General features: G+C 68.0%; 47 protein-coding genes and 3 pseudogenes. 26 read left to right on the forward strand and 24 right to left on the reverse strand.

Annotated features, from left to right (window positions below):
- Window positions 1-176: 176 nt before the first annotated feature.
- The 3 genes from AB0I98_RS40005 to thyX all read right to left on the reverse strand — a co-directional run bounded on the left by AB0I98_RS40005 (window position 177) and on the right by thyX (window position 3,866).
- Complete coding sequence (locus AB0I98_RS40005; protein ID WP_362950489.1) at window positions 177-1,862, reverse strand: ribonuclease J; 1,686 nt, start codon at window positions 1,860-1,862, stop codon at window positions 177-179.
- 152 nt (window positions 1,863-2,014) lie between these two features.
- Window positions 2,015-2,914: a 4-hydroxy-tetrahydrodipicolinate synthase gene (gene dapA, locus AB0I98_RS40010; protein WP_328355523.1), complete on the reverse strand. Its 900-nt coding sequence runs from the start codon at window positions 2,912-2,914 to the stop codon at window positions 2,015-2,017.
- 211 nt (window positions 2,915-3,125) lie between these two features.
- Window positions 3,126-3,866, reverse strand: a complete 741-nt coding sequence (gene thyX, locus AB0I98_RS40015) for an FAD-dependent thymidylate synthase (RefSeq protein WP_362950491.1) — start codon at window positions 3,864-3,866, stop codon at window positions 3,126-3,128.
- Window positions 3,867-4,117: 251 nt separating this feature from the next.
- Between thyX and AB0I98_RS40020 the strand changes: the two genes are divergently transcribed.
- Together AB0I98_RS40020 and AB0I98_RS40025 are read left to right on the forward strand one after the other, a co-directional pair.
- Window positions 4,118-4,357: a hypothetical protein gene (locus tag AB0I98_RS40020; RefSeq protein ID WP_328355529.1), complete on the forward strand. Its 240-nt coding sequence runs from the start codon at window positions 4,118-4,120 to the stop codon at window positions 4,355-4,357.
- 92 nt (window positions 4,358-4,449) lie between these two features.
- Complete coding sequence (locus tag AB0I98_RS40025) at window positions 4,450-5,001, forward strand: hypothetical protein (RefSeq protein WP_362950493.1); 552 nt, start codon at window positions 4,450-4,452, stop codon at window positions 4,999-5,001.
- A gap of 128 nt (window positions 5,002-5,129) precedes the next feature.
- On the opposite strand, the gene AB0I98_RS40030 is transcribed toward AB0I98_RS40025, so the two are convergent.
- The 6 genes from AB0I98_RS40030 to eccD all read right to left on the reverse strand — a co-directional run bounded on the left by AB0I98_RS40030 (window position 5,130) and on the right by eccD (window position 12,265).
- On the reverse strand, window positions 5,130-5,573 hold the full coding sequence (locus AB0I98_RS40030) for a hypothetical protein (RefSeq protein ID WP_362950495.1): 444 nt from the start codon (window positions 5,571-5,573) through the stop codon (window positions 5,130-5,132).
- Between the two features lie 5 nt (window positions 5,574-5,578).
- Window positions 5,579-6,331 (reverse strand): 4-hydroxy-tetrahydrodipicolinate reductase, encoded by a 753-nt coding sequence (gene dapB / locus AB0I98_RS40035; RefSeq protein WP_362950496.1) that lies wholly within the window; start codon window positions 6,329-6,331, stop codon window positions 5,579-5,581.
- Between the two features lie 51 nt (window positions 6,332-6,382).
- Window positions 6,383-7,765: a pitrilysin family protein gene (locus AB0I98_RS40040; protein ID WP_362950498.1), complete on the reverse strand. Its 1,383-nt coding sequence runs from the start codon at window positions 7,763-7,765 to the stop codon at window positions 6,383-6,385.
- Window positions 7,762-10,008: a polyribonucleotide nucleotidyltransferase gene (locus AB0I98_RS40045; protein ID WP_362950500.1), complete on the reverse strand. Its 2,247-nt coding sequence runs from the start codon at window positions 10,006-10,008 to the stop codon at window positions 7,762-7,764. Before AB0I98_RS40045 ends, AB0I98_RS40040 begins: the two co-directional genes overlap by 4 nt.
- A 318-nt stretch (window positions 10,009-10,326) precedes the next feature.
- The gene (rpsO, locus tag AB0I98_RS40050; RefSeq protein WP_210582679.1) at window positions 10,327-10,614 is read right to left on the reverse strand and encodes a 30S ribosomal protein S15; all 288 of its coding nucleotides are present in this window, start codon (window positions 10,612-10,614) and stop codon (window positions 10,327-10,329) included.
- A 193-nt stretch (window positions 10,615-10,807) separates the two neighbouring features.
- A complete protein-coding gene (eccD, locus tag AB0I98_RS40055) occupies window positions 10,808-12,265 on the reverse strand; it encodes a type VII secretion integral membrane protein EccD (protein ID WP_362950558.1) in 1,458 nt (485 codons plus the stop codon).
- A 271-nt stretch (window positions 12,266-12,536) separates the two neighbouring features.
- Between eccD and eccCa the strand changes: the two genes are divergently transcribed.
- The 3 genes from eccCa (at window position 12,537) to AB0I98_RS40070 (ending at window position 17,471) form a co-directional block, all read left to right on the forward strand.
- Window positions 12,537-16,481 (forward strand): type VII secretion protein EccCa, encoded by a 3,945-nt coding sequence (eccCa, locus tag AB0I98_RS40060; RefSeq protein WP_362950502.1) that lies wholly within the window; start codon window positions 12,537-12,539, stop codon window positions 16,479-16,481.
- A gap of 159 nt (window positions 16,482-16,640) precedes the next feature.
- Window positions 16,641-17,048, forward strand: coding sequence for a hypothetical protein (locus tag AB0I98_RS40065; protein WP_362950504.1), 408 nt, complete (start codon window positions 16,641-16,643; stop codon window positions 17,046-17,048).
- Between the two features lie 105 nt (window positions 17,049-17,153).
- Window positions 17,154-17,471, forward strand: a complete 318-nt coding sequence (locus AB0I98_RS40070; protein ID WP_362950505.1) for a DUF397 domain-containing protein — start codon at window positions 17,154-17,156, stop codon at window positions 17,469-17,471.
- Window positions 17,472-17,510: 39 nt separating this feature from the next.
- Here the strand turns inward: AB0I98_RS40070 and AB0I98_RS40075 are convergent, their stop codons facing one another.
- On the reverse strand, window positions 17,511-17,939 hold the full coding sequence (locus AB0I98_RS40075; RefSeq protein ID WP_362950507.1) for a hypothetical protein: 429 nt from the start codon (window positions 17,937-17,939) through the stop codon (window positions 17,511-17,513).
- A gap of 142 nt (window positions 17,940-18,081) precedes the next feature.
- Here AB0I98_RS40075 and AB0I98_RS40080 point away from each other — a divergent pair, with 142 nt between their 5' ends.
- The 8 genes from AB0I98_RS40080 to AB0I98_RS40115 all read left to right on the forward strand — a co-directional run bounded on the left by AB0I98_RS40080 (window position 18,082) and on the right by AB0I98_RS40115 (window position 29,816).
- Entirely contained in the window at window positions 18,082-18,738 is a 657-nt protein-coding gene (locus tag AB0I98_RS40080) for a hypothetical protein (protein ID WP_362950508.1), read from the forward strand.
- Window positions 18,739-18,850: 112 nt separating this feature from the next.
- Window positions 18,851-19,501 (forward strand): hypothetical protein, encoded by a 651-nt coding sequence (locus tag AB0I98_RS40085; RefSeq protein ID WP_362950510.1) that lies wholly within the window; start codon window positions 18,851-18,853, stop codon window positions 19,499-19,501.
- A 206-nt stretch (window positions 19,502-19,707) separates the two neighbouring features.
- The gene (locus AB0I98_RS40090; protein ID WP_362950511.1) at window positions 19,708-24,954 is read left to right on the forward strand and encodes a toxin glutamine deamidase domain-containing protein; all 5,247 of its coding nucleotides are present in this window, start codon (window positions 19,708-19,710) and stop codon (window positions 24,952-24,954) included.
- Window positions 24,935-25,786 carry an immunity 49 family protein gene (locus tag AB0I98_RS40095; protein ID WP_362950512.1) on the forward strand — a complete coding sequence of 284 codons (852 nt, stop codon included), beginning with the start codon at window positions 24,935-24,937 and terminating at the stop codon, window positions 25,784-25,786. Before AB0I98_RS40090 ends, AB0I98_RS40095 begins: the two co-directional genes overlap by 20 nt.
- A 31-nt stretch (window positions 25,787-25,817) precedes the next feature.
- Window positions 25,818-26,717, forward strand: coding sequence for an immunity 49 family protein (locus tag AB0I98_RS40100; RefSeq protein WP_362950513.1), 900 nt, complete (start codon window positions 25,818-25,820; stop codon window positions 26,715-26,717).
- Complete coding sequence (locus AB0I98_RS40105) at window positions 26,707-27,033, forward strand: hypothetical protein (RefSeq protein ID WP_362950515.1); 327 nt, start codon at window positions 26,707-26,709, stop codon at window positions 27,031-27,033. Before AB0I98_RS40100 ends, AB0I98_RS40105 begins: the two co-directional genes overlap by 11 nt.
- Window positions 27,034-27,096: 63 nt before the next feature.
- A complete protein-coding gene (locus AB0I98_RS40110; protein ID WP_362950516.1) occupies window positions 27,097-28,983 on the forward strand; it encodes an ATP-binding protein in 1,887 nt (628 codons plus the stop codon).
- A 314-nt stretch (window positions 28,984-29,297) separates the two neighbouring features.
- On the forward strand, window positions 29,298-29,816 hold the full coding sequence (locus AB0I98_RS40115) for a hypothetical protein (RefSeq protein ID WP_362950518.1): 519 nt from the start codon (window positions 29,298-29,300) through the stop codon (window positions 29,814-29,816).
- A gap of 68 nt (window positions 29,817-29,884) precedes the next feature.
- On the opposite strand, the gene AB0I98_RS40120 is transcribed toward AB0I98_RS40115, so the two are convergent.
- The 8 genes from AB0I98_RS40120 to AB0I98_RS40155 all read right to left on the reverse strand — a co-directional run bounded on the left by AB0I98_RS40120 (window position 29,885) and on the right by AB0I98_RS40155 (window position 36,062).
- Window positions 29,885-30,277, reverse strand: a complete 393-nt coding sequence (locus AB0I98_RS40120) for a hypothetical protein (RefSeq protein ID WP_362950519.1) — start codon at window positions 30,275-30,277, stop codon at window positions 29,885-29,887.
- 114 nt (window positions 30,278-30,391) lie between these two features.
- Entirely contained in the window at window positions 30,392-30,940 is a 549-nt protein-coding gene (locus AB0I98_RS40125) for a hypothetical protein (protein ID WP_362950521.1), read from the reverse strand.
- An 88-nt stretch (window positions 30,941-31,028) separates the two neighbouring features.
- Window positions 31,029-31,766 (reverse strand): hypothetical protein, encoded by a 738-nt coding sequence (locus AB0I98_RS40130; RefSeq protein WP_362950522.1) that lies wholly within the window; start codon window positions 31,764-31,766, stop codon window positions 31,029-31,031.
- On the reverse strand, window positions 31,763-33,031 hold the full coding sequence (locus AB0I98_RS40135; RefSeq protein WP_362950524.1) for a hypothetical protein: 1,269 nt from the start codon (window positions 33,029-33,031) through the stop codon (window positions 31,763-31,765). Before AB0I98_RS40135 ends, AB0I98_RS40130 begins: the two co-directional genes overlap by 4 nt.
- A gap of 44 nt (window positions 33,032-33,075) precedes the next feature.
- Window positions 33,076-33,381 carry a hypothetical protein gene (locus AB0I98_RS40140; protein ID WP_362950525.1) on the reverse strand — a complete coding sequence of 102 codons (306 nt, stop codon included), beginning with the start codon at window positions 33,379-33,381 and terminating at the stop codon, window positions 33,076-33,078.
- Window positions 33,382-33,731: 350 nt separating this feature from the next.
- Window positions 33,732-34,262, reverse strand: a complete 531-nt coding sequence (locus AB0I98_RS40145; RefSeq protein ID WP_362950526.1) for a hypothetical protein — start codon at window positions 34,260-34,262, stop codon at window positions 33,732-33,734.
- Window positions 34,263-34,291: 29 nt separating this feature from the next.
- Window positions 34,292-34,762 carry a hypothetical protein gene (locus AB0I98_RS40150; protein WP_362950528.1) on the reverse strand — a complete coding sequence of 157 codons (471 nt, stop codon included), beginning with the start codon at window positions 34,760-34,762 and terminating at the stop codon, window positions 34,292-34,294.
- Window positions 34,763-34,820: 58 nt separating this feature from the next.
- Complete coding sequence (locus AB0I98_RS40155) at window positions 34,821-36,062, reverse strand: alpha/beta hydrolase (RefSeq protein WP_362950560.1); 1,242 nt, start codon at window positions 36,060-36,062, stop codon at window positions 34,821-34,823.
- Window positions 36,063-36,370: 308 nt separating this feature from the next.
- On the opposite strand from AB0I98_RS40155, the gene AB0I98_RS40160 reads away from it, so the two are divergent.
- Window positions 36,371-36,646, forward strand: coding sequence for an Imm51 family immunity protein (locus tag AB0I98_RS40160; RefSeq protein ID WP_362950563.1), 276 nt, complete (start codon window positions 36,371-36,373; stop codon window positions 36,644-36,646).
- A gap of 26 nt (window positions 36,647-36,672) precedes the next feature.
- On the opposite strand, the pseudogene AB0I98_RS40165 reads toward AB0I98_RS40160, so the two are convergent.
- Window positions 36,673-37,795, reverse strand: a pseudogene (locus AB0I98_RS40165) (IS630 family transposase).
- A 445-nt stretch (window positions 37,796-38,240) separates the two neighbouring features.
- Between AB0I98_RS40165 and AB0I98_RS40170 the strand changes: the two are divergent.
- Entirely contained in the window at window positions 38,241-38,726 is a 486-nt protein-coding gene (locus AB0I98_RS40170) for a hypothetical protein (RefSeq protein WP_362950530.1), read from the forward strand.
- 206 nt (window positions 38,727-38,932) lie between these two features.
- Here AB0I98_RS40170 and AB0I98_RS40175 read toward each other — a convergent pair whose 3' ends face one another.
- Window positions 38,933-39,211 carry a hypothetical protein gene (locus AB0I98_RS40175; protein ID WP_362950531.1) on the reverse strand — a complete coding sequence of 93 codons (279 nt, stop codon included), beginning with the start codon at window positions 39,209-39,211 and terminating at the stop codon, window positions 38,933-38,935.
- A gap of 730 nt (window positions 39,212-39,941) precedes the next feature.
- On the opposite strand from AB0I98_RS40175, the gene AB0I98_RS40180 reads away from it, so the two are divergent.
- From AB0I98_RS40180 to AB0I98_RS40215, 8 genes and pseudogenes are all read left to right on the forward strand, one after another.
- Window positions 39,942-40,568: a hypothetical protein gene (locus tag AB0I98_RS40180; RefSeq protein WP_362950533.1), complete on the forward strand. Its 627-nt coding sequence runs from the start codon at window positions 39,942-39,944 to the stop codon at window positions 40,566-40,568.
- 64 nt (window positions 40,569-40,632) lie between these two features.
- A pseudogene (locus tag AB0I98_RS40185) lies at window positions 40,633-40,725 on the forward strand (ATP-binding protein); the annotation flags it as partial.
- A gap of 211 nt (window positions 40,726-40,936) precedes the next feature.
- Window positions 40,937-41,266, forward strand: a complete 330-nt coding sequence (locus AB0I98_RS40190; RefSeq protein WP_362950535.1) for a hypothetical protein — start codon at window positions 40,937-40,939, stop codon at window positions 41,264-41,266.
- Window positions 41,266-42,507: a putative T7SS-secreted protein gene (locus tag AB0I98_RS40195; RefSeq protein WP_362950537.1), complete on the forward strand. Its 1,242-nt coding sequence runs from the start codon at window positions 41,266-41,268 to the stop codon at window positions 42,505-42,507. The genes AB0I98_RS40190 and AB0I98_RS40195 overlap by 1 nt, the downstream gene beginning before the upstream one ends.
- Window positions 42,508-42,535: 28 nt before the next feature.
- Window positions 42,536-43,243, forward strand: coding sequence for a hypothetical protein (locus AB0I98_RS40200; RefSeq protein ID WP_362950539.1), 708 nt, complete (start codon window positions 42,536-42,538; stop codon window positions 43,241-43,243).
- Between the two features lie 35 nt (window positions 43,244-43,278).
- Window positions 43,279-43,935 (forward strand): hypothetical protein, encoded by a 657-nt coding sequence (locus tag AB0I98_RS40205; protein ID WP_362950540.1) that lies wholly within the window; start codon window positions 43,279-43,281, stop codon window positions 43,933-43,935.
- 6 nt (window positions 43,936-43,941) lie between these two features.
- A complete protein-coding gene (locus tag AB0I98_RS40210; protein ID WP_362950542.1) occupies window positions 43,942-44,541 on the forward strand; it encodes a hypothetical protein in 600 nt (199 codons plus the stop codon).
- Window positions 44,542-45,063: 522 nt separating this feature from the next.
- Complete coding sequence (locus tag AB0I98_RS40215) at window positions 45,064-46,491, forward strand: non-reducing end alpha-L-arabinofuranosidase family hydrolase (RefSeq protein ID WP_362950544.1); 1,428 nt, start codon at window positions 45,064-45,066, stop codon at window positions 46,489-46,491.
- 1,706 nt (window positions 46,492-48,197) lie between these two features.
- On the opposite strand, the gene AB0I98_RS40220 is transcribed toward AB0I98_RS40215, so the two are convergent.
- Window positions 48,198-48,602, reverse strand: a complete 405-nt coding sequence (locus AB0I98_RS40220; RefSeq protein WP_362950546.1) for a type II toxin-antitoxin system PemK/MazF family toxin — start codon at window positions 48,600-48,602, stop codon at window positions 48,198-48,200.
- A 167-nt stretch (window positions 48,603-48,769) separates the two neighbouring features.
- Between AB0I98_RS40220 and AB0I98_RS40225 the strand changes: the two are divergent.
- Window positions 48,770-49,421, forward strand: a pseudogene (locus tag AB0I98_RS40225) (IS701 family transposase); the annotation flags it as partial.
- Window positions 49,422-49,545: 124 nt separating this feature from the next.
- On the opposite strand, the gene AB0I98_RS40230 reads toward AB0I98_RS40225, so the two are convergent.
- The 3 genes from AB0I98_RS40230 to AB0I98_RS40240 all read right to left on the reverse strand — a co-directional run bounded on the left by AB0I98_RS40230 (window position 49,546) and on the right by AB0I98_RS40240 (window position 52,362).
- Window positions 49,546-50,748: a S8 family serine peptidase gene (locus AB0I98_RS40230; protein WP_362950548.1), complete on the reverse strand. Its 1,203-nt coding sequence runs from the start codon at window positions 50,746-50,748 to the stop codon at window positions 49,546-49,548.
- Between the two features lie 8 nt (window positions 50,749-50,756).
- Window positions 50,757-51,449: a hypothetical protein gene (locus AB0I98_RS40235; RefSeq protein WP_362950550.1), complete on the reverse strand. Its 693-nt coding sequence runs from the start codon at window positions 51,447-51,449 to the stop codon at window positions 50,757-50,759.
- Window positions 51,450-52,077: 628 nt separating this feature from the next.
- Complete coding sequence (locus tag AB0I98_RS40240) at window positions 52,078-52,362, reverse strand: ribosomal protein L7/L12 (RefSeq protein ID WP_362950553.1); 285 nt, start codon at window positions 52,360-52,362, stop codon at window positions 52,078-52,080.
- A 210-nt stretch (window positions 52,363-52,572) separates the two neighbouring features.
- Here AB0I98_RS40240 and AB0I98_RS40245 point away from each other — a divergent pair, with 210 nt between their 5' ends.
- Complete coding sequence (locus tag AB0I98_RS40245; protein ID WP_362950555.1) at window positions 52,573-52,899, forward strand: hypothetical protein; 327 nt, start codon at window positions 52,573-52,575, stop codon at window positions 52,897-52,899.
- Window positions 52,896-54,053, forward strand: coding sequence for a putative T7SS-secreted protein (locus tag AB0I98_RS40250; protein WP_362950557.1), 1,158 nt, complete (start codon window positions 52,896-52,898; stop codon window positions 54,051-54,053). Before AB0I98_RS40245 ends, AB0I98_RS40250 begins: the two co-directional genes overlap by 4 nt.
- The last annotated feature ends 70 nt before the right edge of the window (window positions 54,054-54,123 follow it).

Consider the following 54,123-nt stretch of genomic DNA (forward strand, 5'->3'; position numbering starts at 1 on the left):
CGGCAGCGGCGGCGGGTGCAGCAGCGTCAGCAGCCGTTGCGTGGGCGTCACCCCGGCCCACACCGCTGCCCGCAGCCGCAGTCGGCTCCCCCACCCCCTCCAACGCCGCGCGGCCCTCCCCCCGCCCCCCCCCCCCCCCGCTCCAGGTTGGCGCGTAGCCAGGGGTCGTACGCGGGTCAGACCTCCACCACGACAGGGAGGATCATCGGCCTGCGCCGGTACGTGTCAGAGACCCACTTGCCCAGCGTGCGTCGGATGAGTTGCTGCATCTGATGAGGCTCCACGACGCCGTCCTGGGCGGAGCGTTCCAGGACTTCCGTGACCTTCGGGAGGACGTCGCTGAAGGCCGAGTCCTCGATGCCGGAGCCACGGGCCTGGACATGCGGCCCTGCCGTGATCTTGCCGGTCGACGCGTCGATGACGACGAAGACCGAGATGATGCCCTCGTCGCCGAGGATCTTGCGGTCCTTGAGGGCCGGCTCGCCCACGTCGCCGACGGAGAGACCGTCGACGTAGACGTAGCCCGCCTGGACCTTGCCGGAGATCTTGGCCTTGCCCTCGACTAGGTCGACGACGACGCCGTCCTCGGCGATGACGATGCGGTCGTGCGGGACGCCGGTCAGGGCGCCCAGTTCGGCGTTGGCCCGTAGGTGGCGCCATTCGCCGTGCACCGGCATCAGGTTCTTCGGGCGGCAGATGTTGTAGAAGTACAGGAGCTCGCCGGCGGAGGCGTGGCCCGAGACGTGGACCTTGGCGTTGCCCTTGTGGACGACGTTCGCGCCCCAGCGGGTCAGGCCGTTGATCACGCGGTAGACCGCGTTCTCGTTGCCGGGGATGAGCGACGACGCCAGGATCACCGTGTCGCCCTCGACGATGCGGATCTGGTGGTCGCGGTTGGCCATCCTCGACAGGGCTGCCATCGGTTCGCCCTGTGAGCCCGTGCAGACCAGCACGATCTCGTCGTCCGGGAGGTCGTCGAGGGTCTTGACGTCGACTACCAGGCCGGGCGGGACCTTGAGATAGCCCAGGTCCCGTGCGATACCCATGTTGCGGACCATGGAGCGGCCGACGAAGGCGACGCGACGGCCGTACTCGTGGGCCGCGTCCAGGATCTGCTGGATGCGGTGGACGTGGCTGGCGAAGCTGGCCACGATGATCCGCTTGCGGGCGGATCCGAAGACCTGGCGCAGGACGTTCGAGATGTCGCGCTCGGGCGGGACGAAGCCCGGGACCTCGGCGTTCGTCGAGTCGGAGAGGAGCAGGTCGATGCCCTCCTCGCTCAGACGTGCGAACGCGTGCAGATCCGTGAGCCGGCCGTCCAGCGGGAGCTGGTCCATCTTGAAGTCGCCGGTGTGGACCACCATGCCCGCGGGTGTGCGGATGGCGACCGCGAGGGCGTCCGGGATGGAGTGGTTGACCGCCACGAACTCGCAGTCGAAGGGGCCGATGCGTTCGCGGTGGCCCTCCGCGACTTCGAGCGTGTAGGGGCGGATGCGGTGCTCCTGGAGCTTGGCCTCGATCAGGGCGAGGGTCAGCTTGGAGCCGATCAGCGGGATGTCCGGCTTCTCGCGGAGCAGGAAGGGGACGCCGCCGATGTGGTCCTCGTGGCCGTGCGTGAGGACGATGCCCTCGATGTCGTCGAGGCGGTCCCTGACGGACGAGAAGTCCGGCAGGATCAGGTCGATTCCGGGCTGCTCCTCCTCGGGGAAGAGCACTCCGCAGTCGACGATCAGGAGGCGGCCGCCGTATTCGAAGACCGTCATGTTCCGGCCGATTTCACCGAGGCCGCCGAGCGGGGTGACCCGTAGGCCGCCGTCGGGCAGCGACGGGGGCGGGCCGAGTTCGGGATGCGGATGACTCAAAAGACTCTCCTCACCACACGCGCCACGTACCGGTGGGCACGTGGCGCGCATGACGTTCGTGCAGTAGCAGTTGTCGTTGTCTGTGCAGGCACCGGTGGCCTGCTATTCAGTTGTGGAGTTTCGTTGCGCGAGGACTCGCGCGAAGTCTGGTGTTAGAGCTGTACCCCGCCCGCGGCAAGATCGATCTTGAGCTGCTCGATCTCCTCTGGAGTGAGTTCGACCATCGGTGCGCGCAGCGGTCCGGCGGGCAGGCCCTGGAGGGTGAGCGCGGCCTTGGTGGTCATGACGCCCTGGGTGCGGAACATGCCGGTGTAGACCGGGAGCAGCTTCTGGTGGATCTCGGTCGCCTTGTGGACGTCGCCCGCGGTGTACGCCTCGACCAGGGCGCGCAGCTCGGGGGTGACCACGTGGCCGACGACGGAGACGAAGCCGACGGCGCCCACGGAGAGCAGCGGCAGGTTCAGCATGTCGTCGCCGGAGTACCAGGCGAGGGCGGAGCGTGCGATGGCCCAGCTGGCCCGGCCGAGGTCGCCCTTGGCGTCCTTGTTGGCGACGATGCGCGGGTGTTCGGCGAGCCGGACCAGCGTCTCGGAGTTGATCGGGACGCCGCTGCGGCCGGGGATGTCGTAGAGCATGACCGGCAGCTCGGTGGCGTCGGCGATGGCCGTGAAGTGCCGGTAGAGGCCTTCCTGCGGGGGCTTGTTGTAGTACGGCGTCACGACCAGGAGGCCGTGCGCGCCCGTCTTCTCGGCCTCGCGGGCGAGTTCGAGGCTGTGGCGGGTGTCGTTGGTGCCGACGCCGGCGACGACGTGGGCCCGGTCGCCGACCGCCTCGAGGACGGCTCGTACGAGATCCTTTTTCTCCGCATTGCTCGTGGTGGGGGACTCGCCGGTGGTGCCGTTGATGATCAGGCCGTCGTTGCCTGCGTCCACCAGGTGGGTAGCGAGCCGCTGCGCGCCGTCGAGGTCGAGTGCGCCGTCCGCCGTGAAGGGCGTGACCATGGCGGTGAGGACCCGCCCGAAGGGGGTCTGCGGAGTGGAGGTCGGAGCCATGGGTAACACGCTACTCGTTGCTCAGGGCGGGGTCTGCCCTCGGGGCAGGCGACAAGTCGTGACAAAGATGGAGCCCGGCACTGCCTGCTCGGGGGTTCAAGCAGTGCCGGGTCCGTTTGATCAGGCTAGATGAACTTCTCCAAATGCCGCAATACGGACACTTCGCCCAGCCGCCCCGTACAACTGTGCCCGGCAGGGCAGCGTCCGTGCGTTACGGCGCGACGCGGCCGTTGGCATTGAACGCGGCGTAGGTGAGGGGCATGAGCCTGGCCCACTCCGCCTCCATCTTCTCGCCGACCATCTCGATCTCGCGCTGCGGGAAGGACGGGACCTTCGCCAGTTCGTGCTGGGTGCGCAGGCCGAGGAAGTGCATCAGCGAGCGGGCGTTGCAGGTGGCGTACATGGAGGAGAACAGGCCTACGGGGAGGACCGCGCGGGCCACCTCGCGGGCGACGCCGGCGGCGAGCATCTGCTGGTACGACTCGTACGCCTGTCGGTACGAGTCCTCCATCACGCGGCCGACCAGCTCCTGCTGGGCCTGGGTGCCCTCGACGAAGACGTACTTGCCGGGGCGGCCCTCCTGGACCAGCTTGCGGGACTCGTCGGGGACGTAGAAGACCGGCTGGAGCTCGCGGTACCGGCCCGATTCCTCGTTGTACGACCAGCCCACGCGGTGGCGCATGAACTCGCGGAAGACGAAGATCGGGGCGCTGATGAAGAAGGTCATCGAGTTGTGCTCGAAGGGGCTGCCGTGCCGGTCCCGCATCAGGTAGTTGATCAGGCCCTTGGAGCGCTCGGGGTCCTTGCCCAGCTCCTCCAGGGACTGCTCGCCGATGGTCGAGACGCGGGCGGCGAACAGCACGTCGGCGTCGGACGCGGTGTGCTTCACCAGCTCGACGGTGACGTCACCGCGGAAGCTGGGCTTGAGGTCGTCGGCGGGGGTGTCGGTCACGGCTCGGAGGGTCCCTTCCATCACTTCTCTGGGGCGGCGCCCACTCTACGGCCCGGCACTGACAACGGGGCGTTCGGTGCCGGGCCGCGACATTCGGTCGCTAACAGCAGCGAACATTGGCGAACTTCTGCGAAGTCGGGGAAATCGGGCACCTTTTGAGGCGTTCGCTCGTCTGTCTCGGTGACAGCGATTCGTTCGATCCCTGAGAGCCCCGAAGAGGCCCAGGGTCCCGGAGAGGAGAGGTACCTCTGATGTTTCGTCGGCGCGAACCCGTTCCGTTCGCCTTCGTCGCCGAGTCCGACAGGTATCGCAGCAATGTCGCGCCCCCACCGCGTGAGCGGGCGTCCGCCGGGCAGATAGCCGGGCGCTGGCTGCTGGGACTCACCATCGTGGCGGGGCTGGTCGGGTCCCTGGTGCTCGGAATGCCGGCGCTGTCCCAGGACCAGTCGTCCACGCAGCCCGAGCAGTCGCAGGCGGACAGCGGGCGCTGACCCCATCCGGACCCCCGAGGGTGGTGAGCGGGGACACGGGTCGATAACCTCACCGGGCACAAGCCCATGCATGGATTGAGTGAGGACCAGCCGTGCCCCTGCCCTTCCTGACGGCCGACCGCGCATACGAGGCAGCGGAGGATGTCCCGCTGCCGTTCGACGACCGCGACCGGTGGCGGCGTCCCTACCGTCCCGGGCCCTGCCGGGTAGGCGTGGCGGCCATTCTGCTGCTGCTCGCCTCGTATGTGCTGTTCGCGGCCGTCATCATCGCGTTGACCGGCACGCTCACCGAGTCCGGAGTGGTCTTCGGCATCGCGCTCGCCGTGATCGCCGCCGCCCTGCGGATGCTGCGCATGGGTGTGTGGGTGAGCGTGCGCGGTCTGCGCCGGGTGGGCTTCCTCGGCACGCGCACGGTGGCCTGGGACCGCATCGTCACCGTGCGGACGGTGCAGCAGCCGGTGCGCTGGCTCGGGCTGCCGCGCACAGTGCAGGGGCAGGCCCTGACCCTCGTACGACAAGGGCGGGCTCCGGAGGACGAGAAGCCGCTGCTGACCACGCACAACGCCGACTTCCTGGCGCGGCCGGAGGCGTTCGACCGGGCCGCGGACACGATCGAGGCGTGGGCCGCGGAGGCGCGCCGCTAGGAGCAACGTGAGAATCTGCGGGCCGGTGGGGCTGGTCGCTCCCCCACTCTCGGCTTCGCTCGAGCGGGGGACCCCCATCGCGGCGGAGCCGCATATCGATACAGCCCCGCACCCCTTCGGGGCGCTCCTCAGCGCGCCGTCTCCCTTAGCGTGATTGCCCGCTGCATCGCCTTGCGGGCGCGTGGGGTGTCGCGGGCGTCGTGGTAGGCGACGGCGAGGCGGAACCAGCTGCGCCAGTCGTCGGGGGCGGCCTCCGTCTCGGCCTTGCGCTTGGCGAACACCTCGTCGGCCGAGTCGCGGTCGATGCGTCCGCCGGCGGTGCGCTTCAGTTCGTCGACGGGCAGGCCGCCCTCGGCGTCGAGTTCGGCGGCGAGCCGGTTGGCCTTGCGGACGAACTCGGTGTTCTTCCACAGGAACCACAGGCCGATCACCGGCAGGATCAGCACCGCGACACCGAAGGTGACGGTCAGGGCCGTGCCGGCCTGGATGAGCATGACGCCGCGGCTGCCGACCAGGACGAAGTAGATGACCAGGACGGCAGCCGTGACGGCATAAGTGATCTTCGCGCGCATGACGGTCAGCCGAGGTCCAGGAAGTGTTCCAGGCCGAAGGTGAGGCCGGGAGTGGTCACCACGCGGCGGGCGCCGAGCAGGATGCCCGGCATGAAGCTGCTGTGGTGGAGCGAGTCATGGCGGACGGTCAGCGTCTCGCCCTCGCCGCCCAGCAGCACCTCCTGGTGGGCGAGCAGCCCGCGCAGCCGGATCGCGTGGACCGGGATCCCGTCGACGGTCGCCCCGCGGGCGCCGTCCAGGGCGGTGACCGTGGCGTCCGGGGCCGGGGCGGAGCCCGCGTTCGCCCGCGCCTCGGCGATGAGCTGGGCCGTGCGGGTGGCGGTGCCGCTGGGGGCGTCCACCTTGTTCGGGTGGTGCAGCTCGACGACCTCGACGGACTCGAAGTAGGGCGCCGCGATCTGCGCGAACTTCATCGTCAGGACGGCCCCGATGGAGAAGTTGGGCGCGATGAGCACACCCGTCTCCGGGGACTGGGCCAGCCAGCCCTTGAGCTGCGCGAGACGGTCCTCGGTCCAGCCCGTCGTACCGACGACGGCGTGGATGCCGTGCCGTACGCAGAAATCGAGGTTGCCCATCACCGAGGCCGGCGTGGTCAGTTCGACGGCGACCTGGGCGCCGGTCTCGGCCAGGGTCTCCAGCTTGTCGCCCCGGCTGAGGGCGGCGACCAGCTCCATGTCCTCGGCTGCCTCGACCGCCCGTACCGCCTCGGATCCGATCCGGCCCTTGGCACCGAGGACCGCCACGCGCAGCTTGCTCATGTTCTTGCTTCCTTCAGTTCCTTCAGGAGAGGACTTACGCGACCGAGAGGCTTACGACGCGACCGCTTCGTGCAGACGGGACGCCTGTTTGTCCTTCAGCGGGCCGATGACCGACAGCGAGGGCCGCTGTCCCAGGATGTCGCGGGCGACCGCGCGGACGTCGTCCGGGGTGACCGAGGCTATCCGGGCCAGCATGTCGTCGACGGACATCTGCTCGCCCCAGCACAGTTCACTCTTGCCGATACGGTTCATCAGCGCGCCCGTGTCCTCCAGTCCGAGGACCGTGGAGCCACGGAGCTGGCCGATGGCGCGGTCGATCTCGTCCTCGGGCAGGCCGTGCTCGGCGACCTGGTCGAGTTCGTCGCGGCAGATCTTCAGCACGTCGTGCACCTGGGACGGGCGGCAGCCCGCGTACACGCCGAAGAGGCCGCAGTCGGCGAAGCCGGAGGTGTACGAGTACACGCTGTAGGCCAGGCCGCGCTTTTCGCGGACCTCCTGGAAGAGGCGGGACGACATCCCGCCGCCGAGCGCCGTGTTCAGCACGCCCAGCGCCCAGCGGCGCTCGTCCGTGCGGGCCAGGCCCGGCATGCCGAGGACGATGTGCGCCTGCTCCGTCTTGCGGCCGATCAGCTCGACGCGTCCGGCGGTGCGGACGCTCCGGCTGCCGTGCCGCGGGGCGATGGGCGTGGCGTCGAGGCTGTTGAGGGCGCCCGCCTTCTCGAAGGCGGCGCGGACCTGTCGTACGACCTTGTTGTGGTCGATGTTGCCGGCGCAGGCGACCACGAGGTGGGTCGGGTCGTAGTGCTTCTTGTAGAAGCGGCGGATGCGGTCGGCGGTGAGGCCGTTGACCGTGTCGACCGTGCCGAGGACGGGGCGGCCGAGGGGGTTGTCGCCGAACATCGTGTGCGCGAACAGGTCGTGCACGCAGTCGCCCGGGTCGTCCTCGGTCATCGCGATCTCTTCGAGGATGGCGCCCCGCTCGACGTTGACGTCCTCTTCGAGGATGAGGGAGCCCGTGAGCATGTCGCAGACGACGTCGATGGCGAGCGGCAGGTCGGCGTCGAGCACGCGCGCGTAGTAGCACGTGTACTCCTTGGCCGTGAACGCGTTCATCTCGCCGCCGACCGCGTCGAGGGCCGAAGAGATGTCGAGCGCGGACCTGCGGGTGGTGCCCTTGAAGAGGAGGTGCTCCAGGTAGTGCGTGGCGCCGTTCAGGGCCGGCGTCTCGTCGCGGGAGCCGACATGCGCCCAGATGCCGAAGGTGGCGGAGCGCACGGACGGGAGCGTTTCGGTGACGACGCGGAGGCCTCCGGGGAGGGTGGTCTTACGGACCGTACCGATGCCGTTGACGCCCTTGATCAGGGTTTGGGTACGGGCGACGGCCCGCGCCTCCGAAGAGGTGCGGGCCGTCGCCGTGGAGTTGTTCGACGTCACTGGTCGCCCGCGGCGGAGCCGCTGTCGGACGCAGCGTCCTTCTTGTCTTCTTCGTCAGCGTCTTCGCCCTCGATCACGGGGATCAGGGAGAGCTTGCCGCGGGAGTCGATCTCGGCGATCTCGACCTGGACCTTCTGGCCCACGCCGACGACGTCCTCGACGTTCTCCACGCGCTTGCCGCCGGCCAGCTTGCGGATCTGCGAGATGTGCAGCAGACCGTCCTTGCCGGGGAGCAGGGAGACGAAGGCGCCGAAGGTGGTGGTCTTCACGACCGTACCCAGGTAGCGCTCGCCGACCTCGGGCATCGTCGGGTTGGCGATGCCGTTGATCGTGGTGCGGGCGGCCTCGGCGGAGGGGCCGTCGACCGCGCCGATGTAGATCGTGCCGTCGTCCTCGATCGTGATGTCGGCGCCGGTGTCCTCCTGGATCTGGTTGATCATCTTGCCCTTGGGGCCGATGACCTCGCCGATCTTGTCCACGGGGATCTTGACGGTGATGATCCGCGGGGCGTTCGGGGACATCTCGTCCGGCGTGTCGATCGCTTCCATCATCACGTCGAGGATGTGGAGGCGGGCGTCACGGGCCTGCTTGAGGGCCGCGGCCAGGACGGAGGCCGGGATGCCGTCCAGCTTGGTGTCGAGCTGGAGGGCGGTCACGAACTCCTTGGTGCCGGCGACCTTGAAGTCCATGTCGCCGAAGGCGTCCTCCGCACCGAGGATGTCGGTGAGGGTGACGTAGTGCGTCTCGCCGTCGATCTCCTGGGAGATCAGGCCCATGGCGATACCGGCGACCGGGGCCTTCAGCGGCACACCGGCGTTCAGCAGCGACATGGTGGAGGCGCAGACCGAGCCCATGGACGTCGAGCCGTTCGAGCTGAGCGCCTCGGAGACCTGGCGGATCGCGTAGGGGAACTCCTCACGCGTCGGCAGGACCGGGATCAGGGCGCGCTCGGCGAGGGCGCCGTGGCCGATCTCGCGGCGCTTCGGGGAGCCGACGCGGCCGGTCTCGCCGGTGGAGTACGGCGGGAAGTTGTAGTTGTGCATGTAGCGCTTGCGGGTCACCGGGGAGAGGGTGTCCAGCTGCTGCTCCATACGGAGCATGTTCAGCGTGGTGACGCCCAGGATCTGGGTCTCGCCCCGCTCGAACACGGCGGAACCGTGCACCCGCGGAATGGCCTCGACCTCGGCGGCGAGCGTACGGATGTCCGTGACGCCACGCCCGTCGATGCGCTTCTTCTCCTTGATGACGCGCTCACGGACCAGGGCCTTGGTCAGCGAGCGGTACGCGGCGGAGATCTCCTTCTCGCGGCCCTCGAACTCCGGCAGGAGCTTCTCGGCGGCGAGCGCCTTCACGCGGTCCAGCTCGGCCTCGCGCTCCTGCTTGCCGACGATCGTGAGCGCCTGGGCGAGCTCCGGCTTGACTGCGCCGGTGAGCGCCTCAAGGACGTCGTCCTGGTAGTCCAGGAAGATCGGGAACTCGCCGGTCGGCTTGGCGGCCTTCGCGGCGAGGTCCGACTGGGCCTTGCAGAGGACCTTGATGAAGGGCTTCGCGGCGTCCAGACCGGCGGCGACGACCTCCTCGGTCGGCGCCTCGACGCCGCCCTTGACCAGCTGGATGGTCTTCTCGGTGGCCTCGGCCTCGACCATCATGATCGCGACGTCGCCGTCCTCCAGGGTGCGGCCCGCGACGACCATGTCGAAGACGGCGTCCTCGAGCTCGGTGTGCGTCGGGAACGCGACCCACTGGCCGTTGATCAGCGCGACGCGGACGCCGCCGATCGGGCCGGAGAAGGGCAGACCGGCCAGCTGCGTGGACGCGGAGGCGGCGTTGATCGCCACGACGTCGTACAGGTGGTCGGGGTTGAGGGCCATGATCGTGGCGACGACCTGGATCTCGTTGCGCAGGCCCTTCTTGAAGGACGGGCGCAGCGGGCGGTCGATGAGGCGGCAGGTGAGGATGGCGTCCTCGGACGGCCGGCCCTCACGGCGGAAGAAGCTGCCGGGGATCTTGCCGGCGGCGTACATCCGCTCCTCGACGTCCACCGTGAGGGGGAAGAAGTCGAGCTGGTCCTTGGGGTTCTTGGAGGCGGTGGTGGCCGACAGCACCATGGTGTCGTCGTCCAGGTACGCCACGGCGGAGCCGGCGGCTTGCTTGGCCAGGCGGCCCGTCTCGAAGCGGATGGTGCGGGTGCCGAAGGAGCCGTTGTCGATGACGGCCTCGGCGTAGTGGGTCTCGTTCTCCACTAGCGTTTTCTCCGTTACTTGTCGTCTTTGTCCCGTGGCTGCCCGTGTGGCAGGGGGACGGTTGCGGAGAAGCGCTCCGTCTGGTGCGGGCCGGTCTTCGATCGAAGCACCCGGGGCTCACTCGCCCGGGGGCCACTACCGAGGACCGGCGGCGGCGAGGCGCGCTTCTCCTCTCTTTTTCTTTCTGGTTGTGCTGTGTCGTGCGTACTGCGTTGTGCTACCACACTACAAAGCGGGTGTGACACTCCGCACGTTTCCGCACGTACGGCAAAGGGAGCGGCCCCCGATCCTCTCGGGAACCGCTCCCTTCACGGCGTCTTACTTGGCGCCCGCCGCACCGCGGCGGATGCCGAGGCGGTCGACCAGCGCGCGGAAGCGCGCGATGTCCTTCTTCGCCAGGTACTGCAGCAGCCGACGGCGCTGACCGACCAGGATCAGCAGACCACGACGGGAGTGGTGGTCGTGCTTGTGGGTCTTGAGGTGCTCGGTCAGGTCCGAGATACGGCGCGAGAGCATCGCGACCTGGACCTCGGGAGAGCCGGTGTCGCCCTCCTTGGTACCGAACTCGGTGATGATCTGCTTCTTCGTAGCGGCGTCGAGCGACACGCGTACTCCTCGTAGTCTGTGAAGGGCCACCGAGTGCCCCCGGTCCACTTCTCGGGGGAGCTTCCATTACTCGGGAGGCGGGGATCCGCTGGGCGCGGCCTCCAGAGCCAGGGGCTCCGGGGGTGCGTACACAAACGGCCGTTACACAGCGTACCAGCAGACGAGCGCGCTCTTGACAGGCCTCCCGCGCCGCTCAGATGCCGCCGCGGACCTTGCCGTAGACATCGAGGACGGCCAGGCAGATCGGGACCAGGGAGAGCAGCACCAGCGAGTCGGCGAGATCGAGCATGCGGCCCCAGAACGGGGAGAGCCCCTTCTGCGGCACGATCAGCGCGATCGCGATCAGGACCAGCACGCCCACGCCGACCGTGGCGGCGAGCCACAGGGTGCGGAAGTCGACGGCGCTGGAGTCGCCCTTGAGGAGCTCGACGATGATGCCGGCCGGCGGCGAGATGGCCAGCCCGAGCACCAGCAGCGCGATCGTGCTGACACCGGCCACGAACAGGCAGGTGACCTGGGCGGTGTAGCGGAAGAGACGGGCGCGCAGCATCGCGGCGAGGCCGGTGCACAGGGCCAGCAGCTGGGCCCAGCCCCCGTCGCTGAAGCCGAGCACCGCGCCACCGGCGCCGACGATGACGGCGGCGCAGCCCCCGACCAGGCCGAGCAGCAGTTCGTGGCCCCGGCTGGTCTGGGCGACGATGCGCTGGACGTCGACGGCTTCGAGGTCGCCCTCGCGGCCCTCACGACGGGCCCGGGCCAGGTCCTCCGGGTTGCGGAAGCCGATCGGCAGCTTCGCGAAGCGGGCGGACCAGCCGGGCAGGAAGCCGACGACCGCCAGGCCGACGACGGAGGTGCCGGCGGCGATCTCCCGCGGCTCCGCCTCGGTGAGCACCCCGCAGAACACGGCGAGCGTGCCGATCCCGGCGGCCAGCGCGGCGGCCACGAACGGGGCGTCGCCCTGCGGCAGCAGCATGATCAGCACGACCGAGAGCAGGAGTACGGCGACACAGCCGACGAGGAACTGGATCCGGCCGGGGCCCTCGCCCGCGTCCTGCGGGATGACGCCGGAGCCCGCGATGAGCGCGTGCGGCAGCGCCGAGATGCCGAGCGCGACGGCGGAACCACGGTCGTCGTACACGCGGGCCCGTACCCCGGCGAGTGCCGTCAGGGCCAGGGCGACCACGCCGGCGAGGATGCCCTGCAGGCCGTGCATGTCGTGCCGTATCGGATCCGCGAACCAGAAGACGAAGCCGAGCATGATCAGCAGCAGTGCGCCGGAGACGAGTCCGGCCACGCGCATCAGGTTGTCGTTCCAGCTGCGGATGTCCTGCTTGACCGCGGCGGCGATCGCGTCCACGACGTCGTCGTGCACGGCCGGCGGCAGGGAGTCGGCGAAGGTGCGCAGCAGCAGTACATCGCCGTCCCTGACCCGGTGCTCGAGCAACGAGCGGCTGGCGTCGAGTACTTGGCCCTCGCGGCTGACCAGGTGGTAGCCGGCCGGATCGGCGTCCGGCCGGGCCAGGCCCGAGAGCCTGACGATCTCAGGAAATAGGTCCTGAATCGGCAGATCCTCCGGTAGCGCGACATCGACCCGGCTGTCCGGCGCCGCGATCGTGATTCGGCAGAAACCTGTCGACGTCCCCGTGCTCACCTGGTACTTCCCCCTGCTGGACAAGGCTTCCTCGCGCCGCTCGTACGACGCGGAGCGCCACCATATCCGTTGCCATGGGGGGTGCGGGGGCCACCTCCCCGGTTTCCTCCCCGGGCCCCCTCGGCATCTCCATCCTCCTGGCTCCCTAGGGCACTCGAAGCATCAGTAGGATCGACGCCCACACGTATGGCGCCTACGCGAACGAGAACACGTCGCGGTACACGGGGGCGTCGATGCCAGGACGTATCAATCGCGAAGGATGAGTGCATCGGTGAGCGTCGTCATCATCAAGCGACCACCGCGGATAGTGCCCCCGGCAGTCCCGGACGGCGAGGTCAAACTCGAGACGCCGCCCGAGATCCCTCGCGAGGGCGACGAGAGCATGTTGATGAACATGCTGCCCATGATGGGCATGCTGGGTTCCGTGGGCTTCTTCTTCATGCCCGGCCTGCCCTCCTACATGAGGGTCGTCGGCGGGCTGATGCTGGCCTCGACGCTGGCCATGGCCATCGCCCAGTTCGCCAGGTCCCGGCAGGGCGGCGGCGCGGGAATGGCACAGGACCGGCGTGACTACTTCCGCTATCTCGAGCAGGTCCGCAAGGACGTGCACAAGACCGCCGAACTGCAGCGGCGCAGCCAGCTCTTCCAGCATCCCGACCCGGAACAGCTGTGGGCGGTGGCGGCCGACGGCAAGCGGCTGTGGGAACGGCGCCCGACCGACGCGGACTTCGCCTCCGTACGCATCGGCCGTGGCATCCAGCAGCTCAACACTCCGCTCGTCGCGCCCGAGACGGCACCCAAGGACGAGTTGGAGCCGCTGACCGCGGCGGCGATGAAGGCCTTCCTCGACGCGCATGGCAGCCTGTCCGACCTGCCCGTCTCCGTCTCGCTTCGCGCCTTTTACCACGTGACGGTGTGCGGAGAGACCGACACGGTCTACGGCAGTGCCCGCGCGGCCCTGGCCCAGCTGGCGACGCTGCATTCGCCCGAGGACCTGATGATCGCCGTGGTGGCGCATCCCTCGGCGACGGCGGACTGGGACTGGATCAAGTGGCTGCCGCACAGCCAGCATCCGAAGGTCAAGGACGGCGCGGGTTCGACCCGGCTCCTCTTCGACGACCTCGGGGAGCTGGAGGAGGCGCTGGCGGACCAGTTGGACGACCGGCCGCGCTGGAACCGGGACGCCAACCCGGTCTACGACCAGCCGCACCTGATCGTGGTACTCGACGGCGGCACCGTACCGCCGGACTCCGAACTCGCCAGCGCCGAGGGCCTGCAGGGCGTCACGTTCATCGAGATCTCCCCCGGCGAGCTGGAGGAGGAGCTGCGCGCGGGCCTCACGGTCTACGTGAAGCCGGAGCGGATGCGGCTGTTCGTCGGCCATGAGTCCGCGTACAACGGCAAGCCCGATGTGCTGAACCCGGCGCAGGCCGAGTCCCTGGCCCGGCAGCTGGCCCCCTTCCGGGTCGGCTCCGCGGAGGAGGGCGAACCCCTGCTGTCCAACCTGGACTTCACCGACCTCATGGGCATCGGCGACGCGGGCGCCGTCGACGTCTCCCGCACCTGGCGGCCCCGCACGCTGCACGAGCGGCTTCGGGTGCCGATCGGTGTCGGCGAGAACGGCGAGCCGGTCATGCTGGACCTCAAGGAGGCCTCGCAGGAGGGCATGGGCCCGCACGGTCTGTGCGTCGGCGCGACCGGTTCCGGCAAGTCCGAGGTGCTGCGCACACTGGTGCTCGGTCTCGCGGTGACGCACTCCTCGGAGACGCTGAACTTCATCCTCGCGGACTTCAAGGGCGGTGCGACCTTCGCCGGTATGGCGGACATGCCGCACACCGCGGCGGTCATCACCAACCTCGCCGACGACCTCACCCTCGTCGACCGCATGCGCGACTCGATCATGGGTGAGACGCAGCGCCGCCAGGAGCTGCTGCGCTCGGCCGGCAACTACGCCAACCTGCACGACTACGAGAAGGCCCGGGCGGCCGGCGCCGCGCTGGAGCCGATGGCCTCACTGGTGATCGTGCTCGACGAGTTCTCCGAACTCCTCACCGCCAAGCCCGACTTCATCGACATGTTCATCCAGATCGGCCGTATCGGCCGGTCGCTGGGCATCCACCTGCTGCTGGCCTCGCAGCGCCTGGAGGAAGGCAAGCTCCGCGGCCTGGACACGTACCTGTCGTACCGGATCGGTCTGCGGACCTTCTCCGCCGCCGAGTCCCGCACGGCGATCGGCGTCCCGGACGCCTACCACCTGCCGTCGATCCCCGGCTCCGGCTATCTGCGGTACGACACCGACACCATGGTCCGCTTCAAGGCGGCGTACGTGTCGGGGCCGTACCACGGCGAAGGCCCGTCCCGGGTGCACCGCTCGACGCAGCTCCGGCCCGCGCTGTTCACGGCGGAGCACGTGCAGCTGCCGCCGCAGCCGGTGATCGACGAGCCGGAGCCCGACAACAGGGTGGACGACGCGCTCGCCGACACCGTCCTGGACGTCCTCGTCGGCCGGATGGTCAACCAGGGCCCGCCCGCCCACCAGGTGTGGCTGCCCCCGCTGGAGGAGGCGCCCTCGCTGGAGCAGCTCCTCCCCCAGCTCGCCGTCCACCCGGAACGCGGCCTGACCGCGCCCGACTACACGGCACTCGGCCGGCTCAATGTGCCGGTCGGCCTGGTCGACAAGCCGTTCGAGCAGCGGCGCGACGTGCTGTACCGGGACTTCTCCGGTGGTGCGGGCCACGGTCTGTTCGTCGGTGGCCCGCAGTCCGGCAAGTCGACGCTGCTGCGCACGCTGATCTCGTCGTTCGCGCTCACCCACACACCGTCCGAAGTGCAGTTCTACTGCCTGGACTTCGGCGGTGGCAGCCTCATCTCAATGGAGGAGCTGGCCCACGTCGGCGGGGTCGCCAACCGGCTCGACGCCGAGAAGGTGCGCCGTACGGTCAGCGAGGTCGAGGGGATCCTCAACGCGCGCGAGGAGTACTTCCGCGCGAACAACGTCGACTCGGTGCAGACCTACCGTCAGCGCCGGAACGCGGGCCAGTTGCCCGACCAGCCCTGGGGTGACGTCTTCCTCGTCATCGACGGCTGGGCCACCTTCAAGACCGACTACGAGCTGCTCGAGTCCACCGTCACCGAGATCGCCACGCGTGGCCTCGGCTTCGGTGTGCATGTGATCCTCACCGCGAGCCGCTACACCGAAGTGCGGCCCGCGCTCAAGGACATGCTGCAGAACCGCATCGAGCTGCGGCTCGGCGACCCGACCGAGTCGGAGATCGACCGCAAGGTCGCGCAGAACGTGCCGGCCACCGTGCCGGGCCGCGGTCTGACGCCGGACAAGCTGCACTTCATGACCGCCCTGCCCCGGGTCGACGGCTCCTCGGAGACGGAGGACCTGTCGGAGGCGACGGCGATCCTCGTCCGGGGCATCAACGACAACTGGCAGGGCGCCCCCGCCCCGGCCGTACGGCTGCTGCCGACGATGCTGCCCTGGGACCGGCTGCCCAAGGGCTTCGAGCACCCGGAGCGCGGTGTCGCCATCGGCATCGACGAGTCGTCGCTCGCGCCGGTCTTCGTGGACTTCGAGACGGACCCGCACTTCATCGTGTTCGGTGAGAGCGAGTCCGGTAAGTCCGCGATGCTGCGGCTGCTCATCAAGCAGATCTGTGAGCGCTACACACCGCAGCAGGCGAAGATCGTCATGGGTGATTACCGGCGTGCCCACCTGGAGGGCGTGCCCGAGTCGCATCTCTCCCGGTACTGCGCGGCGGCGCCCTCGCTGGCGGAGACGCTGGAGGGACTGGCCGGTTCGCTCGGCCGCCGGATGCCGGGCCCGGACGTGACGCCCGAGCAGCTGCGCAACCGCAGCTGGTACAGCAGCCCGGACGCGTTCGTCATCATCGACGACTACGACCTGGTGGCGACCGGTATGAACCCGCTGTCCCCGCTGCTCGAGTACCTGCCCTTCGCCCGTGACGTCGGCCTGCGCGTCATCATCGCGCGCTCCTCGGGCGGCGCCAGCCGGTCGCTGTACGAGCCGGTGATGCAGCGCCTGCGCGAGCTCGGCGCGCAGGGCATCGTGCTCGCCGGCGACCGGACCGAGGGAGCACTGCTCGGCAACATCACGGCGTCGCAACTGCCGCCCGGGCGTGGGTACTTCCACACGCGGCGCAGGAGCGGGCAGCTGATCCAGACGGGGTGGCTGCCGCCGCGGCACTGATCTGTGCACGGCTGAGTGACCTTGCACGGCTGAGCGACGAGAGGGGCGGCACCCGGGTGGGGGCCGCCCCTCCGCCGTGTGCGGATGGGTCTGGTTCGGGCCACGGCGGGCCCGTTAAGGTGACGCTGCGACAGAAGAGCCGAGTCACGGGGGGCAGTTGTGGCCAACGACGGGATGCAGGCCGATCCCGGAGTCCTCAAGACCGAGGGCTTCAACATGTTCAGCGTCGGCCTGGACTTCAGCAAGGCGGTGCAGGCCCTGCAGAACGGCCTGACCGCGCTGGAGGGCGGCAGCGGTTCCACGCCGCCCTGGGGCGACGACGACATCGGCGAGAAGTTCGGGGTCGTCTACGAGGGTCTGCGCGACGGCATGTACCAGTCCATGGGCAGCCTGGCGGAGCGGATCGCGGGGATGGGGCTGGCGTTCACGGAGATGGGCGTCCGGCACGAGCTGAACGAGGGCAACGAGGACGCCGCTTGGCGGGATCTGACCTCGAAGTACGACGGCCAGGTGGAGATGGTGACCGGGGTGCATCATGAGCGGCGCCGGCAAGATGGAGAACTCTGAACCCGCGGACTGTGAGTGACTTTCCACTTCCACAGCGTGAGCGCCATCCGCGCAAGTAGGCTGAGACGCACACTTCGTAGGCACGTCAGGAAGAGGCCCAGCAGCATGACCCAGGCACGGGACAACGAGGTCGAGACTCAGCCCGAGGACGTCAAGGCGCGCAAGGAGCGCGAGCGGGACGAGCTGTACGCCCTCGACATCTCGGGGGTCGAGTGGCACTCCGCGCCCGGCACCGAGACGCACGAGGAGCGCGTCGAGATCGCGTATCTGCCGCAGGGCGCGGTCGCCATGCGCTCGTCCCTCGATCCCGACACGGTGCTGCGGTACACCGAGGCGGAGTGGCGGGCGTTCGTACTCGGGGCGCGGGACGGGGAGTTCGACCTGGAGCCCGCGCCGCACAATGGTGGGATGTCGGCGGAGTAGGACGTCTGCGACGGTGTGAGTACGTCGTCCGCGAGGGCGTCAGTACAGCGAGAATCCGCCGCTGTGGCGCCCTTGGTTCTTCTTTCCGGGTTGTGGGCCGTCGCCCTCCGGCCGCTTCGGCTCGGACGGCCCGGAGGAGGGGTCTCCGCTCTCCCCGGTCTCCCCGCGCCTGATCTGCTCGCGCTCCTCCTCGGACAGCGACTCCCACTGATCACGCAGGGACGACATGCCGCTGCCCAGCGCGCGGGCCACCGCGGGGTCGTCGAGGGCGTCACGCAGGGCAAGGCGCCCGGAGAGCAGCTTCTTGGCCGCCTCCTGCATGTCCTTGCCGACGCCGTCGGACGTGGACAGTTGACGCAGGGCGGAGTTCAGGGAACGGATCTGCTCCGGTTCGAGTGCCTCGTCCAGTACACCGCGGTCCGGCGAAGAGCCCTGCGGATCGGGTGAGTTGCCGGGTCGACTGGTCATGTCGCGTCTCCTCGCTGCTCATCGCTTCTCGGCCACCCGCAGTATCTCTCGTCACGCGCGGGATGCCATGCTGGCTCCCAATGACCGCCACGGGCCGCCACCGGCTGCCACCGGCCGCCGCGGAAGAGAAGGACAGATTGTCATGGCTCGGACGCAAGCCACCGGCAAGGTCACCGGACCCGACCGTTCCGCCGCCGGTCTCCTCGGGCGGGCCCTCGGCCGCCTCGGACGCGCGGGCGGCCTGGTCTTCCTGCTGGCGGGGCTCGCCCTGAGCGGATACGGCGCGTACGAGGGGGCGTACACGGCGGGTTGGGCGGGTACGCACGGCACCCTGACCGTGCAGCAGTGCGAGGTGAGCTACCCGAACAACGCCTCGCGCAGCAGCCGCAAGAACCGCCGGCCCGTCCGCTGCGAGGGCACCTTTGTCGCCGACGGCGGCACGAACACGGACCCCAAGGCCGCGGTGCAGGTCAGGCAACGGTACGCGCAGGGCACCGAGTTGTCGGTGCAGCAGACGGAGCCACCGACGGCGGCCGGCGCGAGCGATGCCGACTACGTCCAGAGCGGCACGGACCGGGCGTGGCGCTGGTTCGGCGCCTTCTTCGGCGGCTGGGTCCTCACGGGCCTCGGCGTCTTCTGCCTCGCCACCGGTTTCGCCCCGTTCGGCCGGAGCCGTATCTCGTTCGACGCGGCGTGGGAGGCGGCGGGGCGGGGAGTGACGCGGGCTGCTGTGATCGGGATGATCGGGGTGGGGCTTGTGGGTGCGGGGGTGTGCTTCCTGGTGAGCTACTTCTTCTGACGCACGGTTGGCACGTGGTTGGCGGGATACGTTCCTTCTGGCGCGGTTGGCGGGATACGTGCCGTAGCCGCAACTGCCGTAGGCCGTCGGCGATTCGTTAGGCTCACGCACCATGACACCGCACCCCCTCTCCCCCGCCCCGGACGCGATGGTCATACGGTCCGGCCGCCGCAGCGTCATGGTGGGACTGCCCTGTTCCGTCCTGCTCATCGTGGTGGGGGCCGTCGGCGTCGGCGGCGCTGCCATGATCGCCACCGGGAACCAGAAGGGCGAGTCCACCGTCGCGGGGTTCGCGGGCCTCGTCTTCATGCTGGCGCTCGGTGTTCTCGGCGTGCTCCTCTTCCTCTCCAACTGGGCGAACCGCCGCAGCAGGATCCTCGTCGACCACACCGGTCTGTGGGTCGCAAACGGAAACGTCCGGAACGTCATCCCCTGGCAGACGCTCGCCGGGGTCGGCCTGTACTGGAGCAAGCTCGGCCGCAGCCAGAAGCTCTACTCCCTCGAGCTGTTCCCCACCGCCCCCATCGACCGGGACGACCCGGTGCTGTGGACGCTGGTCCGCGAGGAGGAGCCGCTGCACCCCGACCTGCCCCGCCTGCGCTACCGCCTCCCCTTCCCGGCCCCCTACCGGCAGCAGGTGGTCACGGCGGTCCAGCAGTACGTCCCCCACATCTGGCTCGGCGAGTCCGAGCGCGCGGCCGGCCACATCGGCCGCCCCGACGTGAAGGGACACCGGCAGCGCACACAGGGCCGTACGCCGTGACACGACGTCACCGGCGGCGCGGGCGCGGGCTGCCGCGCCGGACAACCGCACTGCCCTGCAACAGATTTGTGACAGCAACCCTCTGAAGTTGCCTGCGGGTGAGTCCGTAAGCTGTGCGCACGGTGGTACAGCTGAGTGATTTCCCTTGATGAGTGAGGGAGTTGTACGGCCGTGTTGGTCCGACGGGGGTGCTTTCTGCTGTGTCGATGATGCTGCCGGACGAGCTCGAATGGGTTCTCCAGATGCTCGGCTTCAACTGGCCGACGGCTGACGAGGACAAGCTCAGGGACTCGGCCGCACTGTGGCGGAAGTTCGGCGACGACGTCACCGGACTCCACACGTCCGCGAACAGCGCCGCCCGTATGGTGACCGCCCACAACGCCGGCGAATCGATCGACAAGTTCTCCAAGACCTACAAGAAGTTCGACGGCGGAGACGGCTCCGACGGCTACCTCGCGAACGCCGCGCAGGCCGCCCACATCATCGCGAACGTGATGGAGGCCTGCGCCTACCTGGTCGAGTTCGCCAAATGGGCGGTGATCGCCCAGCTGATCGCCCTCGCCATCCAGATCGCCGCCGCCGCGGCCGCCGCACCCTTCACCTTCGGTCTGTCCTCGGTCGCGGGAATGGGCGCCACCGCGGCCGCCCGCCTGATCGTCCGGCGCCTCCTTGACGAGCTGAAACAGGCGTTGCTCGAGGCGATCATCGAGGCGATGAAGGAGCCGGCGATCTCGGCGATCGAGGCGATCATCTCCGACCTCATCCGCCAGACGGTGAACGTCGGTTTCGGCGCCCAGCAGGGTTTCGACCTCGCCCACACCATGAAGACCGGCGGCGCGGCAGGCCTGGAGGCCCTCAAGCAGTCACCGCAGACGCTGGCCGAGGGGGTGCGCGACAGCCTGGGGAAGAAGGCGGGGGATCGCGTGCATCACGCGGTGGACAGCCGGATTGACGGGTATGACGGGCCCTCCGTCGGGACGCCGGGGAGCAATGGGGACGGGGGCATTGGGGACGGGGGCCGTGACGGCGGCGACGGGAGCGGTGACTCCCGGAGCGGTGACTCCGGCTCGGGGAGCTCCGACTCCTCCTCGGATTCCAGCTCGTCGGGGTCGGACCCGTCCACTTCTACGCGTACGAGCACTGGTAGTGGTCCGGGTGTGAACATCGGCGGTGGGATATCCGCGGATGCCGGTGGGGCGGGCATCGGTGCACCGGATGTGGGTGCCGGTCCCGGCTCCGGTTCCGGTCAGAGCCCGGCTTCCTCGGACTCGCCGTACTCGAGGCCGGCCCCATCCCTGTCAGGGCCGTCCCTGTCGGACTTCGACGACCCCACGCCCGGCGGAACCTCGCCCAGCACCGGGGACAACAGCGGTCCCTCCAGCAGTCCAAGCACATCAAGCCCGTCCGGCACCAGCGGCGGGCCCTCGGTCTCCGGCCTCTCCTCACCGACCCCGCAGTCCGCACCCACCCCCACATCGTCCGGCGGAGCGTCGTCCTCGTCGGGGGGCGGCGCGATCGGCACCCAGATCGACAGCCTGGCCACCAGCGTCCCCACCCAGTCCAACGCGGCGCCGACGCCGACGACGGCCGACTCGTCTCCCGCGGGGTCGGGGGGTCGTACGGATGGCAGCTCGGCCGTTCCGACGTCGCCGGTGGCGTCGTCCACGGCGGGTGGTACGGCGGGTTCGCAGCACACCGGGAGTACGTCCGGCAGCACGCCCTCCGCGACCAGCCCGACCCCCAACTCGGGTGCGGCGAGGAACCCTTCCGCCAGTACGCCGGGTACGCCGTCCCCCGTGGGAACCGGACCTGCGTCGACGCCGAACCCGACGTCTCCTACGACGCCGCGGAGTACGCCGACGCCGACGTCGGACGGTCGCATTCCTGGTACGGCGGACGGTCGCAATCCCGGTACGGCCGACGGTCGCAACCCCGGTGCTTCGGATGGTCGTAGCCCTGGCACGCCGGATGGTCGAACGCCGGGCCAGCGGACGCCTGGGACGCTTCCGGGCGACGGCACGCCGCCGCGGAGCGGTCCTGGTACGACGCCGGGGGACCGTACTCCGCCACGTGACTCGTCCGGTACGACGCCGGGGGACCGCACGCCTCCCCGAAACAGTCCGGACCCGTCCGGCGGCACTCGTACTCCCATACCGGGGCAGAACCCGGGCTCGACGAGTACGGCCGGCCCGAACCAGACCCCGGCCCAGTCGACTCCGCCCAGGACCGCGTCGCCGTCCACGAGCAGCACCTCGGCTACGACGCCGTCGACACCGAGCGGCGACACCCCGGGTTCTTCAACGCGGTCCAGCCCCGCCACCAGCACGAGCACCCCTGGCACGACTGGTACGACCGCCACACCCAGCACGCCCGGCAACCAGCACCAGCCGGGCGCTGGCGCCACTCCCACCAGGCCTCCCCAGCAGCCGGCGGGCAGCCCGCCGCCCAATACCCCCAACACCCCGCAGCAGCCGACCGCGCCGCCCCACACGCCGCCGCAGAACACGCCGCCCAACCCGCAGCATCAGCAGCAGCAACAGGTGACCGCGGTCCCGATCCACACCGTCGTCACCACTCCAGGTTCTTCGACGCCGCCGCCACAAGCGACCCCGGCCACGCCGCAGCCGCCCGGCTCACCGCAGGCCGACCCCGGAACCGGCAAGGACCAGCAACACGCCCAGCAGGACAGCCTGGACGACATCCGCGCCGACCTGGACCACTATCCGGGAGGCCTGTCCGAGCCCGACCCCGACGACCAGCAGGCGCTGGCCGACGCGGTCCCGCACAACGAGGACGGCACCCCGGAACGGTTCCCCGACCCCTTCGGCCCCTGGACCCAGCTCCAGAACGACGGCGGCAACGAAGTCCCCGGCCGCAGCAACAACTGTGCCGACTGCTCCCGCTCCTTCCTGGAGACCTGGTACGGCGACCCCCAGGTCTCAGCTCCTCGCACCCTCGACACCGACGAACACGGCAACCCCGACCCCTGGTCCCCCGAGGACAACGCGAACGCCAACCAGATCCGCTGGACGGGCGCCGCACACACCTACGCCGGCCCCGGCAACGACCCCGACACCGCCAACAGGATCGCCTCGGTCCTCCAGCAGGCGGGCCCCGGCTCAGCGGCCATCGTCCAGGTCGACTGGCCCGGCGGAGGCGGCCACGCCTTCAACGCCGTCAACCACAACGGCAACATCATCTGGATCGACACCCAGAGCGGAGAGGTCAGCCACGACCCCCTCCACCTCGACAACGCCGCACACGTCTGGCACATCCCACTGGACGCCGACCGGAACCCGATCGACCTCACGCAGCCCGCCGCGGAGGATTCCGAGAGCCAGAGCGACGGGTCGCAGAACCAGCAGGACGACGGGTCCCAACCGGAGAAGTCCGAGACCTCCGACAGCAACGGGCAGCCGGAGAACGACGTCTCGGGCGACACCGCGAAGCAGGACGACGACACCGAAGCGGGAGCCCCCTCCCCTACTCAGGCGAACCCGGCGACCCCGGCGACCCCGGACGTATCCAACGACGCGGACTCCGCACAGCCGTCGACTCGTGACCCGAACACGTCACCGGACCCGACGCAATCCACGCAGCACCCGACGAACGGCGAACCTGCGAACGAGAACGGCCGGCCCGAGAGCGAGAGCAGCAAGCCGACCGAGCCAGACAACAGGCCTGACGGCCAGAAGCCGCCCCAGGACACCCCGAACGACCCCACGACCAGCCGGGACACACCCCAGCAGACCACCACGCCATCGGACCCGCGTACGTCCGTCCCACACCAGCAGACCGCGGACCCGCGCACAACCGACCCGCGCACTGCAGATCCCCGCACCACCGACCCGCGCACCACGGATCCGCGCACGTCCGACCCCAGCACGTCTGACTCCCGCAAGTCCGACCACCCCCGCTCATCGGACCCCCATCGGGACACACCGACGCAGCAGAAGCCGGCGACCAACGAGGAGCGCCCGGACGGTCGGCACCCGAGCACCCCGCCGCATCCGGACCAGACGCACCCCGATCATGCCGATGATCCGCGGTCGGACACACCCGACCGCGACCGACCCGAGACCCCGGACCCGACCCGCCCCGACGACCTGAATCAGCAGTCGGCCGACAACCGCAGTGACCGCAGCGACGACCGCCCGAGCGACATGACCAAGGACTCCGCGGTCCCCACGCGCGAGAGCCTGCCGGACGGTAGGAACGCCGATGCGGCCAACTACATCAAGGACTCCAGCGCCGGCAAGAAGCCGCTGTACGGGGACATCACGGCCGAGAATCCGACGCAGAGCTCCCGGCCGACGAGCCCGGAGCGCCCCTCTGGCCCTGCGGAGCCGACGGGCAGCACCTCCGACCCCAACGACCAGGCAAGCCGCCGCCAGCGCGATCTGGACATGCTCGCGCGCGCCAATTCAAAGGATCCAAAGGACAAGGCCTGGTTCGAGAAGTACTACTACCCGAAGAGCGGCTACCGGCGGAGCGTGACAGCACCCGCCGAGGACGGCCGTCCCGTCCCCCAGCTGCATCCCACGAACAATCCCAACACTCCCTGGATGCTGGCCAATGACACACCGGACGCCGATCCGGAGACCTACATCGACGAGGGCGAGCACAAGGGTCAGCGCGAAGAGAAGATCTCCGAGAAGAACTTGGAGCTGCTCGACAAGTACGCCAAGGCTCGCGAGGACGCCATCAAGGCGGACCGGCAGCCGCATGTGGACCGGCTGGCGGCCAAGGAGGCCTACGAGGCGAACAAAACTCCCGAGAATCTGAAGAAGTTCCAGGAAGCCGACGCGAAGCACAGCCCCCTCCACGGAAAGATGACGCGGGCAAGCGAGGACTACGGCGAGGCCGTCGCCGAGTTCCACGTGATGCCCCAGCATTTCGAGGACTACAACCGCGTCGACGATCGGGCCATGGGCAACAACCGGTTCGACCAGATCTGGATGGATCCGAGCAAGAACCCACCCGAGTTCGTCGTCGTGGAGGCCAAGGGCTCAACGAACGCCGAACTCGGCGAACGGCGAGGGCTCCCGCCGGAGCAAAGCCCGGACACGACGGCTTCACCGGGCGACCCCAGCCAAGATCACGGTGACGGTGCGCAGAACGAGGATCAGGCCGGCCAGGACGAGGCGACGCCTGCCGTGCCGAGGGTACGGCAGGGCACTCGCGCGTACTTTGAGACGATCCTGCATGAGATGCAGAGCCGAGCACGCCGGAACGCACTCAGGGCCAAGACGGACGACGAACTGGCAGCCGCCCAAGCAGAGCAGGCACTGGCAGACGCCCTCGACTTGGCTCTGAAGGCGGATCCGCCACGAGTCAAGTACATACTCGTCAAGGGAAACTCCTCCGGTGGTCAGCACCAAGGCTACGAGATGAAGCAGTTCGACATCAGAACGCAGGCGGAGAAGGAAAACGATGCAGATCCCACGGCATGAATTTCCGACGCGGAATGTTGCGTCGGTACTGGAATCCGACGCCAAACGTTTCTGGCGCAATGTTGAAGCCCTGCAGGACGAACCCTCGTGGTTCTCGAACACCCTGGCTGCCGCCATCCAGACCCTCGGCCTGCGTTGCGCGGTGGACCCCGAGGCCGACAAGCTCGAGACCTGGGAAGCCTGCGTCACCGCCATGCAGGTCGGCTCCGCCCTCTTCGAGTCGGCCCGGGCGACAACCGACACCATCGAATGCCGCATCGATCACAAGATGCGGACTATCCGCGCCGGCGCCCTGCCCCGCGCCCACGCCGGCAACTGGCTCAACGCCTTCTGGCTCGCCTGCGTCTGCCGCGAGAAGAAGCGCATGACGGAACTGTGCCATTTCCCGGTCGCACAGCTGCGGCAAGCCGACGGAGTATTCGACGAGTACATCTACCGCTGGGTGGAAGCGCTGCAGGCGTACTGGCTCAAGCGCCCTGAGTTCGGCGACAAGTTGGTGGCCGCGGTGGACGGGACAGACCCTGGCGCCCTGCGGCATGCCCCGCGCGACGGCGTCCTCCAGATCATGTATCCCCCCATGAACCTCCTGACCCAATTGGCACGCGGCGACCAGGACAAATTCAACACCGAACTGGCCAAAGCCGTGGAATGGCACAAGGACTACTGGACTCGCAACGAAGACCGCGAGCTGGAAACCCAGGGCCTCGTCGCTCTTGGCCCCCTGGCCGTCACCTGCCTCGCCGTCCAGGCCGGCTTCACCATCACCGTCGAATCCGAATACCTCCCCAAGCACCTCATCGCCGGCGCATGGGTCAACGAATTCCCCACCTGACCGCCGACAAGGAGTACGGGTAAGGAGATCGATGCGGATTCCGCGACATGAGTTCCCGACGCGAAACACCGTCAGGATCCTTGAGACCCACACCAAGGACTTCTGGGACGATGTTGAAGGCCTGCAGAAGCAACCGTCGTGGTTCTCGAACGTTCTGGCCGACGCGATCGAGTTCCTCGGCCTGCGCTGCACACTGGACCCGGAGGCGGACAAGCTGGAGACGTGGGAAGCCTGCGTCACCGCCATGCAGGTCGGCTCCGCCCTCTTCGCATCAGCCCAGGCCACGACCGGCAGCATCGAGTACCGCATCGGTCACGAGATGCACACCATCCGCGCCGGCGCCCTGCCCCGCGCCCACGCCGGCAACTGGCTCAACGCCTTCTGGCTCGCCTGCGTCTGCCGCGAGAAGAAGCGCATCACCGAACTGTGCCAGTTCCCCGCCTCACGCCTCCGGCAGGCCGACGGAGTCCTCGACGAATACATCTACAACTGGGTCGAAGCCCTCCAGGCCTACTGGCTCAAGCAACCCGAATTCGGCGACAAACTCGTAGCCGCAGTAGAAGGAACCGACCCCGCCAACCTGCGGCACGCCCCACGCGACGGTGTCCTCCAGATCATGTACCCCCCGATGAACCTCCTCACCCAGCTCGCCCGAGGCGACCAGGACAAGTTCAACACCGAACTCGCCAAAGCCCTGGAATGGCACAAGGACTACTGGACCCACAACGAAGACCGCGCACTGGACACCGAAGGCCTCGTAGCTCTGGGCCCGCTGGGCGTCTGCTGCCTCGCCGTCCAGGCCGGCTTCACCATCACCGTCGAATCCGAATACCTCCCCAAGCACCTCCTCGAAGGCGCCTGGCTCAACGAAGTCCCACCTAGTCCACAGCCAGACATCCCAGCCAACAGAAAAGCAGCACATGTCACCTGACACCCCCGCCCCAGCACCACAGAGCCCTCCGACCACCCCCGACCAAGCCCTCGAAATCGTCCGCGCCCGCTACGCCCACCCCAAACTCCCCGACGGCACCCCCGCCGAACTGAACGTCCACGAATTCGACATCGGCTACCTGGTCTTCGCGGTCTTCCCGCCCAGCGTCGACGCATCCGGTCGACCACAGCCCGCCCCACCCGGCGGAGCCAAGATCGTGGTGTCGAAGGAGACCGGCGAAACCGTCACCGTCCCCAACTACCCGATCGAACAGGCCATCGCGCTGTACCGGAAGAACCGCGCGCGCAACACGTAGACGGTGGGCCGGCCCCACGCAGCACCGCTCTGTACCCCGACCACCCCACCAGGACTGACACTCATGACCGACGACGCAACCGATGGCTTCGCACCGCACCCCTACATAGGCGGCCGCACCGCAGTGCTACGTGCCCTCGCCGCCTGGCGGGCGGAGAGGCCCGGTACCCCGCGCGTCCTGGTCCTGACGGGAAACCCTGGCAGTGGTCGATCGCATCTGATCACCGGGTTCCTGATGCTCTGCGACCCGGAGTACCGCAAGCGGCTGCCCCTGGACGACCTCGACCCGTCGACCGTACCGCCCGAACTGCCCACCCCCGCCGTGCCGGGAGCAGCCGGGATGACCGCAGCCCAGGTCCTCTGGCTCCTCGCCGGTCATTTCGGCCTGGAGGCCGACGAGGCAGCGGACGTATTCACCGAGCTGGCCACCCTCCCGGCCCCGGTGACCGTGGTCGTACCGGACGTCGACCGGGCCGGACCGGTACGTACGGCGGCAGAACCGGCCCGACTCACGCGCGAGGTACTCAAGCCTCTCGCAGCCATCGAGACGGTCCACCTGCTCACGGAGATGCCTCGCGGGCTCGCGGAGGAATTCGCAGCGGACCTCCCTGTCGGCACCGTACAAGTCATCGATCTCGATGCACCGCAGTGGGCAGACCCGCAGGGTCTGGCACTGCAAGCCGAGGCACTGCTCAACCCCCAACTCGGCGCCGCGGAGCTGCCATTCACTACCGACGCCTCGACCCGACGCTCTCTCGCCGAGGCGATCGGCCGCCAAGCCGGGACCAGTCCGCTCACCGTGGAACTGGCCGTGCAGAGCATCCTGTCGAGCCCGGAGACCTTCGCCCCGCACGACGAGACCCTGCTCCCCTCGTCCATCGGCCAGGCACTCGACCTGCACACCCGCCGCCTCCAAGCCGACCCACAGACGCTACGTCACCTCCTGGCGCCCCTGGCCCTCGCGGAGGGCGACGGTCTACCCGCCGAGCTCTGGCCGCACCTCGTCAACGCCCTGGCGGGCAAGGACATGAGTGGAGTCATCGCGGGCGGCAGCGCGCTGACGGAACCGTTCGTCCGGTCACTTCAGCGCGACGGGGACGACGGCCCGCAGACGCTTCTCCGTCTGCTGCACCCGGCCATCGCTGACGAGATCCGCGCTGGCCTGCCGAACGTCCGCGCCGCTCAGACCCAGTTCGCGATGGCCCTGCTGGAGGCCGTGCCGGAGCAGGATTGGAGCAAGGCGGATTCGTACGTACGTGACCACATAGCGAGCCACACCCTGGAAGCAGGCCTGCTGCCCCAACTCCTCACGGACCCGGGGCTGTTCGTGCACGCCGACCCGGTGCCACTTCGCGCCGCCATCGAAGCCGTCCCGACCGAGGAACTCGGCGCACCGGCCCGGACGTACCTCCGTACGGCCCCCCTGCTGACCCGCACCCAGGCACCCGCCGTGCAGCGCGCCGCCCTGCTGGAGACCGCGTTCGTGGAGGACGGCCTGCCCGAGTACGCAGACGCCATACGGCGCCTCGGCCTCAACCTGCCCTGGCAGACGCTGTGGAACCTGCCCGTCCCCGGCATCAGCGCCGTGACGGTCGGCAGCCTGCCTCGCCCTGAGCGGCCGGCCACTCCTGTCGCCGTTCTCGAGGTACCCGCGGGCACGCCCGGCGAGGGGTCCCGTCCCGGGGTGCTCGTCCAGGGTCTCGTACAGCCTGATCACCTCGGCGACACCGACCCCGAACAGGTCTTGCCTCTCTCCGAGGAGGAGCGGGCCGCCACCCCGCTGGAACTGACCCGCGGCGCCGACCACGTACGGGTCTGGGACCGCGCAAGCGGGGACGTCGTGGCCACGCTGCTGTCCGACACACCCGTCACCGCCGCAGATCTCTCCCCCGACGGCATCCTCGTCGTCGCCACCGAACGCGGGGCGAGGGCCCTTCGCATCCTGCGGTAGCCGCCTCTCGGCGCCCTTCACGCGGCCCGCTCGGGCTCCGACCTCCCCCTCCTGATCTCACTGATAACTTTCTGTCTCTACGTGTTCACTCCGGGGGAAACCGATGAGCCCAGCCGCCGTTCCAACCGCCACCGCAGCCACCACTGCCGCCGCAGCAACCACAGCAGCCCGCCTACAACCCGTACAACCAGCCCGCCCCGCCGCAGCAGCAGTCACAGTCACCGGGGTTCGGACCGCCGCCTGCCCCTGGGCAGCCCCCGGCACCGGCGTACCCGGGAATGCCGCCTGCCGCCCCGGGGCAGCCGATGCACCCGATGCACGCCGCACCGCCGCCGTTCCAGGCGCCCCCCTTCGGGCAACAGCCGAACGCCGGTGGTCATCCGGTCGGCGCGGTCTTCCTCGGCCTCTTCGCCTCGGTCATCGTCTCGCTGCTCTACAGCGGTCTGATGCTGGCGACGTACAAGGACCAGTCGCTCACCACCGCCCACACCCTCTACTTGGCCCACGCGCTGGTCAACGGAGCGATCGTCGGCTGCCTGGTCGGCTCGGTGGCTCACCGCAGCGCCGGCGCCCATGTCGGTGGGGCCGTCATCGCCGCGCTCGGTGCCTTCTTCGGCTTCACCAACACCGTCCCGCTCATCATCGCCGAGAGCCAATCCCCCAGCGCCATCGGCGACATGATGGAGGCCGACCCCTTCCTCCCGGCCAAGGCCTGGTGGAACAACGAGTTCGACGGCGGAGTCGACTGGTTCTCCCTGCTCGGCCTCCTGCTCGCCGCAGCCGCCGCGTGGGGCCTCGCCTACCTGATCGGCAACAGGCGCCGCCGGCTGTGACGCTCGTCAGGCGCCGGGTGCCCGGGTCCCGGGTTGACGACTGGTCGTAAGTTCCAAGTCGGCCCGCCTCAGCGGAAAGCGGGACTGTCGCCGACACCCGCCAACGCCACCCCAATACAGGTGACCATCATCGCCCAGCGCGTGTGGCCGCTCCGGGCCAGCACAAAACCCCAGCCGCCACAGGCCATACCCACGGCATACGTGGCGACCCAGACCCCCAACGCATCGCCCTGACCAAGGCGTACGACCATCAGCACAAGGCAGGCAACGGCCACCACCCCGGCGAACACCGCGTACAACCCACGCGCCTGCCGCGCATCCCGCCGCCGCTCCTCCACAAGCCCCGGCTGCCCCTGAGCCTGAAACTGCTCCCGCAGCTCGTCCGCGCTCACCCCGGACGACAGCGGCCCCCCACCCGTCCCGTCCGGCCCGTTCGCCACCTCGTCACCATGCCTTGTCATGGCAACCGAGCCTATCGCTCGACGACGACCCGCAAGCGCTCAGCACGGACGCGAGCGCCCTGCCATGCCGGCACCAACTCACTTGGGGCGACCGTCGGTTGTACTCGGGCCGCGTCAGTCGGCGACACGCGCACCGATCGCGCGGGCGCGGTCGCGGGCTTCGGGGCTGAGGCCTTTGCGGCGGGGGGAGGTGCGGTGGTCGTACGCGGTGGGCTGGGCGACGTAGCTCAATGTCTTCGGCCCAGGCCTGGCAACGACGCAAGCGAAGCGCGGGTCTCCCGCGTACCACAACTCGTCGTCAAACCCCTTGCGGACGACCCGGTCCCAGATTCGGAACATCCCCCCATGCTCTTCAGGTGACTCCGTCTTCTCGGGCTGGTCCGGGTTCGGCAGGACGAACACTGCTCTCACCCCCCTGGACCGTCGCCGATCAGCGTGGACTCCGTCGGGCTGCTGCCGCCAGGGATAGACCTTGAGGATCCGGTACATGCGCCAGAGCTTGAACAGCCCATACATCTGGGCACCCACGAGGTAAGCGATCACCACCAGAGGCAAGGCAGCCACGGCTGCCACGACCCCCGAAAAGACCGCGATCACCACACCGTAGAGCCAGGCCAGCCACACCGCCGTCCAACCGAGCATCTTGCCCAGAAGCCGTGCCACCCAGCGGCACAATGCGGCTCGAGTGCCGGGCGTCTCCCAGGCGACAGGGCCGTCGAAGCCCCCTGCGTTCTTGCTCAATCTCATGCGATCACCCAAAGTCGGCGGCAATGTCGTCCTTGACGGTGCTGCCCCCGTCGGCCCCTTCGCCCCGAGCGGCGCGCTCGATCTCGGGCATGGGGTCCTGGAAGGCCACAGTGTGCGCAATGCTTTCCATCAAGTCGCGGTAGTGCCTGCGGGAGTTCACGGCCACCGTGCTCAGTGTCAGCACAGCGAGCTGCGCGCCTGACGGAGCCGGAACGTAGAGGTTGCACTGATAGAGCTCCTGCGCAGCCATTCCGGTTACAGCGGGCGTGGTGACCAGAGTGTCGGACATTGAGCCTGGACGGCCCCCCGGCAACGTCAACAGCCCGACATTCTCCGGGCATTCACGCAACGAAACCGCCCGAACGGCCGTGAGTTTGGGCGGGGCCCATTCGATGTCCTTCAGCGCCACGGTGATGACCGAGGCCGCGGAAGAGCCGTCATCGGCGTAGTGCATGCCGAGCGAGCAGCCGATGATGCCTTCGGTTCGCATGTACCGCACCATGTGCCGCACGTCCTGAACCGTGCCGGCGTAGCGGTCGCGCTCCGCTTCGGGAGCACAGTCGGCGACGAGTGCCATGAGGTACTCGAGACGCGCCTCGTGCTCCGATCCCGGCTCCGCGTCAAGGGCGTCAAGCGGAATGTCGAAGTAGCCGCCGGGCAGCGCGTACCAGATCTTGGAACTCGGGTCCCGGGCCGAGTCGTCGATGAGCAGCCGCGGCGGCGGGGCGGATTCGTCAGTCATCGTGCCACCACCCTCAGGGTGTCCACAGCCGTGGACAGGGCACCGGGGCCGTCGAAGAGACCCCAGCGCGCGCCGTCGACCGCAGTGGTCGTGTTCTTCCCTGCGTCACTCTTCAGCGCGTCGATGTTGTCGGCGGCAAGTCCGAACCCGGATGTGGCGACACCGGCCACTGGCGAGAGGTAATCCATCCCCGCCCTGACAGCCTGGCTGCCGCCCGCAGCGTGAGCCACCCAGTCACCGACCGGGTTGAAGGCACCTGCAGTCGAGATCCGCGTGGCGGCAGTAAACGTGTTGTCCCCGAAGTGTTTGAAGAACTGCAGCGCTCCACCCGCGGCTTCGCCTCCGTGGATCGCCGATCTGATGGCACCATTGGCTCCGCGCGTGACCGCGCCGAGTCCCGGCACCGCGCCTGCCGCGTCACCCGCGAGGCCCACGGCGTTCTCCCAGAAGTCGGCGTCGAACTCGCCCTTCGTGAAGCCGTCCGCGAGGGAAGCCCGCACCTCGGGCTTGGCGAGCCGGGACGCCATGGTGGCGAGACTCGCTCCGGCCGCCACGAGCAGCATCGCGACCCCGAACGGCCCCGTGCACAGCAGCGCCAGCAACCCCGCAATCGCAGCCACCACACTGAGGATGTTCGTGAGGTTGTCCCCGATCCAGCTGAGCGCCTTACTCAGCCACCCCGGCTCCTCGGGCGCCAGATCCTTCGTGGAATCCTTCAGCTTCTTCGCGAGATCCCGCGCCTCCGCCTCATGCGTCCCCTCCAGCTCGCGCGCCTTGCGCATCACCCCGTCCAGCGCGCCCTGCGCGTTGTTTACGGCGGTGACGGCGTCGTTGAGCCGGGCCTGGGCGGCGTTTAACCGGGCCTGCGCGGACTTGAGTTCGGGGCCCTCCTGGAAGGTCTGCCCGGCGAGCTTCAGGTCGGGGTTCTGCTGGGCCGTCTGGTGCTGGGAGTTGGCCGTCTTCAGGTCGCCCTTGTGGTCGGCCGCCTCGACGTCGTACTTCTGCGCCAGCTCCCTGCGGCTGCTCAGCCCGCCGTGCCAGGCACCGAGGTGACCGGCGGCCAGCGTCAGCGACTTGTGCGCGTCCTTCATGTACTTCGGCAGGTCACCGTCGAGAGCCTCACGGAAGCCGACGGCGGCGTCACCCTCCCAAAAGCTGGACTCACCGAGCAGCTTGTCGATCTTCTGGTACGCCGTCTGCAGCGCGTTCGCCGAATTGACGAGCTGCGTACGGAGCTTCTCGACCTCGCCAGGCTCTCCCGGCACGGGGTTCCACCCGAGGTGCACATACGGATTCTGTGCCACCGCAATCACTTGCCCGCAGCCGCGGCCCGCTTGAAGCTCTCCTCCAGGGAGGTCTCCACTTCGCGGTAGCTGTCCGTGTTCTTCTTAAGGCCCTCGGTGAGCTTGCCGATACGCTCCTTGATCTGCTCGTTGCCGTACTTCCAGCGCTCCTGGAACGCGTCACACGCCTCATCCAGCTCCGGTGTCCCGATCTGGTCCGCCCGCACATGCTGCAGCGCGCTCCGCACCTGCTCCAGGGAGTCATGGGCTCCCTGGAGATCCTTGGTGAAAGTGGCGAGCTGATCAATATCAGTCCTGAAGTGGTCCCCCACGCAGGGCCTCCCCGTTCGCACATCGGCGGTCGCATCGGCAAACGACCACAGCAATTGGACGGGGCGATGATGCCATAGGGCAACAAACAGACAGCCAGACCATACGAAACCTCCACGCCGGCCATCTCCAGCCCCCACGTGGTCCCTGGTCCCTACTGGTACCGGCCGTGTTGGCCACCTCGGCGGATCTGCCGCCACCTGGGGCCGTCCACGTCCACTCGCATGTGCGGCCCCGCGACTCTGCTGCTCCTATCGGTGCTGCAGGTGAGGTGCGCGACCGGGTGGGAGAGCTCGCCCTGGCCGGGCCTTCGCGTCGTGTGCCTCCGCCCAGTCGTCCCGGACGTGGCTGTTCAGCCGAAGTCGTTCGTGCCGGGCGTGGGACGGGTGCCGATGGTCTCGTCGTACGTCGGCATTGTGGTGCCGTACGAGGTACGCGGGTCCGGTGCTCCGCCGCCGGAGGGCCGACCGCCGGGGTCGAAGCCCGGGGCGCTGCCCGGGTGCCCGACGGGATGGCGCTCGCCCCCGCTCGGACGCAGCACCGCGGGCATCTCACCGGGGGTGGCCTGCGTCGCGGTGTCCGTGCCGGTCTTCTCGAAGTCCTGGGAAACCCGCTCGTCGTTCCACTCATGACCGTCCGCCGACGACCTGAGGTTGACCCCGCCGACTTGGATGCGGGCGTGCAGCCCGTCGAGCGCGGGCTTCCAGCTGGCGGCGATCTCCGTCAGGGCGGGCCCGATCGACCAACCGGTGAGCGAACCGCCCGTGGTCCGGGCCTCCTTGACCGCCTTGTCGGCAGGGCCCTTCATCGTTCGGGCTATGTCGTCGCAGGCTCCGGCTGAGGCGCGTAGTTCGGCCGGGGCGACATCGGTGCGCTGGGACACGTCCGGTTCCTATTCCGTGTGTCGGCGATTCAGAACTGCTGCTGCTTGGCGCCGGGCGGGAGCATGCAGGGGGTGCGGACCGAGAAGGAGAGGCGTTGCGGCTTCGTCTTGCCGGAACCGACGGTCTCGGCCGTGACCCGATAGGAGTTCTTCTTGTTGTTGGCCCTGAACACCGCGGATTCATAGGCGTCCTTGAACTCCCGGTATCCCGTGACCTCGTAGCCTTGCCCTGGCAATTCCTGGCGGAGGGTCCGCACGACGCGTGTGTGCTCTGTCACGGGGGCCGGCGAGCGGATGTAGTAAAAGAGGCTGTACCGGCCGTCCTCGGCGACCTCGTCGTTCTCCCCGATACACGCCTCGAAGTTCACCTCGGCCGTCGAGGGGATGAGCTCGACATCGGTGAGCCGAGCCATGTACGCGGTGTAGTCCTTGGCCCATTTCAGCGCCGCGTCCTTTTCCATCCGGGGCAGCGGGGCATTCGGGTTGTCGCCTTCGGACATACAGCCTCCAGTCAGGAGCAGGGCTACGAAAACAGCCAGTACCGTGCGGAGAAGGGAGTTACAGACCGGGGACGATGTAGGCCTCCGGCGGCGGGTCGCCGCCCTTCTTGGGAGCCTCCGTGGGTGGCCTGCCCGCGATGACTGCTCCTTGGTTGTCGAGAGATTCACTGCCCTTGTCCCAATAGCCGCTGTGCCCGTGGGTGTCGACTTCGAAATTGTTACCACCAAAGCTTCCAAGCATCGGGTCGGGGCCGAGGGTGTAGCCCGAGGCGTGGTTGATGACCGCATCGTCCTCCGCCCCGCCGATCCACATGTGTTCCGGATCCATCTGCAGATCCTGCGCATTGGCCACCGTCATCCCTGGGCTTCCGACCACCACGACGTCGTCCGCGCCCAGACCGGAGCCCCCTGAAGCGGCGGCGCCGACCACCGTGGAGCCGTAACTATGGCCCATGACGGTGGTGTGACTCGGCGACCCGTCGTGCGAGGCCTGCGTGCCCGCCACGAACTGACGCAGGTCCGGCGCTGCGTCCTCGGCCCGCCCGGTCCCGCCGACGCTGTTGAAGTCGGTCGTGGAAGCCTCGGGGGCGTCGTAGCCGAGCCAGGTGATCATCGCCACACTCTCGCCATCGGACCGGTCCCCCGCCGCCGACTGCAACTTGCCGATGCGCTCGATCTGGCCGGGTACGGCGTCCATGTTCGTGTTGGTACCCGGCACCAGGATCCCGGTGTGCGCGGCGGTGTCCGGGTTGCCCATGGCGATGATGGCCCGGCCGTCGTCCTTGGAGTCGTAGCCGAGGAGGTACAACTCCTTGCCCGTCGGTGCGCCGTCCCGGGCCTCGAGCTTGTCGTTGAGCAACTGGAGGTTGTTCAGGCGCCTGTTGACCGTCTCATCGCTCTCGCCCGGGAACCCGTCGTCGTAGTTGCCCTCCTGGAGCAGATTGAGCTCCTGGGCGAGGGCCGTCCGATTGGCGTCATCGCGTACGTCCGTCGGCAGGCCGTCGGCAGCGCCGATCTCCTTCGGATAGAGCGTGGTGTAGGCCTGACGCTCCTCAGGGCTGAGGGCCTTCCACCACTCGGCAGCGGCTTTGGGGTCGTTCTCAGGGACCTGCGGGGGCTGCTCACCCAGGGCCTTCATCGCGTTCTTGACGTCCTGGGCGGATTCCGCTGCCGCGTCATGGTTGAACGGGTCGGTGAGGATGTCGCCGTTCAGCTCCGCCAGGGCTTTCGCACCGTCGTTACTGGCCTTGTGCGCGGCGGTCAGTGCCTCGTCGATGGCCGCGCGGTGCTCCGCGCGCAAGGCGCCGCGCTCCTCAGCGGAGATCGAGCCGGCCCGACGGGTGACCGCACGGGAGGAGTTGGCCGAGGCCGTCGCCGTGTCCGCGGCCGAGTCAACTGCCGTGACAGGCACCGAGGCAGAGCAAGAAGCGGCGCCGTCGACTGCGCATAGAGGCCGCGTCGGCGAAGGTCGAGGGGTGGACCTAGTGCTGTGACCAGGAAGGTTCGCCGGGTGGGGGTGCGGCCAAGGCTGGGCCAGCTGGGCACTGGGCATGGGAAGATCGCGCCGTGACTCTCACCCTGCATGACTTTGACGGCGAACACTCGCTGATGCTCGCTGCCGGTGACCTGGCCGCCGATGCTGCAGTAGTTGCCGCCGGACACGAGCCGAATGGGTACTTCTGGGAGGGCCTTGTGCAGTTCGCCTGGCCGGTTCTCGCTGAGCGCCTCGATTTCGACAGCGAGGGTGGCATGTTCTGTGCGCTCGGGAGCCTGGATGACCTCACGCAGCTCAAGGCTGCCCTTGAGCCCGTGATCTCGAATTCCAGCGCAGTTCGCGAGATTGTTGCCCGTGCCGAGACGGCAGGCTTTGAGTTCGACGACTAGCGCTGTGACCAGCAGGTCTTCCGGGTTCAGGCCGCAAGCTGGAGAGGTCTGCCGCCCCAGCGGATGTGTTTCTCGCTGCGGATCCGTGCGCGCTCTCGTCGTTGGGCGGCGAGGACGTCGGGGTGGCGGGCGTTCTGGTTGCGCCAGCGCAGGTAGGCGTGCATGGCCCGCGTCTGGACGGTGTGGTTGGAGTGGTTCGAATTGGCGAGGGTGAACTGCCGCAGGGGGGCCGAAGTGGGCCTCGATCGGGTTGGCCCAGGACGCGTAGGTCGGGGTGAAACAGAGCTCGACTCTGTTCCGGGCGGCCCAGCGGCGGATCCGCCAGTTCAAGTGCGCGGACAGGTTGTCGAGGATCACGTAGATCGGGGCGCCGTCCGGGCGGGCCGCGCGGATCGACCGCAGTGCCGCCCAGGTGTGGTCGATGCCCTTGCGCCGGCGGACCACGCCCCACAGCTGATCGTCGCCGACCGAGTAGCAACCGTGGAAGTAGGTGATGCCGTGGGTGCAGCGGTAGGTCGCCGGCAGCCGGTCTGGGCTCCCCTTCAGAGCCCAGCACAATCCCGCAGTCGGGCGGATGCCGAGCGGCCCGAACTCGTCCAGGGCGAACGTCCGGTCCGGCCGCTCGGTAAGGGCGAATTCGATCCGGTCCAGCTTGGTGTCGAAGTCCGGGTCCGGGGACTCCTTCCAGGTTTTCGTGCGCGGGAAGGAGATCCCTCGGCGGAGCAGGAGGCAGCGCAGGGCCTCCCGGCCGATCCTCACCGGGCGGGCAATGTTGCGCTGCAGGTGGTCGGCGAGCTTGCGGATCGACCAGCGGGTGAAGGGCTTGCCCAGTGCGGTGGGCCGGGTGGTGGCCGCCTCGACGACGAAGTTCTCGTCCTCAATGCTCAGCAGGCGGGGACGGCCTCCCGCCCACCGAGGGTCCAGACAGGCCAGCCCCACCTCGTTGAACCGGTGGATCACATTCCGGACGGTGTCCTCGTCGGCCTGGACCAGTTGTGCAATCGCCGGGACCGGGGTGCCGCCCGACGAGGCCAGCAGCATCATCGCCCGCCGGAACCGCACCGAACTGGTGCTTCCCCGCCGAACGATCCGCTGCAGCGTCTGCCCCTCCTGCTCGGTCAGTCGGCGAACCCTCACCGGTGATGCCATACCGGCCCCCTGCCACACGCCGCCCTGACATCCAGCACAACGAGCTGCCCGGCAAAGGTTTCCGGTCACACCACTAGCTCGTCTTTCCGGGCGCGATCACCGAGTTTCCGCTGGTCGGGGATAGGAGCGGTCCCCTGTTGCCAGACCGCCGGCAGAAGGCTGGTCTTGCCCATCGGCGCCTGCGCCCTCCGTGGCCGCCGTTTGGTCGTCGTCGACGGCCCGTCAATCACCCATGTACTGGCGGCAGTTGCCGCAGGGCGTACTGGGCAGCCTGCGCTGATTCATGGGGCAACCGTTAATGATCGTTCATCTCCACTTCGCCTCTTGTTGAGCTTTTTGCCGCTAGCGTCTGCCCAGCACTAAGAATGACGATCTAAAAGACGACAAGAATCGGCAACGGGTGACGGGCAATCGGCATCCACGGTTTCGAATAATTGGAGAAGACATGAAGCTGATTCGCCTGCCGTTCATCCTCGCTGTCGCACTGGCGGCCCTGCTGGGCACTCTCGCGTCGCCTGCCTCGGCGACGGAACGCACCTGTTTCGGGAATACGGGAAACTTCAGCGATCGGTATTGGCTCTCGATGGCCCACTGGGAATATGGCCAGGGCGCGAAAGAGTGCTTCGGCGTCTCACCGTCGGGCACCATCTGGCACACGTGGGAAAGCACCGACAAATGGCACGAGATGCCGGGCAATGGCCGCGCAGAGGAGATCTGGAACCTCTATGACGTGCTCAACTCATCCCAAACGTCTTGGATAGGAAAGGCCGTAAAGGTCCGCACCGAGGCAGACAATTACTACTGCAGCTACCTTGACTACGCGACCAACACCTGGGGTGGCTGGTATGCGTCGAGTTCGAGCTCTACCGCGAAATGTACATCGTACCCGAACTCCTACGGAATTGAGACGAAATCATACTTCATTGAGTAGCCGCGCTTCACGGGCCGCTGCCTCGCGAGAGGTGGCGGTCCTGTCATGTGTGACCGCGATCGACCGCACAAGTGACTCCCGTTCGACGAACACCCCTCAAGATCGAAAAGGCAACAGCTTCTTGGGGGGCCTCCGTCTCTATTCAGGTGAGCAGAGCAGACCTTCCCAGGCAGGCACGCTGTCGCGGCAGAGATTCGTGGATCTGCCTACATACGCTCAACCGCGGCCTTGGCCTCGACCAGATCCGCCCCCGTGACATCACGGTAGAGCTTGATCGCCTGGATCTTCTTCCCCTTCCTCACGAGGGCGCTGACCTCGTCCAGTTCCGCTGGCCCCGGATCGTGCACGCCCAGTTGTTCAAGGAGCAGATCAACCTTCCGCTCCAGGTGGGCAGTTCTCCGGTCAATGCGACGGACTCTGATCTCGACGGTGCCCCATAGCGCGACAGCGCCAAGGAAGAGGCACAAGAGCACGGTATTGTCCATGGGCCGCAACCCTAGCCGTTTGGCCCACGTCGCTAGCGATCACGGGAACGCTTGCTGTCGCATCGCGCAAGCCACTACGCGTTCGCGGGACCACTCAACTGACAGGCCAGTTCCTACTCACCATGGTGTGCGAGCCCGTGCACTGGATCGTGCGCGGCGCTCTCGCTGGCACTCGCGGCTTGGAAGTTCCCGCACTCGGAGATCCCCGTGCGCACGTACCGTGCGGTGGGCGCAGGCTATATGGCAAAGCGCCCGGGCGAGTACGGCTGGCAGCCGCGGGATCCGGCGTTCCAGAGGCCGTTGACCGCGCTGAAGCTGAGCCGCATGCAACTAGTGCAGGCACCCGCTTGACCACCTGCGGGAACAGGCGGGGGGAAGAAGCCCGAGCAACGGCCTCGACTACAGCGCTCGGCCCGCCCTGTGCACACAGCCCCCCGTCGGGTCGCTCGACGTCTGCTGGATATCTTGTTGCAACAGCTAATGACTGCGCCACGTGAGACAGGGGGATGCCGGCGCCATGGAAGCGGGCTTCAAGGTAGACATATCCGAGTTGGACACGCTGGTCAGGGAACTTCCCCAGGAGTCAGGACGAGATGCGCTCGGCGCTGAACGCACTGCGTGACACCGGCCCGAACCACGGGGAGCAAAGAACTCGACAACGCCTGCGACGAGTTCCACGACAGCTGGGACGACGCGATGTGTCGATTTTGAATCAGGACGAAGCCACCACATGGACAACCCGACCCAGCCACCTGACGTTGCGCAGGTGCTGAAGCACAACCGCACCCAGCTGTACCAGCACATCGCCACACGCCTGACGCTCGCCGTGGCCCTGTTCGCGATGCCGTACGCGGCTCACCTGGTCGGCTATGACGCCGCCCTCCCCGCGTTCGGCATCCCAGCCGCTCTGTTCGTGCTGATCTTCCTGGCACTGCGACTGCGCCACGGGTCACGGCTCAAGGCGTGCGAAAAGGTGCTGCGTACCTACCCCCTGGAGTACCGCACCCGGGTGGTGAAGAAGGGCTCCGAGTGGAAGTACCTCGGAAATGTGCACACCTTGCGGCTGACGGTACGCGGGCAGAACGGCGCCCCAACTCTGCGTGCGCTCAACGCCGCGACAGTGCGCCGCTGGCCGAAGGAGGCCGAGAAGGGCGGCGCCTGGTTCGCCGGTGACCCCGCCTTCGGCGGCGTCGTGATCGTGCCGGCGAGCAACGACATGCTCTTCGTGCAGCCAGCGGACTGGGCAAAGTACGAGCAGGAGCGCGCTCAGGCCGAAGCGCACCGCAGGGGCCTCGCCGAACAGGCCGGTATCTCAAGGCTCTTGGAGAAGGAACCCAACATCATGGTCGGCGGATGAAGCGCGTATTCGGCTGAGTATCCGGCCGCGTCATCCTCGCCCTTGTCACATCAAGCCGCGCAGGGAGACGCAGCGCCTCGCACTGGTCCGCGCCTGCGCCGACGTATGGGGGTGGCAGCCGCTGGCCAGAAACGGCAATCGGGGCAAGTACGTGTGATGCGAGCTTGTTGCTGCGTAAACCTCGCGGAACCCCCATGCCACATACAGGTGATGAAGCCGTGGCGCTCATGTGGCGAATCCCCGCAGGGCCGAGGGGACTCGGCACGGAACGCCTAGTCAGTGCATATATGGTGCCGCGAGGGCCGGGATGATCAGCTGAGTCACCTGGACCCGATGCATCCAGAACCGAACGGGGAGCAACCGGGCCCATGGGGGACCACTTCAAGACGGACATCGGGCAACTCGAACAGTTCCTGACGAATCTGGAGAGATGCGTCGATCAGCTGAACGAGGCACGGTCCGCCCTCGACCACGTGCGTGCCGACCAGATCGGCACCGCCCGGCTCGACGAGGCGTGTGACAAGTTCCAGGACGAGTGGAAGTACGGGTCCGACAGGACCAAGGAACTGATCGACGAGATCAAAGACGGCGTGAAGGCCAACAAGAAGGGCTACGAAGAGGTCGAGGAGGCCCTGGAGAAGGCCCTCAAGCAGATCGCGGACAAGAGCACCTCCGGCGGTAACGGGGGCGGCAAGTAGTGGCCACGAACCCGTACCCTCACATCGGCTTCAACCCCGTACCGGGCATCCCCGCCGAGGTCTCGAAGCTGCAACAGAAGGCAGCCGCCGCCGCGACGGCGCTCGAGAACACGCACCGGCAGCTGACCAAGCTCACCGCCGAGAGCAGCTACTGGGAGGGCGACGCGGCGGAGCAGTTCCGCGAGAACCTCGAGGGCGACCTGTCGAAGTACATCAAGAAAGCCGCCTCGGCGCTGCGTTCGGCCGCGACCCAACTGCACAAGTGGGACGGCCAGTTGACCTCCAACCGAGGGCTGGCGAAGAAGTACGACGAGGAGGCGGCCGAGAAGAAGGCGGCGGCCGACAAGGCCAAGAATGCGTACGACCAGGCCGCCCAGCACCCGGACCTCAAGCTAGCCAACCAGACCTTCCCCTCGCAGGAGGAGGCCGACAACGCGACCGCGCGGCTGCGCTCCGCCGAGCGGGACCTGAACGAGGCGAGCACGGCCCTCGCCAAGGCCAACACCGAGTACGAGTCACTCAGCGGCAAGATCAAAGAGCTGGAGTCCGAGCACTCCCACGAAGCCGAGATCATCGCCAAGGCGCTGGAAGCCACGGCGGAGAAGGCCCCCGACAAGGGCTTCTGGGAGAGCGTCGGCGACATCCTCCTGTCGGTCGGCGCATTCCTGGCGGAACACGCGGGCACCATCGGTGCCATTGCCGGTCTGCTCGCTCTTTTCCCCGTCCTGACCCCGATCATGGCGCCCATCGCACTTGTGGCGAGCGCGGTGTCGATGGGCAAGAACCTCTTGGACGCGAAGTTCAGAAGCGATTTGCTCGGTGGCGGCAGCAACATGGACCAGTTCGCCGCCGTAGCATCCCTGGCCGGTGATGCGATCGGCATTATTCCGGGCGCCAAGGCGTTGGGTGTTGCCGCGAAGGAGGGCTTCGAAGGCGCGGCCGACGGGGCCTCGCTCCTGGGGAAAGTCGGGGCTGGTGTGAAGGGCGGGGTCCTCGGGGTCGGCCGCTCGGCGGCGGCTGATGCCACCGACGCATGGCGAGCTGCCGGGGCCGATGCCATGGGCTCGCTGAAGCTGATGGCGGACATCAAGGTCAACGGCCTGAACGTCGCTGCGAACTCCATTTCCTCCGCGGAGAGTTTTGGCGCCGTGGACGATGACGGCACCGAGCACAACACGGCCGAGAGTACGAAGGCCGCCGCGACAGCACACGGCATCGGCGGATTGCTGGGAATCTGGTGACCAATCGCGGCGAGAGTGAAGGCAACACATGACCCTCAATGCATTGACCACCGCGCCGCAGGACATCCGCAAGCCGGCCTTCTGGTACGGGCTGCCCGTCGGATATGTGTCCCTGGACCTCCTGCCGTCGGCCGAGCGACTCATGGAGATCGTCAACCAACTCCGTGGGCTGCCTGAACATGAACGGGACGAGGCGGACCGCGCCTTGCGCCTTTATGCGGGCATCATTGGCCTGCTGAACACCAATCGGGTGCAGGAGTGCGCGCTCGGGATGCATCCCGACGACGCCGGTGGTTTCACGACGTCAGTGTTCACCGTGTCGACGCTGCCGACGTCGGGCAGCGCGAAGCTTGTGGTGGCAGGCCTCGCAGGTAGCGCCGCGGACGGCCCGGACGAGGGCACGCGACCGCTGGAGTTGCCGTGCGGTCTCGGTTACCTCTCGGAGAAGCGGGCGCCCGCCCCACGGTCGTCCCGGCACCCGGAGAGGAGCGACGCGGCCTCGAGTCACATCTGGCAGGGCACCGTCGCGGTAGCTGCACTGAGCGCCCCGGAACTCATCGTGCTCCAGTTGGTGACCCCGGATCTCGACTCCGCCGACGACTACCGGAACATACTGCTCGGGATCGCCCGCACCCTGACCTTCACCGATCCCGCGCGAGCCATGGCTGCCGACGAGGACCGGGAGCCAAAGGCGCCGACCGGCGCCGCTGCCGCCATGCGGAACGACTTCGGATAGCACCAGCCACGCTGGGGCGGACTGCAGGAGAACTAGTGCCGGAAAACACTCAAGGTGCCCCCGCACCCGAAACGTTGGACACCGCCACGCTGCGGCAAAAGCTGACCAACCGGATGTGGGGGGCCGGTATCCGCAACTCCGGGATCTACGCGCTCATGGCCTTCGGAATGCCGGCACTGGGTGGGGCGGCGGAGAGTGCCGGTATGTCGTGGGTGCCTAAGATCGGGGCGCCGATCATCTTCGTCGGCATCCTCGGCCTCATCGCCACGCTCTACACCATCCCCCCCGCGATCCTCGGCACGCGCATCTGCCGCAAGACGCTCGCGCAGTACTCCTTCGACGCTTTCTGCCCGCATGTCACCAAGGTGGACGGCGCCGGGGCGACCAAAGGCCGCCCGAAGAGCATGACGCTCACGCTACACACCGCCGAAGGCCACGAGTCGCCGCTGATGCGAATGAACCCCGTCCCACGGCGCGGCCCGTGGCGCAACCCCTGGCCCGAAGGCATCGAGAACGGCGTGTACGTCGCCGGCGACCTACCCTTCGGCGCGGTCGGCTATGTCCCGAGCAGCGGGACGTTCTTCCTCATGCAGCCCGACGACTGGGACGCGACCGCCGACGACCGCAAGCAGGCGTCCCCCGACCGCGTCACCCGGGCGCAGAACGCCGACCTCACGCGAAGGATCATCTAGCTCCGCATGACCGACTCCCACACCGGCTCCCGCACCCGAGGCCCTGTGACCCGGGTGATCCTCCGGATCTGCGGCTGGACCTTCGGTGGCATCGCCGCGTTCGCCGCCGTCTTCTGGGCCGTCACCGCGACCGCCGACCTCGCACTATCCGCGGGCGTCTACGGCACCCCGGGCACGTACAAGGTGGTGAGCTGCTACGACACCAACGACCGCCGCAATCGGTCGGATTACGACTGCTACGGGGACTTCACGCCGGACGGGCGCAATGCAGACGACGCCGTCTCTGTGGACCTCGAGGACACCGGGCACGACTACCCGGACGGCACCGAGTTCGACGCCCGGCAGGGACTCGAGCCGCAGACGATTCAACGGGCCGGAATCCGGGGCATCGTGGGCGAGTTGTGGCAGATCGGTTTCGCCGTGACTGCCCTCGCCTGGCTCGCGTACCTGGTGATCAGGCCGCCCAAGTCGGGCAATCCGAACCGGAGCCGGGAGCCTTCCCGACGCGAGAAAGCGGCGGAAAACATGGGCGGCGCTGTCGTCGTCTGCGTCGCTGTGGGCATCCTCGGCTGGATCGCCAACCTCGCGGTGTCGATTGCTTCCTAGGTCCTGGCGTCAGACTCCCGCCTCCCGGGCGATCGCCTGGCACACACGCTCGCGGCGTCGCCGGGCCGCCCTCACCCCGGTAGCCAATGAGCGTTATCCAACCTGCCGGTGAGGATGGGCAGTTGGGCTGACGGACAAGTGAAGCTCCTGGTAGATGGGACCCAGGTTCACGGCACGGCAGGCACCGGGGAAGACGCATCAGCGGCACGGGACACTCTCATGATCGTCAGACGTAGGACAGCCGTAATGATCACCAAGCCCGTGCCCGCACTGCCATCTACCCTTCACGCCAAAGACCCGTACAACCACGGAACTTGAAGCCGCCTTTTCAGTCTGCGAACGTTTCGGCTCGCGATTTGTGCGAGAGGTATTGACGCTGATCAACGGAGCCTCAATCATCCAGTTGCTCGACACTCCGACCCCTGTTCGATATACCGAACATCCAGGGCCGCACACACCGGCATCCGGACAGCCCAGGACGGGGCAAACCGGAACCGCTTGCTCAAGGATGACGAGGTCCTTATGCATAGACGTAGTTTGAGCCGCAGACATCCGGCCGCGGTGCTCGCCGCCGCGGTCGCGGCCCTGGCCGCGTTGGCGGCGATGCTCGTCGCCAGCCCGGCTCAGGCGGCCACCACCAGCGCCGTGCGCGGTGTCGCTTCCGGCCGGTGTCTCGATGTGCCGGGCGCCAGCCAGACCGACGGCACGTTCCTGCAGATCTGGGACTGCAACGGCGCCACCAACCAGCAGTGGACGCTGACGGACAACAACCAGCTGACCGTGTACGGCAACAAGTGCCTGGATGTCCCGGGCCACGCCACCACGTCCGGGACCCGGGTGCAGATCTACACCTGCAACGGCGGTCCGAACCAGCAGTGGCGGGCGAACTCCGACGGCACGATCGTCGGTGTTCAGTCCGGGCTGTGTCTGGACGTCTCGGGCGGCGGTACGGCCAACACCACGGCGGTGCAGATCTGGACGTGCAACGGCGCCAACAACCAGAAGTGGACCGGCCTGTCCGGGACGGGCAACGCGTGTGCTCTTCCGTCGACGTACCGGTGGACCTCGACGGGCCCGCTGGCGCAGCCAGCGAACGGGGGAGTCTCGCTGAAGGACTTCACCACCGTGACGCACAACGGCAGGCACCTGGTCTACGGGACCACCTCCAACGGAACGTCATGGGGCTCAATGGGGTTCAGTCCCTTCACGAACTGGTCGGACATGGCGTCGGCCCCCCAGACCGGGATGAACCAGATCGCCGTGGCGCCCAAACTGTTCCACCTCTCCACCAGGAACATCTGGGTGCTGGTCTCAAATGGGTGGGGTACCAACTGGACCTTCACCTACCGCACGTCCAGCGACCCCACCAACCCCAACGGCTGGTCCGCCCCGCAGGCGCTGTTCACCGGCAGCTTCCCCGCCGGTGAGGGTGGCGTCCCGATCGACCCGACCATGATCGCCGACGACCAGAACATGTACCTGTTCTTCGCCGGTGACAACGGCAAGATCTACCGGTCGACCATGCCGCTCGGGAACTTCCCCAGCAGCTTCGGCTCCTCGTACACGACGATCATGAGCGACACCGAGGACAGGCTGTTCGAGGCGCCGGAGGTCTACAAGGTCCAGGGCCAGAACCAGTACCTCATGATCGTTGAGGCGAAGGGCGCCGGGCGCTACTTCCGCTCGTTCACCGCCTCCAGCCTGAACGGTCCGTGGACCGTCCAGGCCGGCAGCGAGAGCAGCCCCTTCGCGGGCAATGCCAACAGCGGCGCCACCTGGACCAACGGCATCAGCCACGGTGACCTGGTCCGCAACAACCCCGACCAGACCATGACCATCGATCCCTGCAACCTGCAGTTCCTCTACCAGGGCTTCTCCACCAGCACACCGCCGAACACCGACTACCTGCGACTGCCGTACCGGCCGGCCCTGCTCACCCTGCAGCGCTGACCCGCCTGATCCACGGTGATCGCGATGTGGTGCGGTCCGCCGACACGTAGACGAGCGGTTTACGGCGTGGGCGACTCCACCTGCTGACCGATACTCGCCACCTTGAGGAACCCCAGCCACGCGTCGGCTGGGGTTCCTCTCTTTCGTGGGCTCCCACCGTGGGTACGGACCGGAGCCCTATGACGCCACCGGGGATCCGCTTGCCGGCCGAGGTGTGCCGTGAATTCCGCAAGCTTCATCCGGGTCACCGGTCCCTATCGCCCTCGCCCTCCTCGACCCGTCGCCTTCCTGCCGCGACTACGCGAGCACAGCCTGACCATGAGCGAACGACCTGGATACACACGGAACTTGACCAAGCCATGCCGCCAGGCAGATTGGAAAAGGCTCGATGTCCGCCTGTTCTCTCGGTGCCCGGGAGTACCTCATGCACCGCGTCCCGTCCTGGGAGTCCACTTCCTGTTCGCGTGGCTACACGGCGTCGAGGCGGGATACGAGGAGCGGTTCGACGCGGTGTCCGCGATCTTGCCGTGGTCGCCCCGCTGGTTCGTGACACTGCCCAAACTCCGCCACGAAGGGCGTGCTTCGGAATGTTCCTGACGGTGGTGCCATGACCGTCACGCGTCAGCCGTCTACTTGCGCAGCGAAGGACTCCGCGTGCGTGGGCACCGACGCCACTAATGCGATCCACGACCCGTCCGCAAAGCCCAACTCGAACCGGCCGCGCTGGAAAACGCCCTTGGGGTTCGCACGTACTCCGAGGACAGTAGACCGTGGGGCCTCCCACTGAAGTTCGTACGCCCGATCCGTCTGCCAGAGTTTTGCGCGATCCGCGAGTACCAGGACCCTGTGTTCGGTGAACACGACCGCCAGCGTCGTGGCGGGCAGACGTGCGGCCGTGTAGTGCGTCACCAAGAACTGCCCTGCCTGGCTCTCCCAGCCGCCGTGCATTCCCTCCCCGTGGGCTCCCCGGGCGAGGGCATTCTCGACCGTCTGTTCAGCGCCTTCCATCATCCGCTCGAACCGAGTGACGGCCTTCGGTTCGCTCGGCCGCAGGAGCCTCTGCACTGCCCCGGGCAGGCGGGACTTGAGCCGACGCTCCAGCTCTGACTCCCTGGGCGGCTGCCGTAGCCAGACTGGCCGCTCCGGTACCCCAGGAGCCGTCTCGCACTCACATACCGCGAGTAGCCGCTCTCCGGGTTGGAGATGCGGTTGGACCTGGTCACGGCAGTCCTTGGCCATCCTGCATTCCCTCTGATCAGATGAGTGGTCAGCCGAAGGGACTGTCCCAATATTGAGGTTCCACCGTCTGCCGATCATTGTCGGACGGATTGGCGATACCCGATTCCTCACGAGCGGACGTGCTGACCTTCGGAGACCCTGCCGCCACAGGGACCGCCGACGACCGAAGCAACGCCATCCTTGGCTCCATTGGACCTGTTTCAGCCTGCCGTTGGCGGTCGCGAGGGTGGCGTGAGCGAGGTGACCGGCGCCAGCGCAGATTACGGGCGATTGCCGAACGTGACGGTCGGCGGGAGGGGTTCCGTGGTTCGGCTGCCGAAGTGTGCGACGGATCGATACCCCTCTGTCTAGTACTCCAGCCGTAGTTCGTGATCTCGATCGTGAGGCGCGCCGAGGAGGCAGCTGGCAGCGTCGATCATCTGGACGAGACCGACCACGCCGTCGCGGGCGTTCGTTTCCTTCTCCGCCTACCCGAGTCCACCGAGACGGAGGGCGTTCCTTATCTCGCTGAGCTTCGCGGTCGTCGCCGGGGTCCACTCCTTCGCCTGCTCACCGAGACGGAGGGCGTTCTCGATCTCGCTGAGTTTCGCGGAGGACAGAACGCCCGCCCGCTCGATCAGGTCGTCCCGGGACACGGTGGTCAGCCATGTGCAAGGGGTAAAGCCCGGACGCGGCAACGCGAACCGCAGCACGCCTTCAAAGGGCAGTCCTTCCACGGCGCCTACTGCCACTTCGACGCCCAGACCGGTGATGTCGACACCCGCCCGAGCGACGACCTGCATCACCCGGATCCCGGACGCGTCGTCTCCCGACAGCAGCACGACCGGCCGCCGCTCGTCGAACTCCACCCACCAGACTTCGCCACGGTGCACATGTCCTCCTGACACAGGACGGCGGGCGGACGCTGCGCGACCCCGACGCGCTGTGGAGACGGGTGCGGCCACCCGTTAATCATCGGTGTGTGAAGACAAACGATCACACGCTGGCCGCACGTCACAGCGTAGACCCTGCCCGCTGGCAGGAGGCGTTCGAGAACCTGATGAACCGGATAGCGGGACGGTTCACACGGGTCGAACCCCGGTTCCGGGCACGGCAGTTGGTGCTCGGACTGCTGTCGGACCTGCCGCGCAAGAACTGCTGGACCATCGCCGAATGGGCCAGGGAGGCCACCCCGGACGGCATGCAGCACCTGCTCGGCCGGGCCACGTGGGACGCCGACCGGGTCCGCGACGATGTGTGTGACTCCGTGGTGGACCACCTGCACGACGACCAGGCGGTACTGGTGGCCGACGAGACCGGGGACGTGAAGAAGGGCACCGGCACGGTCGGCGTCCAGCGCCAGTACACCGGCACCGCGGGCAGGATCGAAAATGCCCAGGTCGCCGTCTACCTGGTCTCCGCCGGCCGGCGCGGGCACGCGGCAGTGGACCGGGAACTGTACGTCCCGCGTTCGTGGACCTCTGACCCTGACCGCTGCCGGGATGCCGAACTCGACCAGGACACCGCCTTCGCCACCAAGCCGGAACTGGCCACTCGTATGGGTTGCCCGGTTCCTGGACGCCGGCCACCAGGCCGCATGGGTCGCCGGCGACGAGGTCTACGGCGGCAACCCCAGGCTGCGAACCGCACTGGAGCAACGCGGCACCGGATACGTCCTTGCGGTGGCCTGCTCGCACGAAGTCACCACCGGGGGCTACCGCGGTGACGTCAACACCCTCCGCCGCCACCTACGGCGCTAGCATGACGAAATGCCCCGACCTCTCCGCAGAAACGGAGTACCGGGGCATTTGCCAGTCAGACGAGGACTCAGCCACGTCAGCCAGGGAAGTACCCCTGAGCCTGCCCCATCCCGGGCGTCCCGGCCGGCGCCGACGGCCTGCGACGCCCCGACCACCCCAGAAGCGCACCGCCGAGCAGGAACACCAACCCCACGCCGGCTGCGACCAGGCCCGTCATCCACACCCCCTGCTCCATCTCTGGGTGCGTGGTCTTCGACGTGCCGTCCGGAGTCGCCAGGTGCTCCTTGCCCTTGTAAGCCACCGGCCCCGTGGTGTCCTTGGGAGGCGAGGCAGCGGCCTTCACCGCCGCGGCCGCGTTGATCAGGCCGTAGCCGAGCACGGCACTGCCACCGCCTACGGGGCGATGGGTGGTGTCGATCAGGACGTCGTTCACCTGAGCCGGGGTCAACTTCGGGTTCTTCGCGTACATGAGTGCGACGACACCGGCGGCCAGCGCGCACGCGGGTGACGTGCCGTTGGCCGGCCTGTAGCCGCCGGTGTTCGTCGCGCTGACGATGTCGACGCCGGGCGCGGCCACGTCGTTGTACGTGTGCACGGTGGAGAAGTCGGCGCGCTCACCGTTCTGCTGCGTGGCCGCCACCGTGATCACGCCCGCGTAACCGGCTGGGTACTCGACCTCGTTGAAGTCCTCGGCCGAGTTGCCGGCCGAGGCGAGCACCGTCACACCGCTGCGTGCGGCATAGGCCAGGGCGGCGGCCTCGTCCTCGCTGTAACCGCCCAACAAGACCTCACCGCCGAGCGACATGGTGATCACGTCGGCACCGTGCTCGACCGCGTAGTTGATGCCGTTCGCGATCGGGTTGTTGCCTGTCCTGAAGGACTCCTCCAGATCCTCCTCGGTGCGTTCCTCCTCATGCTTGTCATCGATGACACGCACCGAGAGGATTTCGGCCTTCGGGGCCACCTTGAGGACGTCCGAGGCCATGGCGGTCCCGTGCTGCCCCCACTTCGCGTCGCCCGCCTTCAGCCCGTCCTTGAAGTAGTCGGGCCCGGTAGTGACCTTGCCCTTGAGGGCGGGATGGTCGGCGTACACACCACTGTCGAGGACCGCGACGGTCACTCCCTCGCCCTGGCTCTGCCGCTGCGCCGCGGACAGGCCGAGTGCCGTGCCTTCCCAGCCGACCGGCGTGGCCGCCTGCGCCGGAGCGGTGGCCAGCGTGCACAGCAGACCGGTGAGAACGACCGCGGTGGAAGTCGCGCGTATGGTCCGGAACTTCACTGTGGGACTCACCTGCCCAGGTGGATGAGATGGTTGGAGAACGTCTGGCTGAGGGCGTGCGCCGCGTCCATCCAGGGAATCTTGTCGTCGCCGTTCCCGCCGTATCTGCCGAACTCGCCGGGCAGGTTGCCCGACGTACGGCCGTCGACCGCACCGGTCGTGACAGCGACGGCGTATGGGAACGTGGCGCCTCCCATCGAGCGTGCTCCGCCCATGCCGTTACGCCGGTTCTCCTGCCACTTCGCGGCGAGCGTGCCCGGGACCGCGTACGGCACTACGGCGCCGTCGGGGACGACCTCGCTCTCCTGGTCGGAGAGATACTCGCCCATCTCCTCGGCTCCGGTTCCGCCCTTGGGCAGCACGATAATCGCGACGGTGGCGACCATCTCCCCGGTGAGATCGACATACGTGGCACGCAGCACGGCCTCGCACCCGAGCTTCTGCGCGGTCTCCTTGGTGTTGCCGCTGAGGCCCTTGGCGCACGAGGTGTCCTGGGAGATGCCCATCCGGTTCCACTGCGCGATCTTCTTGTCCGCCGCCTCGTACGCCTCGTCGCCGATGGTCGCCGGGAAGAGCGTGTCGGCGGCCTCATTGCGCCACAGCACCGCCCCGTAGGCAGAGTTGCGCACATCCTGCTGACTGTTGCCGTACGCGTGAGTCGCGAGCGCCCCGCCGCCGAGCATGCCGAGCACGCCGAACACGGTGAGCAGCCCACCGACGACCTTCCGGACGGTGCTTCCTCCGCCCGACGGGGGTACCGGTACGGGCGCCCCGGGCGCAGGGTACGCACCGAAGTGGGGCGGCGGTTGGGCCGGCCCAGCAACGGGCGGCGCCCCGGGGGGTGCCGCCGGCATGGACGGCACGGGGCTCTGCCCCTGCCATTGGGGTTGCGGTTGCGGTTGCGGTTGCGGTTGCCAACCACTCTGCGGGGGCGGCTGCCCATACGGATTACCGCTTCCCGGCGGTGTGGGGTAAGACATGGGTTCCCTCTCGCAGATCAATCTTGCGAGGGAGCACGATGGGTGGTCCGGTCTCCCGTGACAGAACCCGCGTCTCCACTGACCCACACCCAGGCTGCTACGAGGCCCAACTATGGCCACTCACGCACCTTCGGCGCCCCCGCGAATCTCGCGACAGTTTACGACCTTCGCAGACGCAAGGGTTGTCCCGCCTCACGGAACTCATATAACGATCTCATTGAAGAGCCACCCGCCACAGCAGCCCCTCCGCGAGGGATCGCAACGCGTGCGCGACACGGTCGAAGGGGCGCAGCCCCGGTTACGTGTTGATGCATTGAACCGGCCCGCGACACGGGCGGCGCTCGGCCGGTTACGCCTCCAGACGCTCAACCGCAGCCTTGGCCTCAACCAGATCGGCCCCCGTGATCTCTCGGTAAAGCTTGATCGCCTGGATCTTCTTTCCCTTCCTCAACAGCACCTCGACCTCACTCAGTTCCGCCGGTCCGGCATCCTGGACACCCAAGTGCTCGAGGAGGAGATCAACTTTCCGCTCTAGGTGGGCAGCTCTCCGGTCGATGCGGCGGACTCTGGCCTCGACGGTGCCCCACAGGGCGACGATGGCAAGCAAAGAGAACAAAAGCACGGTCATGTCCATGGGCCGCAACCGTAGCCGTCTGCCCCACCTCAGGTGAGCCAGGCCCGGGTGCGATCGGACTTAAGACCAACGAGGCGGCCTTTCAGGGGAGTTGCGACCACCCCGCAGCCGTATATGGCCGGCCGGCCGTGCGCCATGTGAACGGTGCCCCCCGTCGGGCTGCTCGACGCCTGCTGGATATCTTGTTGCAACAGCTAATGACTGCGCCACATGAGACAGAGGGATGCCGGCGCCATGGGAGCGGGCTTCAAGGTAGACATATCCGAGCTGGACACGTTGGTCAGGGAGCTTTACCGGAGTCAGGACGAGATGCGTGCCGCGCTGAACGCACTGCGTGACACCGGCCCGAAGACCACGGGGAGCAAAGAACTCGACAACGCCTGCGACGAGTTCCACGACAGCTGGGACGACGCGATCACGAAGATCGCCGAGGGCACGCAGGCCATCGAGGACGGGCTCAAGAAGACCCGCGACACCTACCGGGACGTCGAGACGGCCCTGCGTGACGGTTTCGCCGGCAAGGGCGGCTCCCAGTGAGCAACGACTCGTACCCCGCGCTCGGCTTCGACCCGGCTCCGGGCAGCCCCGGCAACGTCGACTCACTCGCTGCCCGCACCAAGAGGGCGGCAGCCGCACTCGACAACGCGCAGAACAGCATCAAGCGCCTTACGGGGAACGTCACTTGGGCAGGTGACGCCGCCTCCGCGTTCTCGAAGAAGGTCGGGGAACTCCCCCGCTACCTCAAAGACAGCCACGAGGCGATGAGCACAGCATCGTCAGAGCTGTCGAAGTGGCGTGCGGCGCTGGCCGATTACCAGAGCACAGCCCGTACGTACGAGGTCCAGGCCAAGGAGGCCAAAGGCCAGGTCGCCTCCGCGGAGAAGAGCAAGGACGCCGCGACGAACCGCTACAACCGGGCGGCGACCGATCCCTCGTTCCGCCTCAGCGGTCAGTACTTCACCGGCCCGGCATTGCAGGACGCCCAGGCGAAGATCGACGCGGCAAGCGCCCGGCTGCAGCAGGCCGATGGCGAGCTGTCGGCAGCCTCAGCACGGCTGGACCAGGCCGAGCGTGAACTCGAGGAGATCATCAAGCGCACGGAGCGGCTGCTCGAGGAGCACCAGGCCCAGGCCCGTGGGGTTGCGGGCCAGCTCCGTAAAGCGACCGATGGCGCACCTGACCCGGGCTTCTGGGAGAAGCTGGGCGATGAGTTCCAGAAGCTAGGGCACGCGATCCAGGAGTGGTGCGCCCGGCACAAGGACCTGCTGAAGACAATCGGCGACTGGCTGAGCAACATCTCCGCCGTCCTCGGCGTCCTGGCGCTGCTGACCCTGTGGTGCCCACCTCTGTCCGGGGCGCTCGCGCTGGCAAGCGCGGGCTTTTCGGCAGGCGCACTCCTGGCCCATGGTGCGGCCAAGATCGGTGGAGCCGACATCGGACTGATGGATCTGGCGGGCGACGCCCTCGGCGTCATTCCCGGCGCAGGTTTCGCCAAGACAGCTATCACCGGTACGGCGAAGGTCGTCGTACGCGCGGAGAAGGCGGGCGAGCTGGTGACATCGGTCGACGGCGCGGCAAGGGCCGCCCGGCTGGGCAAGCTGGTGGACGACGGGGCCGCGACAGCGGAGGACTTCAGCCGAGCCGGTAACCGAATCCTCAGCGGCACTGAGCCATTTTCAACTTCAGTTTGAGCTGGGCAGGCGCAGGGTGAGGACAGCTTTGACGAGGTCGGTGATGCCGGTGGTGCTGCATCGCAGCTTG

The sequence above is a fragment of the Streptomyces sp. NPDC050211 genome, from assembly GCF_040656035.1.
Classification (GTDB): Bacteria; Actinomycetota; Actinomycetes; order Streptomycetales; family Streptomycetaceae; genus Streptomyces.

Coding starts and splice junctions, on each gene's coding strand:
- dapA (WP_328355523.1), bottom strand. CDS start 2,914: ATGGCTCCGACCTCCACTCCGCAGACCCCCTTCGGGCGGGTCCTCACC.
- AB0I98_RS40020 (WP_328355529.1), top strand. CDS start 4,118: ATGTTTCGTCGGCGCGAACCCGTTCCGTTCGCCTTCGTCGCCGAGTCC.
- AB0I98_RS40030 (WP_362950495.1), bottom strand. CDS start 5,573: ATGCGCGCGAAGATCACTTATGCCGTCACGGCTGCCGTCCTGGTCATC.
- dapB (WP_362950496.1), bottom strand. CDS start 6,331: ATGAGCAAGCTGCGCGTGGCGGTCCTCGGTGCCAAGGGCCGGATCGGA.
- AB0I98_RS40070 (WP_362950505.1), top strand. CDS start 17,154: ATGACCCAGGCACGGGACAACGAGGTCGAGACTCAGCCCGAGGACGTC.
- AB0I98_RS40075 (WP_362950507.1), bottom strand. CDS start 17,939: ATGACCAGTCGACCCGGCAACTCACCCGATCCGCAGGGCTCTTCGCCG.
- AB0I98_RS40080 (WP_362950508.1), top strand. CDS start 18,082: ATGGCTCGGACGCAAGCCACCGGCAAGGTCACCGGACCCGACCGTTCC.
- AB0I98_RS40085 (WP_362950510.1), top strand. CDS start 18,851: ATGACACCGCACCCCCTCTCCCCCGCCCCGGACGCGATGGTCATACGG.
- AB0I98_RS40090 (WP_362950511.1), top strand. CDS start 19,708: ATGATGCTGCCGGACGAGCTCGAATGGGTTCTCCAGATGCTCGGCTTC.
- AB0I98_RS40095 (WP_362950512.1), top strand. CDS start 24,935: ATGCAGATCCCACGGCATGAATTTCCGACGCGGAATGTTGCGTCGGTA.
- AB0I98_RS40100 (WP_362950513.1), top strand. CDS start 25,818: ATGCGGATTCCGCGACATGAGTTCCCGACGCGAAACACCGTCAGGATC.
- AB0I98_RS40105 (WP_362950515.1), top strand. CDS start 26,707: ATGTCACCTGACACCCCCGCCCCAGCACCACAGAGCCCTCCGACCACC.
- AB0I98_RS40110 (WP_362950516.1), top strand. CDS start 27,097: ATGACCGACGACGCAACCGATGGCTTCGCACCGCACCCCTACATAGGC.
- AB0I98_RS40115 (WP_362950518.1), top strand. CDS start 29,298: ATGCACGCCGCACCGCCGCCGTTCCAGGCGCCCCCCTTCGGGCAACAG.
- AB0I98_RS40120 (WP_362950519.1), bottom strand. CDS start 30,277: ATGACAAGGCATGGTGACGAGGTGGCGAACGGGCCGGACGGGACGGGT.
- AB0I98_RS40130 (WP_362950522.1), bottom strand. CDS start 31,766: ATGACTGACGAATCCGCCCCGCCGCCGCGGCTGCTCATCGACGACTCG.
- AB0I98_RS40150 (WP_362950528.1), bottom strand. CDS start 34,762: ATGTCCGAAGGCGACAACCCGAATGCCCCGCTGCCCCGGATGGAAAAG.
- AB0I98_RS40160 (WP_362950563.1), top strand. CDS start 36,371: ATGCTCGCTGCCGGTGACCTGGCCGCCGATGCTGCAGTAGTTGCCGCC.
- AB0I98_RS40170 (WP_362950530.1), top strand. CDS start 38,241: ATGAAGCTGATTCGCCTGCCGTTCATCCTCGCTGTCGCACTGGCGGCC.
- AB0I98_RS40175 (WP_362950531.1), bottom strand. CDS start 39,211: ATGGACAATACCGTGCTCTTGTGCCTCTTCCTTGGCGCTGTCGCGCTA.
- AB0I98_RS40180 (WP_362950533.1), top strand. CDS start 39,942: ATGGACAACCCGACCCAGCCACCTGACGTTGCGCAGGTGCTGAAGCAC.
- AB0I98_RS40190 (WP_362950535.1), top strand. CDS start 40,937: ATGGGGGACCACTTCAAGACGGACATCGGGCAACTCGAACAGTTCCTG.
- AB0I98_RS40200 (WP_362950539.1), top strand. CDS start 42,536: ATGACCCTCAATGCATTGACCACCGCGCCGCAGGACATCCGCAAGCCG.
- AB0I98_RS40210 (WP_362950542.1), top strand. CDS start 43,942: ATGACCGACTCCCACACCGGCTCCCGCACCCGAGGCCCTGTGACCCGG.
- AB0I98_RS40215 (WP_362950544.1), top strand. CDS start 45,064: ATGCATAGACGTAGTTTGAGCCGCAGACATCCGGCCGCGGTGCTCGCC.
- AB0I98_RS40240 (WP_362950553.1), bottom strand. CDS start 52,362: ATGGACATGACCGTGCTTTTGTTCTCTTTGCTTGCCATCGTCGCCCTG.
- AB0I98_RS40245 (WP_362950555.1), top strand. CDS start 52,573: ATGAGACAGAGGGATGCCGGCGCCATGGGAGCGGGCTTCAAGGTAGAC.